This window comes from Paraburkholderia unamae (genome assembly GCF_003096875.1).
Classification (GTDB): Bacteria; Pseudomonadota; Gammaproteobacteria; order Burkholderiales; family Burkholderiaceae; genus Paraburkholderia; species Paraburkholderia unamae.
The window spans coordinates 115030-159561 of record NZ_QEOB01000021.1 but is presented as its reverse complement, the minus strand read 5'-3'; the positions used below and the strand labels follow the sequence as shown (position 1 = coordinate 159561).

47 protein-coding genes and 6 tRNA genes (1 of these 53 only partly in view) are annotated in these 44532 nt (G+C 64.8%); 23 read left to right on the top strand and 30 right to left on the bottom strand.

All coding sequences use genetic code 11. The annotated features are described in order from the left end of the window. Positions 1-732: 732 nt before the first annotated feature. Positions 733-948, bottom strand: coding sequence for a hypothetical protein (locus tag C7402_RS35070; RefSeq protein ID WP_116613821.1), 216 nt, complete (start codon positions 946-948; stop codon positions 733-735). Between the two features lie 33 nt (positions 949-981). Further along, positions 982-1335: a hypothetical protein gene (locus tag C7402_RS35065; protein WP_133254613.1), complete on the bottom strand. Its 354-nt coding sequence runs from the start codon at positions 1333-1335 to the stop codon at positions 982-984. A 95-nt stretch (positions 1336-1430) separates the two neighbouring features. Here C7402_RS35065 and C7402_RS35060 point away from each other — a divergent pair. The 3 genes from C7402_RS35060 (at position 1431) to C7402_RS35050 (ending at position 1672) form a co-directional block, all read left to right on the top strand. Next, a tRNA-Asn gene (locus tag C7402_RS35060) sits at positions 1431-1506 on the top strand. A 5-nt stretch (positions 1507-1511) separates the two neighbouring features. Continuing rightward, positions 1512-1587: transfer RNA gene (locus C7402_RS35055), tRNA-Gly, on the top strand. A 10-nt stretch (positions 1588-1597) separates the two neighbouring features. Beyond that, positions 1598-1672, top strand: a tRNA-Thr gene (locus tag C7402_RS35050). A 90-nt stretch (positions 1673-1762) separates the two neighbouring features. On the opposite strand, the gene C7402_RS47205 is transcribed toward C7402_RS35050, so the two are convergent. Next, positions 1763-1939, bottom strand: coding sequence for a hypothetical protein (locus tag C7402_RS47205; protein ID WP_165842065.1), 177 nt, complete (start codon positions 1937-1939; stop codon positions 1763-1765). A 243-nt stretch (positions 1940-2182) separates the two neighbouring features. Between C7402_RS47205 and C7402_RS35045 the strand changes: the two genes are divergently transcribed. Further along, positions 2183-3451, top strand: coding sequence for a DUF4214 domain-containing protein (locus C7402_RS35045; RefSeq protein WP_116613819.1), 1269 nt, complete (start codon positions 2183-2185; stop codon positions 3449-3451). Positions 3452-3586: 135 nt separating this feature from the next. Then, on the top strand, positions 3587-4654 hold the full coding sequence (locus C7402_RS35040) for a tetratricopeptide repeat-containing glycosyltransferase (protein ID WP_112174669.1): 1068 nt from the start codon (positions 3587-3589) through the stop codon (positions 4652-4654). A gap of 28 nt (positions 4655-4682) precedes the next feature. Here the strand turns inward: C7402_RS35040 and C7402_RS47850 are convergent, their stop codons facing one another. Continuing rightward, positions 4683-5585 (bottom strand): tail fiber protein, encoded by a 903-nt coding sequence (locus C7402_RS47850; protein ID WP_244315007.1) that lies wholly within the window; start codon positions 5583-5585, stop codon positions 4683-4685. Positions 5586-5754: 169 nt separating this feature from the next. Between C7402_RS47850 and C7402_RS47195 the strand changes: the two genes are divergently transcribed. The 3 genes from C7402_RS47195 (at position 5755) to C7402_RS35030 (ending at position 7768) form a co-directional block, all read left to right on the top strand. Then, complete coding sequence (locus C7402_RS47195; protein ID WP_165842063.1) at positions 5755-6333, top strand: hypothetical protein; 579 nt, start codon at positions 5755-5757, stop codon at positions 6331-6333. After that, positions 6275-6724, top strand: a complete 450-nt coding sequence (locus tag C7402_RS47500; protein WP_133254612.1) for a hypothetical protein — start codon at positions 6275-6277, stop codon at positions 6722-6724. Before C7402_RS47195 ends, C7402_RS47500 begins: the two co-directional genes overlap by 59 nt. A 108-nt stretch (positions 6725-6832) precedes the next feature. Beyond that, positions 6833-7768 (top strand): DnaJ C-terminal domain-containing protein, encoded by a 936-nt coding sequence (locus C7402_RS35030; RefSeq protein ID WP_116613818.1) that lies wholly within the window; start codon positions 6833-6835, stop codon positions 7766-7768. 4 nt (positions 7769-7772) lie between these two features. Here C7402_RS35030 and C7402_RS35025 read toward each other — a convergent pair whose 3' ends face one another. From C7402_RS35025 to ssuD, 5 genes are all read right to left on the bottom strand, one after another. Then, entirely contained in the window at positions 7773-8012 is a 240-nt protein-coding gene (locus C7402_RS35025; protein ID WP_112174672.1) for a DUF6566 family protein, read from the bottom strand. 74 nt (positions 8013-8086) lie between these two features. Then, on the bottom strand, positions 8087-8302 hold the full coding sequence (locus tag C7402_RS35020; RefSeq protein ID WP_091996411.1) for a TOBE domain-containing protein: 216 nt from the start codon (positions 8300-8302) through the stop codon (positions 8087-8089). A 52-nt stretch (positions 8303-8354) separates the two neighbouring features. Then, the gene (locus C7402_RS35015) at positions 8355-9242 is read right to left on the bottom strand and encodes an ATP-binding cassette domain-containing protein (RefSeq protein WP_116613817.1); all 888 of its coding nucleotides are present in this window, start codon (positions 9240-9242) and stop codon (positions 8355-8357) included. Further along, a complete protein-coding gene (gene ssuC / locus C7402_RS35010; RefSeq protein ID WP_116613816.1) occupies positions 9239-10096 on the bottom strand; it encodes an aliphatic sulfonate ABC transporter permease SsuC in 858 nt (285 codons plus the stop codon). The genes C7402_RS35015 and ssuC overlap by 4 nt, the downstream gene beginning before the upstream one ends. A gap of 43 nt (positions 10097-10139) precedes the next feature. After that, positions 10140-11297 (bottom strand): FMNH2-dependent alkanesulfonate monooxygenase, encoded by a 1158-nt coding sequence (gene ssuD / locus C7402_RS35005; RefSeq protein WP_116613815.1) that lies wholly within the window; start codon positions 11295-11297, stop codon positions 10140-10142. A gap of 406 nt (positions 11298-11703) precedes the next feature. Here ssuD and C7402_RS35000 point away from each other — a divergent pair, with 406 nt between their 5' ends. Then, the gene (locus C7402_RS35000) at positions 11704-12129 is read left to right on the top strand and encodes a hypothetical protein (protein WP_112174676.1); all 426 of its coding nucleotides are present in this window, start codon (positions 11704-11706) and stop codon (positions 12127-12129) included. 118 nt (positions 12130-12247) lie between these two features. On the opposite strand, the gene C7402_RS34995 is transcribed toward C7402_RS35000, so the two are convergent. The 3 genes from C7402_RS34995 to C7402_RS34985 form a co-directional block, all read right to left on the bottom strand. Continuing rightward, entirely contained in the window at positions 12248-13411 is a 1164-nt protein-coding gene (locus tag C7402_RS34995) for an enoyl-CoA hydratase/isomerase family protein (protein WP_116613814.1), read from the bottom strand. A gap of 36 nt (positions 13412-13447) precedes the next feature. Further along, on the bottom strand, positions 13448-14209 hold the full coding sequence (locus C7402_RS34990) for a TetR/AcrR family transcriptional regulator (protein ID WP_116613813.1): 762 nt from the start codon (positions 14207-14209) through the stop codon (positions 13448-13450). Between the two features lie 79 nt (positions 14210-14288). Continuing rightward, a complete protein-coding gene (locus tag C7402_RS34985) occupies positions 14289-14573 on the bottom strand; it encodes a DUF1488 family protein (protein WP_116613812.1) in 285 nt (94 codons plus the stop codon). Between the two features lie 179 nt (positions 14574-14752). On the opposite strand from C7402_RS34985, the gene C7402_RS34980 reads away from it, so the two are divergent. After that, positions 14753-14965 (top strand): hypothetical protein, encoded by a 213-nt coding sequence (locus C7402_RS34980; RefSeq protein WP_112174680.1) that lies wholly within the window; start codon positions 14753-14755, stop codon positions 14963-14965. 27 nt (positions 14966-14992) lie between these two features. Here C7402_RS34980 and C7402_RS34975 read toward each other — a convergent pair whose 3' ends face one another. After that, positions 14993-15331, bottom strand: coding sequence for a DMT family transporter (locus C7402_RS34975; protein WP_116613833.1), 339 nt, complete (start codon positions 15329-15331; stop codon positions 14993-14995). Positions 15332-15335: 4 nt separating this feature from the next. Then, positions 15336-15833 (bottom strand): heme-degrading domain-containing protein, encoded by a 498-nt coding sequence (locus C7402_RS34970; RefSeq protein ID WP_116613811.1) that lies wholly within the window; start codon positions 15831-15833, stop codon positions 15336-15338. A 248-nt stretch (positions 15834-16081) separates the two neighbouring features. Between C7402_RS34970 and C7402_RS34965 the strand changes: the two genes are divergently transcribed. The 7 genes from C7402_RS34965 to C7402_RS34935 all read left to right on the top strand — a co-directional run bounded on the left by C7402_RS34965 (position 16082) and on the right by C7402_RS34935 (position 21411). After that, a tRNA-Met gene (locus C7402_RS34965) sits at positions 16082-16158 on the top strand. 163 nt (positions 16159-16321) lie between these two features. After that, on the top strand, positions 16322-16867 hold the full coding sequence (locus C7402_RS34960; protein ID WP_112174683.1) for an NUDIX hydrolase: 546 nt from the start codon (positions 16322-16324) through the stop codon (positions 16865-16867). A 26-nt stretch (positions 16868-16893) separates the two neighbouring features. After that, positions 16894-17658 carry a leucyl/phenylalanyl-tRNA--protein transferase gene (gene aat / locus C7402_RS34955; protein WP_116613810.1) on the top strand — a complete coding sequence of 255 codons (765 nt, stop codon included), beginning with the start codon at positions 16894-16896 and terminating at the stop codon, positions 17656-17658. Between the two features lie 175 nt (positions 17659-17833). Next, positions 17834-18598, top strand: a complete 765-nt coding sequence (locus C7402_RS34950) for an arginyltransferase (RefSeq protein WP_116613809.1) — start codon at positions 17834-17836, stop codon at positions 18596-18598. A gap of 101 nt (positions 18599-18699) precedes the next feature. Then, positions 18700-19734 carry a quinone-dependent dihydroorotate dehydrogenase gene (locus C7402_RS34945; RefSeq protein ID WP_112174686.1) on the top strand — a complete coding sequence of 345 codons (1035 nt, stop codon included), beginning with the start codon at positions 18700-18702 and terminating at the stop codon, positions 19732-19734. Between the two features lie 96 nt (positions 19735-19830). After that, on the top strand, positions 19831-20628 hold the full coding sequence (locus C7402_RS34940) for a transporter substrate-binding domain-containing protein (RefSeq protein ID WP_116613808.1): 798 nt from the start codon (positions 19831-19833) through the stop codon (positions 20626-20628). A gap of 123 nt (positions 20629-20751) precedes the next feature. Beyond that, a complete protein-coding gene (locus C7402_RS34935; RefSeq protein ID WP_116613807.1) occupies positions 20752-21411 on the top strand; it encodes an amino acid ABC transporter permease in 660 nt (219 codons plus the stop codon). Between the two features lie 67 nt (positions 21412-21478). Here C7402_RS34935 and C7402_RS34930 read toward each other — a convergent pair whose 3' ends face one another. The 3 genes from C7402_RS34930 to C7402_RS34920 all read right to left on the bottom strand — a co-directional run bounded on the left by C7402_RS34930 (position 21479) and on the right by C7402_RS34920 (position 25275). Continuing rightward, positions 21479-22456: a Gfo/Idh/MocA family protein gene (locus C7402_RS34930; protein WP_116613806.1), complete on the bottom strand. Its 978-nt coding sequence runs from the start codon at positions 22454-22456 to the stop codon at positions 21479-21481. A gap of 159 nt (positions 22457-22615) precedes the next feature. Then, on the bottom strand, positions 22616-23335 hold the full coding sequence (locus C7402_RS34925; RefSeq protein ID WP_112174690.1) for a FadR/GntR family transcriptional regulator: 720 nt from the start codon (positions 23333-23335) through the stop codon (positions 22616-22618). Positions 23336-23715: 380 nt separating this feature from the next. Then, complete coding sequence (locus tag C7402_RS34920; protein ID WP_112174691.1) at positions 23716-25275, bottom strand: mannose-1-phosphate guanylyltransferase/mannose-6-phosphate isomerase; 1560 nt, start codon at positions 25273-25275, stop codon at positions 23716-23718. Positions 25276-26005: 730 nt separating this feature from the next. On the opposite strand from C7402_RS34920, the gene C7402_RS34915 reads away from it, so the two are divergent. Further along, entirely contained in the window at positions 26006-26740 is a 735-nt protein-coding gene (locus C7402_RS34915) for a Crp/Fnr family transcriptional regulator (RefSeq protein WP_112174692.1), read from the top strand. Between the two features lie 221 nt (positions 26741-26961). Here C7402_RS34915 and C7402_RS34910 read toward each other — a convergent pair whose 3' ends face one another. Both C7402_RS34910 and C7402_RS34905 read right to left on the bottom strand, forming a co-directional pair. Further along, positions 26962-27573 carry a hypothetical protein gene (locus C7402_RS34910; protein ID WP_112174693.1) on the bottom strand — a complete coding sequence of 204 codons (612 nt, stop codon included), beginning with the start codon at positions 27571-27573 and terminating at the stop codon, positions 26962-26964. A gap of 73 nt (positions 27574-27646) precedes the next feature. Then, the gene (locus C7402_RS34905) at positions 27647-28240 is read right to left on the bottom strand and encodes a hypothetical protein (RefSeq protein WP_112174694.1); all 594 of its coding nucleotides are present in this window, start codon (positions 28238-28240) and stop codon (positions 27647-27649) included. Here C7402_RS34905 and C7402_RS46530 point away from each other — a divergent pair. Next, entirely contained in the window at positions 28226-28516 is a 291-nt protein-coding gene (locus C7402_RS46530; RefSeq protein WP_133254611.1) for a hypothetical protein, read from the top strand. The two genes, C7402_RS34905 and C7402_RS46530, sit on opposite strands and share 15 nt — an antisense overlap. A gap of 556 nt (positions 28517-29072) precedes the next feature. On the opposite strand, the gene rpiA is transcribed toward C7402_RS46530, so the two are convergent. The 3 genes from rpiA to rnr form a co-directional block, all read right to left on the bottom strand. Next, positions 29073-29768 (bottom strand): ribose-5-phosphate isomerase RpiA, encoded by a 696-nt coding sequence (gene rpiA / locus C7402_RS34900; protein WP_112174695.1) that lies wholly within the window; start codon positions 29766-29768, stop codon positions 29073-29075. Between the two features lie 95 nt (positions 29769-29863). Further along, on the bottom strand, positions 29864-30607 hold the full coding sequence (rlmB, locus tag C7402_RS34895) for a 23S rRNA (guanosine(2251)-2'-O)-methyltransferase RlmB (RefSeq protein WP_116613805.1): 744 nt from the start codon (positions 30605-30607) through the stop codon (positions 29864-29866). A 189-nt stretch (positions 30608-30796) separates the two neighbouring features. Continuing rightward, the gene (gene rnr, locus C7402_RS34890; RefSeq protein WP_112174791.1) at positions 30797-33262 is read right to left on the bottom strand and encodes a ribonuclease R; all 2466 of its coding nucleotides are present in this window, start codon (positions 33260-33262) and stop codon (positions 30797-30799) included. 387 nt (positions 33263-33649) lie between these two features. On the opposite strand from rnr, the gene C7402_RS34885 reads away from it, so the two are divergent. From C7402_RS34885 to C7402_RS34875, 3 genes are all read left to right on the top strand, one after another. Further along, positions 33650-33736, top strand: a tRNA-Leu gene (locus tag C7402_RS34885). 175 nt (positions 33737-33911) lie between these two features. Continuing rightward, positions 33912-33998, top strand: a tRNA-Leu gene (locus C7402_RS34880). Positions 33999-34215: 217 nt separating this feature from the next. Then, positions 34216-34521: a hypothetical protein gene (locus C7402_RS34875; RefSeq protein ID WP_112174697.1), complete on the top strand. Its 306-nt coding sequence runs from the start codon at positions 34216-34218 to the stop codon at positions 34519-34521. Positions 34522-34538: 17 nt separating this feature from the next. Here C7402_RS34875 and oxlT read toward each other — a convergent pair whose 3' ends face one another. The 8 genes from oxlT to C7402_RS34835 form a co-directional block, all read right to left on the bottom strand. After that, entirely contained in the window at positions 34539-35879 is a 1341-nt protein-coding gene (gene oxlT / locus C7402_RS34870; protein WP_116613804.1) for an oxalate/formate MFS antiporter, read from the bottom strand. Positions 35880-35991: 112 nt separating this feature from the next. Then, on the bottom strand, positions 35992-37386 hold the full coding sequence (locus C7402_RS34865) for an NAD(P)(+) transhydrogenase (Re/Si-specific) subunit beta (protein WP_112174699.1): 1395 nt from the start codon (positions 37384-37386) through the stop codon (positions 35992-35994). A gap of 9 nt (positions 37387-37395) precedes the next feature. Continuing rightward, on the bottom strand, positions 37396-38964 hold the full coding sequence (locus C7402_RS34860; protein WP_116613832.1) for a Re/Si-specific NAD(P)(+) transhydrogenase subunit alpha: 1569 nt from the start codon (positions 38962-38964) through the stop codon (positions 37396-37398). Positions 38965-39128: 164 nt separating this feature from the next. Continuing rightward, positions 39129-39386, bottom strand: a complete 258-nt coding sequence (locus C7402_RS34855) for a hypothetical protein (RefSeq protein WP_112174700.1) — start codon at positions 39384-39386, stop codon at positions 39129-39131. Between the two features lie 18 nt (positions 39387-39404). After that, a complete protein-coding gene (locus C7402_RS34850; RefSeq protein WP_112174701.1) occupies positions 39405-39839 on the bottom strand; it encodes a PAS domain-containing protein in 435 nt (144 codons plus the stop codon). 181 nt (positions 39840-40020) lie between these two features. Beyond that, a complete protein-coding gene (frc, locus tag C7402_RS34845) occupies positions 40021-41271 on the bottom strand; it encodes a formyl-CoA transferase (RefSeq protein ID WP_116613803.1) in 1251 nt (416 codons plus the stop codon). Positions 41272-41350: 79 nt separating this feature from the next. Further along, on the bottom strand, positions 41351-43099 hold the full coding sequence (gene oxc / locus C7402_RS34840) for an oxalyl-CoA decarboxylase (RefSeq protein ID WP_116613802.1): 1749 nt from the start codon (positions 43097-43099) through the stop codon (positions 41351-41353). Positions 43100-43436: 337 nt separating this feature from the next. After that, on the bottom strand, positions 43437-44156 hold the full coding sequence (locus C7402_RS34835; RefSeq protein ID WP_112174704.1) for a GntR family transcriptional regulator: 720 nt from the start codon (positions 44154-44156) through the stop codon (positions 43437-43439). Positions 44157-44405: 249 nt separating this feature from the next. On the opposite strand from C7402_RS34835, the gene C7402_RS34830 reads away from it, so the two are divergent. Beyond that, a protein-coding gene (locus tag C7402_RS34830) for an HAD family hydrolase (RefSeq protein ID WP_112174705.1) crosses the window boundary here: on the top strand, positions 44406-44532 show its beginning. It continues 230 nt past the right edge of the window; 127 of the gene's 357 nt are visible here — the first part of the coding sequence; the start codon lies at positions 44406-44408; the stop codon falls past the right edge of the window.

Below are 44532 nucleotides of genomic sequence, written 5' to 3'. Positions count from 1 at the left end.
TCGCCACCAGCCTGGTTGAGCTGGTTTGCCCAGTAAATCAGGCCAGCCGGGTCAGCCGGACGGCCATAGTAGGCGATGTAAGCCTGTTGTACCTGCGAGTAGTAATCTGCCGCTGCCATTAAGAGCTCCAATTGGTCTTCTGATTAACAACACATGTGTGCGCCCGCATATTCGTGGCATGGCCAGAAGATCGGCCACGCACAGGCCCCCGACTATCGAACGCCGTGGCATTGTCAGATGGACGCGATGAGGTAGGGTGTGATGGTGCGCACAAAGCCTCACATTTCCAGCGCGCAGTGGACGCAACGTTGGCCGACCGGCTTAAAGCGCGGAAATTTACGAGGCACGACAACCGAATTCGCGAGAATACAGATGTGTCGTGGCGACAATTCACGTGCGAATCATGTGAGACTGCACGGGCATAGGGAGAATCACCGCCCTCTGGGAGGGGCGGGAGGCGTAATGCGCCACGCGGCAAGTTCGGACCGCTTCCTATTTGGCGTGGTGTGGGCCACCAACTCAACGACAATGAAGAATTGGTGGCTTTATTGCTCTTTTACTACATGGCTGCCCAGACCTTTGGGCAACTCATTCTATCTCCCATAAAGTCAACAACTTGTGACTTCAATCACAACTCGCAACTCATTTTCCTTCGAGCTGATCGGTTGCCTCGCGTTTTACAGCGTACGGCCGGGAGGTTTTCGTTCAACGCTAATTGCTTTGCCTGCGGAGTCATACAGGAAGGCTCGCCACCGCCTTTACCCCCAAAGGGCTTACGACTAATTCCATGCTGTGGTCGTCCAGATCGAGGCCGCCCGGCCACGCCGCAGTGTCAAAGACGCGATAGCCCTGCTCAAGCAAATGCAGCATCTCACCGGGCCGGTGAATCCGGCGCGGATCGAGGCGCGAATACCCGAACCACGCATCCCTCCCGTTCGCAACGATCACCAGCCGCGCCAGATCGGCACAGGAGCGTTGGTACTATGCGAGATTCGCGCGCTTGGGCGGCTCGAAGGCGTGGAGCGCGCCGATCTGTGCCGCCGACAGGAACAGCGGCGCGTACCTCGGACGCGAGCCGCCCAGCGAATGCCCTTTGACGTTGAACACCGTGCCGCACGGCACGCGCACCGTTGCCCACGGCGCAAGCTTGATCCCGGTCGCGGCGCCCGAGTCGAGCGGGAGCAACGAAACGAGGCCGATGGCCTGCGGAATGACCGCATCGACCAGGCTCTTGGCGTTGGTGGCGTCGAGTTGCGCGACGGCCGCGCACAACTTGCCGTTGTCGCCGCAAAGGCCAACGAGGCAAAGATGTTCCGCTTCAACTGCACCTTGCACGCCCTTGCTCAAAGCCGAGGACTGCAAATTCGATGCAATTGTGACCACCGTCACAAGAAGACGCGAACCGTCCTGTAGAATCCGGCTCCTTCTGATCCCCGATAGCTCAGTCGGTAGAGCGCCGGACTGTTAATCCGTAGGTCCCTGGTTCGAGCCCAGGTCGGGGAGCCAGACATGCGGGAGTAGCTCAGTTGGTAGAGCGCAACCTTGCCAAGGTTGAGGTCGCGAGTTCGAGCCTCGTCTCCCGCTCCAGTCAGTATCCGCCCATGTGGCTCAGTGGTAGAGCACTCCCTTGGTAAGGGAGAGGTCGGCAGTTCGATCCTGCCCATGGGCACCACTCTCTTGCTGCCTCAGCATCCCGCTCAAGCCAGCCTTGACGCCCATCTGGCTTTGCCGAACTCAAAGGCAGCCGCCCCACACTTCTCTATCAACGCCCGGCATAAATATCGGCCCGCTTGCCGCAGAGGGTTCTGACCGACTGCGTGATGACGCTGTGAGCCGAGCTTATTTTGACGTGCAGATACGCACAGCGAATTAGCGTCCCAATCTCATCGAGCCGCTCGCCAGGCGCCATCGGTCCGTTCTTATTTTGCAGCTTGCGCATGCATCCTCGGATGGCGGTCGTGTGGCGCTACGCGATTCAAAGCGCGCAAGACGTGACGCCCGTCACAAATCGAAAAATAGCCGAAACGGATGCTAAAGATTAAAGGAGGCGCGCCGCTACCCTACCTGAATCGCCCGCTCGTCCCAACTTTCTGATCGCGCCGCTCCTCAACGTTGAGTAGAAGCGCGACGCTGGTTTCGCGTGCAATGGCCGGTCAAATAGCAAAATAACTCGGGGAGAAGAATGAGCGCCTATAACACACTGAATGCCGACGGAAGCGTTGCCTCGATTGAATATGCGATGGACGGCGTCTCGGTTTTCTCCAATAAGGCGCCAGCCGCCGATGTCCAGACGCTCGAATACTTCTTTGCGACCGAGGTCATCAACAACACGAATTTCCCGTACAGCTCGGCCGCGTCGGTCGCCGACCTGGTGTTCGCCGTGCGCGACGGACTGGTGACCGAAGCGCAAGTTCTGGCTTGGTCCGCCAGCAATAACATTCAGGTGAGCTATCCTGGCTCCACGGTGGTGGGTGCGACGCCGGCGAAGCTGACCGAATCGATGCTTACCGCACTGAGCGATCCGCAGTTCACGTCGAACGGAGGCCTCCCGACACTGAGCCAGGCGGCCGCCGATGTTGCCGCCAATCCGGAAGCGACAGCCACTACGGCAGCGGCCATCGAGTCCGCAAACAGTGCTGGCTACGCCCTGGATTTCACAATCGGGACACTCCTCCCAGGCGGACAGGTTGTCGTGGCCGGGCCAACCGCGCAGATCAATGGCGTCGGCTCCGTCGCCCAGTTGGCGGAGTCAGGTGCGCAAGCAGAACTCAGCGCGATGGCCAGCGCCCTTCCGGCGTCCGGACCCGCGTCGATTAGCGGCGTCTCGTCGGCGACCGAAGCGATCCAGGCGGCCTACATCGCGTTCTATGGGCGCCCGGCGGACTCGGGCGGACTCGCGTACTGGGCCGGCGAACTGCAAGCCGCCGGGGGCAATCTGGATGCGGTCGTCAGTGCCTTCGGCAATTCGACGGAGTCGCACGCGCTGTACGGCGGGCAGTCTGTCGAGCAGATGCTCACCGCCATCTACCAGCAAGAATTCAACCGTGCACCTGACGCCGCCGGAGAAGCGTACTGGGCGACTCAAATCAGGAATGGCGCCATTTCCGCAGCCGGGGCGGCCCTGGCCATCCTGAACGGTGCGACGGGAAGCGACCAGGCGGTAATCAACGACAAGCTGGTCGTCGCCACTGCATTCACCAGTGCCCTCGCGCAGGAAAGTTTCGCCGCCGGACTGTACGGCGGCGACACCGCAGCCGCAAACGCCCGCCTGTATCTGTCGTCGGTCGATGGCAACACCGCACATGCTGTGCTGATGGCAGGCATCGCCCAGCAAGTGGCGCAAGGCATCCAGACCGAGGCAACGGTGGCAAACGCCATCACCGGCGTCGGGATTACGCTGATGGGTCAGCCAACGCAGACTGTCGTTGAGACGCATACCGTTACCGCCTAGGCGCAGGTCGAACGACCTGCACGCCGGCAACACGTCAGCAACGCCTCGAGCGCAGCCACATTTCCTTGCGGAATCCACCAATTTGCCGTCGCTGCCGCGGGCATAATACGCTTTTAGCGTCTGGTTGAGCGTTCAATGAAGATTTGCCTGAACATGATCGTCAAGAACGAAGCACCGGTCATCCGGCGGTGCCTCGATAGTCTCAAGCGGTGGGTCGACTATTGGGTCATCGTGGACACCGGCTCGAGCGACGGCACGCAGGCGCTTATCCGCGAATGCATGGCGGACGTTCCCGGCGAATTGCACGAGCGACCGTGGCGTGATTTCGCACACAATCGCAATGAGGCCATGGCGCTTGCAAAGCCGCATGGCGACTATCTTCTTTTCATCGACGCGGACGAAGTGCTGGAGCTGCCGCACGGTTACTCATGGCCAGCCCTGAGTGCCGATGGCTACCGATTCCGTTGCAGGCTCGGCGAGTGGAGCTACCAGCGTAACGCCCTTGTTGCTTCGAAACAGCCGTGGCATTGGGCAGGAGTCCTGCATGAATATCTGACCCAGAACCGCGACCATGCGTGGGTCGATCTGCCGGATGCCACAATCATGGTTTCCCGGGACGGCGCACGCGCGCGCGACGCGCGTACCTACGAGCGTGATATTGAGGTTCTGGAGCGAGCAATCCGCGACGAGCCGGAAAACGCACGTTATCGTTTCTATCTTGCCCAGAGCTATCGCGACGCCGGCCGAATCGCGGACAGCATTCGTACGTACCGCGAACGACACGCAATGGGGGGATGGGACGAAGAGTGCTGGTACAGCCTCTACCAGATCGGCGCGCTGACAGCAGCACTGGGCGCACCGCGAAGCGAAGTGGTCGAAGCCTATTTGAGCGCCTTCGAGGCGCGCCCGACGCGTGCCGAGCCTTTGCATGACCTTGCGCGATATCACCGCTTGCGCGGCGAATTTGCCCTGGCCCATCTGTTCGCCGCCCGAGCGGTATCGATGACGCGCCCCAATGACGCCCTCTTCGTCGACGACTCGATTTACCGTTGGCGATCTCTGGACGAATTGTCCGTGAGCGCGTGGTACGCCGGAGCCGTCGAGGAAGGCCGGGCAGCATTGAAGCGACTCCTCGCGGAGCGGCTTTACCCATCCGGGGAAGCTTCGCGCATGGAATCGAACAGAGCCTACTTTGGGTTGTAGGCCGCTGTTCCTCACAGGCACCGGGGTGTCAACTCGCGGACGGGAAGACGCCGGAAACGCAAATCATATAAGTCAGCCCATTCGGCGTCACGCCCGAAAGATTTGGCAGAGCGAATGTCGTCACGCCATCTCCGCCATAGGTCGTGCCAAGTAGCGCAAACAATGCAGTGTAGCCGGTGATCGGAAGCAACTGCCCGTTAGCCGGCAACCCAGGACTGTAATGTGCCGCCGTCAGCCATACCGTTCCGAGCGTACATTCCGTGCCCGTTGTCGACGTAGAAGCGCCGCCGGGACTTCCAAGGCCGGAGACCGTGCCGGTAGCGCCCGTTGCTCCTGCGGGCCCCGCTGCACCTTGCGGACCTGTGGCTCCCGTCGCTCCAGTCGCTCCCGTAGCTCCTATAGCCCCGGTGGCTCCTGTGGCTCCGCCGACGCCCTGAATCCCCTGAATTCCCTGCGGCCCTGTTGCTCCACTCGCTCCACTCGCTCCGGTCGCCCCGGTCGCTCCGGCTACACCGATCGGACCCGTTGCCCCCGTCGCTCCTGCTGCACCCGTCGCCCCGGTCGCCCCTGTCGCCCCCGCCGCACCGGCCACACCTGCTGCGCCCGTCGCTCCAGCGGGCCCGGTGGCCCCTTGTGCGCCCGACCCACCGGCATCGCCGGACGCGCCTTGCGCGCCCGTCGCCCCCTGGGGCCCAGTGGCGCCCGTTGCGCCCGCGACTCCCGTGGCACCCGCCGTCCCTTGAGCCCCGGTCGCACCCGTCGTCCCCTGCGATCCGGTAGCGCCCGTTGCCCCTGTGGCACCCGCCGCGCCCTGTGGCCCCGTCGCGCCTGTGGCCCCGGTTGCCCCAGTGCCACCAGCCGCTCCGGTCGCCCCCGTAGCCCCCGTCGAGCCGGCCGGCCCCGTTGCACCCGTCGCCCCGACGTTGCCCATGATGAGCTGTTGCGTCAGTGCACCAAGATTCGTCGAATTGTCGGAAAGTTGTGTGTGCAACAATTCCAGTGCATCGTCGTACGCATTCCCCGATGTCGGCTGGAACGACTGATTCATCAGATTCAGCGAACTGGTGTCGATACCGAGACTCGCGAGCAGTTGTCGCGTATTGGACAACGCCGTCGGCAATTGCGAGCTTGCGGCACTGGCCGTGGCCGCCGAAAACGAATTGAAGAAGCTTTCCGTGTCCGTGCTGCCGGCCAGCGCCGCAGTCACGAGTTCGGTGAAAGGCGTAATGTCCGTCGTACCAGGCCCGGAGACAAAGGAATGCAAAACCTGCCCCGTGGAGGTCTGGACCCTCAAAACACACGGCAAGACAAGACCCGAGGTGCTGACCGACCACGCGCCGCTGGCCGACGTCGTCGTCGACGTGTCGCCCGATACGCATTTCAACGAGACCTCGGCATTCGCAACGGGAGCGCCGGTTGCGGCTACACCGTTGATGGTTGCGGGCGCAATACTGCCCGACCCGCCGCCGGAACCGCCGCCACATCCGGCAAACAACGACGTCACGGCAATTGGAATCAAAACGGCTGAGATTTTCTTTTTCATTTTCTTTTCCACAGTGGCATTAACAAAGCACGTCGGTCACCGGGATCGCTTTGCACGCAGCAAGCCTCCGGACCGACATGGCGCGCATGCTGGTTCGTTCTTTTTTTCTCTGGAAACTCAAGCCATATCGCCGTGAACTAGCGAATATTGCGAGGCAGACGCCCACCGGAAAATCGCTGAGTTTGTCTGGATGTAGGCGAATCGGGAGGCGCGGCGATCGCGATTATCAATCGATTGATACGACTAATGCTGTGACGAGCATCACAACTGCCGTTTTGCAGAGTGGTATGAAATCGACGCGCATGCACGCCGTGCGTTTCAGAATGCGACGGCGCGAAAATGTGCAGACATGGACGCCTTCACAAGCATGCCGTGTCAACGATCCGCTCAACGGGCAACGCCCACCCATCACGCCCTCAATCACCCGCCTCGAAACGCAACCGATTGCAGGTAAAATCCGCCACGGAATTCAGGGGCGCGGGTTGCGCTCCCTGTTTGGCCCACGTTCAGCAGCCTCGCGCGCCTGACCTCGCCCGAGTACCCACGGCACATGGCGACGTTCGGGACCACTCCGAACCGCGCAGCGCGCTGCTGACGGCCCTGAAAGATCACATCCAGAAACACCGGGAACGCGCTTGAGCTTCGAGGAATACTACAGTCGGCTGCAATTGCCGGTCACGGCATCGCCGGCAGAGATCAAGCGCGCCTACCGGCGTCTGCGGGCGCAGTATCACCCCGATCGCAACAAAGGCCGCGAGGCGGCGGTCGAACCGGTATTCAAGCGCATTCAGGAAGCGTTCGAGATTCTGACCGGCAGGCGCCAGGCGCCGGTGGCCAAGGCGGCCGCACCATCGAACAGCAGCCGCACGCGCGAAGCCCCACCGCGCGAGCGCCATGCCGGGCCGCCCATGCGCGGCGCAAACTGTCTGGTCGAGCTTTTCGTGCCGCTCGAAGTGGCGATCGAAGGCGGCGGCGTCGAAGCGCACTACCCCGTGAAAGGCCCCTGCGACGCCTGCCGGCAGACCGTCGGCAACGTCCATTGCGAGAAGTGTCTCGGCACCGGCTTGCGGAGCTGGCGCAAGTCCGAAATCGTCGCGATTCCGCGCGGTGCGTGGGACGGTCAGCGTCTCGTCGTCGAAGGCGGCGGTCACCCCGGCGTCAACGGCGGGCCGTCTGGTGACGCCATTTTCTCGGTCTCCATCGTCTGCGGCTCGGCCTTCACCCGCAACGGGCTCGATCTCGCCTGTGACATTCAGCTCGACTTCGTGACGGCCATGCTCGGCGGCACCGTTGAAGCGAAGATTCTGGGCCGCACGCAGGAGGTGAAGATTCCGCCGAACGCGAATGCGGGCACGCCCATCCGCCTGCCCGGGCTAGGGTTATCGGAGCGCAACGGCGCACGGGGGAATCTCACATTGAACCTGGTGCTCACAATGCCGGGCGCCGCCTCGCATCTGACCGACACCGAACGCCAGCGGCTGCGCGACATATTCGCCGACGCGGAGCGTCGAGCAGCGCAAACGGCGCAAAAGCCACAAGCGCCGCTTGCAGGCTCGCGCGTCAAACGCTAATTCATTACGCGCCCTGCGAATCGATCCACGCGCGCGCAGCCTCGAAACCCGCTTCGGCGGCCGCGTGCTCGGTGGACCACAGGCGCGTGATATGCACGAGTTGCCAGTCCGCCACAACGGCATCGGCCTTCAACACGCGAAAGTGCGCTTTCACACCCGTGAGCACCTGGTCGACCGCGACTTCGATGTCGTAGTCCTTATAGCGCTCCTGGTAGTCGCCCATGTCGATGCCTTTCGGCTCCATGATCGCCTCCGCGATGTGACTGTTGACGGTTCATCCTAGCACTTCCGCCATGCACGACGCGCGCGCCGCGTGCGTCAGAGACGCGCGATCGACACCTCCGTCGACTTCACCAGCGCAACCACTTCCGAGCCCACCTTGAGTTCGAGTTCGTCGATCGAGCGGGTGGTGATGACCGAGGTGACGATGCCGAACGTCGTGTCGACGTCGACCTCCGATACCACGGGCCCGCGAATGATCTCCTTGATCTTGCCGCGAAACTGGTTGCGAACGTTGATGGCGGTAATGCTCATTGCTTCGGCTCCGTGATATCGAATGAAAACGAGAGGATGACTGATGAAAGATTCAGGCCGTCACATCCAGCGGTGCTTCGTCGGCCGGATGTGCGCCGTTGCCAAGCACGCGTTGCAGCACGCGCTCCTCGAGCGCGGCAAAGCGTGCGTCGACGCGCGCACGCGGACGCTCGAGCGGCACCGTCTGATCGAGCGCGATACGCCCCGCCTCGACAAGCAGAATGCGGTCCCCGAGCGCGACGGCTTCATGCACGTCGTGCGTGACGAGCAGCGCCGTGAAGCGATGTTCGCGCCACAGCCGCTCGATCAGCGCGTGCATCTCGATGCGCGTGAGCGCGTCGAGCGCGCCAAGCGGTTCGTCGAGCAACAGCAGGCTCGGCCGGTGCACGAGCGCACGGGCCAGCGCCACGCGCTGGCGCTGGCCGCCCGAGAGGCGCGCGGGCCATTCGTCGGCGCGCGCAAGCAGGCCCACTTCGTTCAGCACCGCGCGCGCGTCCTCGCGCGCGCCGCGTCCCAGGCCGAGCATCACGTTCTGCAACACGGTTTTCCAGGGCAAGAGCCGCGCGTCCTGAAACATGATGCGCGTGTCGAGCGTGGCACCGCCCACTCCGCGCCGTTCCACGACGCCATCGTCGGCCGTTTCGAGCCCCGCGATCAAACGCAGCAGCGTAGACTTGCCGCAACCGCTGCGCCCGACGATCGAAACGAAGCTGCCGCGCTCGATCGCGAGATCGAAGCCGCTCAGCACTGCACGTTCGCCGTAGCGCTTGCTCACGCCGCGCAACGCCACCGAAGCGTCGCCCGCGTTCGGGTCCGTGCGCAGGGCCACGCCCTCTTGCGCGCCGCGAGCGTGGTCGTTGCGCTCGTTGCGTTCATTGCGATCGTTCGGGCGCGCCCGTTCGAAGCCGCCGTATCCCGGCGCCAGTTGACTCGCGCTCATGCGTCGCCCTCCTCTTGATATGCGGGGTGCCAGCGCAATGCCACGCGCTCCAGCCATTTCGCGAGCCAGTCGGCGAGCTTGCCGAGCGCCGCATAGAGCAGGATGCCGACCACCACCACATCGGTTTGCAGGAATTCGCGTGCGTTCATCGTCATGTAGCCGATGCCCGACTGCGCGGAGATCGTTTCGGCGACGATCAGCGTCACCCACATCAGGCCGAGCGCGAAGCGCACGCCAACGAGAATCGACGGCAACGCCCCCGGCAAAATCACTTCGCGGTAGAGCGCGAAGCCCTTGAGTCCATAGCTGCGCGCCATCTCGACGAGATTGGCGTCCACCGAGCGGATGCCGTGAAAGGTATTCACGTACACGGGGAAGAACACGCCCAGCGCCACGAGAAACACCTTCGCTTCCTCGCCGATACCGAACCAGAGGATCACGAGCGGAATCATCGCGAGCGCGGGAATGTTGCGCACCATCTGCACGGTCGAATCGAGCGCGGTTTCAATGGACTTGAAGAGTCCGGTGGCAAGTCCGAGCACGAGGCCGATGCCCCCGCCGATCGCGAAGCCCGAGAGCGCGCGCCAGGTGCTCACGCGCACGTCCTGCCACATTTCGCCCGACTCGATCAGCGACCACGCCGCGCGCACCACGGCGAGCGGTTCGGGCAGCACGCGCGTGGAAAGCGCGCCGACCTTCGCCGCGACCTCCCAGACGAGAATGATGGCGAGCGGAACGAGCCAGGGCGCGAGGCGCTTCCACCCCGCGCGCGCCCATGCCCGCGCCGCACGCGGTGCATCACCGGCGCGGGCTGTGCGGCGCGCGGGCGCGGCCGTCACGGCGGATTGTGTCATCGTTGCATCCTCCACGATTCATGCGTCGTAGCCGAGCGTCGCATCAGCTCTGGCTCACCTTCGGCAGATAGTGATTGCCGACCACCTCGCCGAACGGCCCCGAAAGCGGGCCGCCCGCGCCCTTGCCCGAGCGACCCGGCAGCAGCGGAAACACGAGTTCCGCGAATCGGTAGGATTCCTCCAGATGCGGATAGCCCGACAAGATGAAGGTCTCGATGCCAAGGTCCGCATACTCCTGCATGCGCGCGGCCACCTGTTCCGGACTCCCGACCAGCGCCGTGCCCGCACCACCGCGCACGAGGCCCACGCCCGCCCACAGGTTCGGATACACCTCGAGGTCCTGGCGCGTGCCGCGCTTGCCGCCATGCAGCGCGGCCATGCGGCGCTGTCCTTCCGAATCCATTTTGCCGAACGCCGCCTGGGCGCGCGCCACGGTCTCGTCATCGAGACGGCTGATCAACTGGTCGGCGGCGCCCCACGCTTCTTCCTCGGTCTCGCGCACGATCACGTGCAGGCGGATGCCGAAGCGGATCGTGCGGCCATGCTCCGCCGCGCGCGCGCGAATGTCGGCGATCTTCTTCGCCACCGCTTCGGGCGGCTCGCCCCAGGTCAGATAGGTGTCGATATGCTCACCGGCCATCGCATGCGCGGCGGGCGACGAGCCGCCGAACCACAGCGGCGGATGCGGTTGCTGCACCGGGGGATACAGCACCTTGCCGCCCACCGAGCGCAGGTGCCGCCCCTCGAAGTCGATCGCCTCGTTCGTATGCGTGGCGGCAAGCAGCTTGCGCCAGATGTGCAGGAATTCGTCGGTGATTTCGTAGCGCGTGTCGTGATCGACAAAGAGGCCGTCGCCTTCCAGTTCGGCCGTGTCGCCGCCCGTCACCACGTTGATGAGCAGACGGCCGTTCGAAAGCCGGTCGAAAGTGGCGGCCATGCGCGCGGACAGCGCGGGCGATGACAGGCCCGGACGGATCGCCACGAGAAACTTCAGGCGCCGCGTGGCGGCGATGAGGCTCGACGCCACGACCCACGCGTCCTCGCACGAACGCCCCGTGGGCAGCAGGACGCCCTCGTAACCTAGCGTGTCGGCGGCGACGGCGATCTGCTGGAAATACGCGAGATCCGCGGCGCGCGCGCCTTCCGCCGTGCCCAGATAGCGACTGTCGCCGTGGGTCGGGATGAACCAGAACACATTCATGCGTTGCTCCTGCCTGCTATTCGAAATTCGAAAATCTGGAAAGGGTGAATGCCGCCATGCAACGGACGTGACGGCGCGCGAGCGCGCTACGCACGTGAGTGCGCCGCTCATGACAGAGTTGAAAGGAGTGACGGCAGACGGACTGCGCCAGCGCGTTCGCCCGGCGCTTCGCGGCGGCCGGCAACGGCGACGCCGTCTTCATGGGGAACCAGTCTAGGGACGGACCTCGCCCTTTAGAACGATTTTTTTGAGCTTAGGTTTTCCACTTTCGTGCTTTGCCCGACGCTTTAGCATACGGTGCGCCTCGCGCGCACCGCGCGCCGATATAATGGCGCTCGCACCCACAAAAACACCGGCACGGCGCGCAGGGCGCGCGTTCAGGCCACGCAATCTCTCGCACCATCTCATGCAAAAACTGATTCTGCCGTTCGTATCCGGCTTTCTGGCGTCGCTGTTCTTTCGCGAGGCGACGCTCGCGCTCCTGCACGCCGCGCAGGTCGTGGACGCGGCCGGTTTCTCGACGGCCCCATTCCAGCCGCTCGGGCTGCCCGAGTTCCTCGTCAATGCGATCTGGAGCGCCATCTGGGCCGTGCTGATGACGTGGCTGCTGCGCGTCTCGCCGTCGCGGCCCGCGCCGTGGGTTCAGGCCTTCGTGTTCGGCGGCATCGTGCTCACCGCGGCCATGGTGTTCGTCGTCGACCCGCTGCGCGGCATCTGGCCGAGCGGCAACATGCTGCCGCGCCTTGCCACGGGTTTCGCATCGAATGCGATGTGGGGCTGGGGCGCGCTCGTTTTCATGCGCGCCTTCATGAGCGAAACCGAGGACGACTGATTCCTCTCAGCTCTTAGCCCACGCGCCGCGCGTCATGCGCGGCGCATGCCTGACCTGCTTCTTCCCTGCTTTTTCCCGCCTTCCCCCGCTTTCCCTCTCCTCGCCTTGCCCCGCCGTCTCAGCCCGCCAGGTCGCGCAGCGGGTGCTCCGTCACGCTCCAGGGACTCTCGAACATCCGCTCGACATCGTCGCGGCGCACGTCCTCGATGCGGGCAAAACGCCAGCGCGGTTGATTGTCCTTGTCGATGATGCGCGCGCGGATGCCTTCCACCACGTCGCCCATGGCGAAGCTCGATCGCGTGAGATCGAGATCGCGCCGCAGGCAATCGGCCATCGTGCCTTCCGCGCGCGACACCACTTCGAGCGATACCGCCATCGAGAGCGGCGAGCGCTCGCGCAACACGCTCACGGTCCGGGCGGCCCACCCGGCCTCCGCGCCCTCTCCCGCGTCCGCGCGTTGTGCCGCTTCCAGCGACGCGAGCATGGCCGGCACGTCGGCCTGCGAAAAATGGCGGTCGATCCAGCCGCGCACGGCAGCCAGCGGCGAGCGCTCGGCAAGCTCGCGCGCGGCGTCGGCCGCCAGCGCCGCGCGGTGCACGGATGCCACCACCTCAGCGCCGCTCGCGAACCGCTCGCTTTCCAGCGCATCGAGCAACCCCGGCCATGCGGCTTCGTCGAGCACGGTGTCGGCGAGGCCCGCATAGAGCGCGCTCGCCTGATCGAGCGTCTCGCCCGTCACCGCAAGGTAGCGGCCGATCGCGCCAGGCGTTCGTGCGAGAAACCAGCCCATGCCCACGTCCGGAAAGAGGCCGATACGGGTCTCGGGCATCGCCATGCGCGTCGTCGCCCCCGCCAGCCGCAGCCCGCCCGTGCGATGCGCGCCCTGCGAAATCCCCATGCCGCCGCCCATCACCACGCCGTGCAGCAGTGCGATGTACGGCTTCGGGTAGGTAAAGATCGTGTGGTTGAGGCGGTACTCGTCGGTAAAGAACGTGTCGAGAGCGGCCTGATCGCCCGCGCGATACGACTCATAGAGAAAGCGGATGTCGCCGCCCGCGCAGAACGCGCGCGCGTGGCGCGAGCGCACGATCACCGCGAGCACACCGGAGTCGTTGCGCCATTGCTCCAGTGCGGCGAGCATGGTGCCGACCATGGCGGTGGTGAGCGCATTGAGCGCCTGCGGGCGCTCCAGTTCGATATAACCGATGCCGTTCGCCACGCGCGTGAGCACGTGCGGGTCGGCATCGGCGGAGGGAGAGCTTGCGGTGGCTTCGTGTGACATGGCGATGGAGAAGACGCGACAGGGCTTATGAGGCTATCACGAGGCCACGCCCGGCGTTTGCGACGCCGGCAGTGTGACTGATCCGCCTTGTGCGCCGAACCAGGCGTCGAGCGCGGCGTCGATCAACGGGCCCGGCGCCGAAGGCGCGAAGCCCGCGAGCGTGAGCATGACCACGCCATGCAGCGTCGCCCAGAGCGCCTGCGCGAGCGCCGTGCGATCGGCCGGCGCGCCGCTTGCCGGCGTCAGTTCGGCCAGCGTCGCGGCGAAGAGCGTCGCGCCGCAAACGTCTGCGACGCCCCCATCGGCTTCGCGTTCGACCTCGACTTCAGGCGCCGGCGGCACGCTTGCGGCGGCAGAGGCAGCGGCAGCGGCAGAGGCAGAAGCGCGAGCGCGTCGGGCGGGCGGCCCCACGTCGGGGGAGCGACGCTTGCGCGCCATGAAGATCAGTTCATACGTTTGCGCCTGATCGCAGCCAAACGCCACATAGGCATACGCGAGCGCATGAAGCCGCTCGCGCGCGTCGGCAATCTGCGCGCAGGGCTCCAGATGCGTGAGCAGTTGCGCATAGCCTTCGCGGCCGAGCGCCTGCGCGATCTCATCGCGCCCTTCGAAATAGAGGTAGAGCGAAGCCGGCGAGTAACCAATCGCGTCGGCGATCTTGCGCATCGAGAGCGCGGCAAAGCCATCGCGCAGGACAATACGGCGGGCGGCGTCGAGCATGCGTTCGCGCTGGTCGTGACGCGTGCGGGCGCGTGCTTCACGTTCCTTGCCGCGCTCCTTGCGCTCACTGGTATTCATGACGTGACTGAGGGCTGCGGCAGACTAAACATCCGGCGACGCGAGTTGCACGCGATGACGGACACAACAGCGAACACCGTTAGGACCACAAACGGCCCGGCGGGAAATGGCCGCTCTTGAGCAGCACCGGCGAGCCGTTGCTCAGTTCGAGGTGCGCGCGCGCCACGGCCTCGATGCGCGGGCGTCCCGCGTCGAATGCCTCCATCCACGCGTCGCGATTCGCGAGCAGCGCGCCGAAATGATCTTCGAGCGCCTCCACGGAAATCGCGCACGGCACAGGTGTGCCGTCAACCAGCGCGGCAAAGACCACGGTCAGATTCGAGTCACGATAGAGCGGCGCATCGGCAGGAAAACGGATAATCATGACCAGCCCCAGTGGGGAAACTCAGCGGAAAGGCTCTGTCCCCTGTGCACGACGCGGCGCACGGAGATAACCGCTCATATTACGCGCGATGCACAATGGCTGACACAAACGTGACCGCCCCGCCCACGCGCCGGACAATGCCGCGTGCGGCCGCGCCCTTTTCCCTGGACACGAGACCGATGACTCCCAAGCTGAACGGCCGATACTTCACAGGAAACGAGGAGATTCCCGAACCGCGGGCCGCGAGCCAATGGTTCCGTTACGCGCAGGAGCACGACATCGACATTGCGCGCGCGATCAGCCTGTGGGAGGACGCGGCCACGCTCAACGGCGATAGCAGCCGCGAGGCGGTGGCGGCGGCGGGCATCCGCATCGTGCCGCCCGACTGCTGAGACGCACCCCACCCGCACCGCCGGCTTTCAGTGCGCCTGCATCTTCGAAAACAGATTCAGCACGACCACGCCGGCCACGATCAAGCCGAGCCCGAGCACGGCCGGGAGGTCGGGCACCTGGCGATACAGCGCCATCGCGACGAGCGTGATGAGCACGATGCCCACGCCCGACCACACTGCATACACCACACCTACCGGCAAGCTGCGCAACGTGAGCGAGAGCCCATAGAACGCCACGCCGTAGCCCACCACGACAATCGCCGAGGGTGTGAGCCGCGTGAAGCCGTTCGAGGCGCGCAGCGCGGAAGTGGCGATCACTTCGGCGACGATCGAGATGGCGAGCCAGGTCCAGGGAGAAAGGCGCATCACGTCAGGCCTTCGCGAGCGCGAGCCGGCCATAGTCGACGTCGAGTTGCGCGCACAGCGCCTCGACGACGAGTTCGTGATCGGCGCGCTGCGGCAGGCCCGAAACCGTCACCGAACCGATGATGCCCGCGCCCGCCACGGCGAGCGGAAACGAGCCGCCATGCGGCGAGAACTCGGCGATGGACAGGCCATGCTTCTCGGCGAGCGTCGAGCCGGTCTGCTGCATGCGCAGGCCGATCGCATACGAGCTGCGGCGGAAATGCTCCACCACGCGCGACTTGCGGCGCACCCAGTCGGCGTTGTCGGGGGTGGCGCCGTCGAGCGCGCAGAAAAAGAGTGTTTGCCCGAAGGTGCGCACGTCGATGGCGACCGCGAGCGAGCGGGCGCGCGCGAGTTCGTGCAGATGCGAGCCGAGTTGCCAGGCGCGATCGGCGTCGAAACGGGGAAACACCAGCGCATGTTCCTGCGCGGCAATCGATTGCAGATCGAGGGCGATATCCATGGATGGAGCGATAGAGAAGCGCGAATGAAGCCAGCCGCGCGAATGGAAGGCAAGGCGCCGGCGCGCACGATGAACCCTGCGCCGACCGAGCCCCGATTCTATCCTGGCAGGTCGCGCAGCCGCCGCACGCGCGCTGTGCCATCAACAACGCGCCATCGTGCAATCGTTCTGCAACCGGGCGGAAAGGCAGTCGTCATTTAATTGTTGCGTTGCCGCGCGAACTGTCCTATAATCTTTTCTTCGACGGACGCGGGGTGGAGCAGTCTGGCAGCTCGTCGGGCTCATAACCCGAAGGTCGTAGGTTCAAATCCTACCCCCGCAACCAGCAGAATTCGAAAGGGTTACAGGTCAACGGCCTGTAACCCTTTTTCCGTTTACACGCGCAATTCGCTGCGCGATTCCCCCCGCCCTTGCCCTCTGCTTCGACCGCTTCCCGGCACGCGCCCGAGCGGTGATAAACTCGCATCACCCATCCCCCTATCGTGCCCATGAAATTCTGCTCGACTTGCGGTCAGGCGGTCAGCCTGCTCATTCCGCCCGGCGACAATCGCGAACGCTACGTCTGCTCGCACTGCGGCACCATCCACTACCAGAATCCGCGCAACGTGGTCGGCACGGTTCCCGTCTGGGAAGACAAGGTGCTGCTGTGCCGCCGCGCGATCGAGCCGCGCTACGGTTACTGGACACTGCCCGCCGGTTTCATGGAAATGGGCGAGACGACGGCCGAGGCCGCGGCGCGCGAAACGCTGGAAGAAGCCGGCGCGCGCGTCGAGGTGCAAAACCTCTTTTCGCTCCTGAACGTGCCGCGCGTGCACCAGGTGCATCTGTTCTATCTCGCGCGCCTGCTCGACATCGACATCGAAGCCGGTGAGGAAAGCCTCGAAGTGCGGCTGTTCGAAGAGCACGAGATTCCGTGGGACGACATCGCGTTCCCCACGGTCGGGCAGACCCTGCGCTTTTTCTTCGCCGATCGCCAGTCGGGCAGCTACGGGCTGCACACCGGCGACGTCCTGCGCTCGCTGCGCGACGGCTGATTGCTCTACTGACTGCGCCCGCCACGATGGTCCCCTGGCTCTCGCCCGACGACCCTTTTCCCGCCGTCGAGCGCGCGCTCGGCGCGTCGAGCGGCGCGCCGGGTTTGCTCGCCGCGAGCGCGGATCTGCTGCCCTCGCGCCTGATCGAGGCTTACCGGCGCGGCATCTTCCCGTGGTACTCCGACGGCCAGCCGGTGCTCTGGTGGAGCCCCGACCCGCGCATGATCCTGCGCCCCGACGAGTTCAAGGTTTCGCCTTCGTTCAGGAAAACGCTCAAGCGCGTGCTGCGTGAAGACGCATGGGAAATTCGCGTCGACGACAACTTCGCCGCCGTCATGCGCGCCTGCGCGAACGCGCCCCGGCGCGGCCAGCGCGGCACCTGGATCACCGCCGACGTGATCGACGCCTACTCCACCCTGCACCGCGTGGGCGACGCCCACAGCATCGAGGCCTGGCTCGACGGCGAGCGCGTGGGCGGGCTTTACGGCGTGTCGCTCGGCACGATGTTCTTCGGCGAATCGATGTTCGCCTCCGTCACCGACGCCTCGAAAATCGCGCTCGCGGCACTCATCGCGCATCTGCGCCGCCACGGCGTCGAGCTGATCGACTGCCAGCAGAACACCGCGCATCTCGCCTCGCTCGGCGGGCACGAAATCTCGCGCAAGGCGTTCATCGCTCACGTGCGCACGCACGTGAGCGCCGCGCCCATTCCCTGGAAGTTCGACAAAGCCGTGCTCGCCGATCTGCTCGGCGGCCGGGGCGCGCCCGACGAGTTCTTGCCCGCTGCATAAACGGCGCTGCACGCCTGTTGACCGGCGGCGTGCACACGCGCGACAGGCCGTGCAATTCGATGGAAACATGTTCGGCGTCAATGTTAGACTGAAGTTAGAACCCGTCGCCGCCCCTGTTGGCATGCCGCGTGCACCGCGCCCGGCGACGATCCGAACTGCTACGAGAGCTGCCAACGTGACGCATCCAAACGAGCTGCCGCTTTCACCGCTTTCCGCGCTGCAATTCTATGCAACGGCGCCTTACCCCTGTAGCTATCTGGAGGGGCGTATCGCGCGTTCACAGGTGGCTACGCCCAGCCATCTCATCAATTCCGACGTTTATACCGATCTCGTGAAGGCCGGCTTCCGGCGCTCGGGCGTGTTCACCTATCGGCCCTATTGCGACGGCTGCCGCGCCTGCGTGCCGGTGCGCGTGCCCGTCGAGCGCTTCGTGCCCAACCGCACCCAGCGCCGCGCGTGGAAGCGCCATGGCGCACTCGTCGCGACGGTAGCGCCGCTGCACTACGACGAAGCCCACTACGCGCTCTACATGCGCTACCAGTCCGCGCGCCACGCAGGCGGCGGCATGGACCGCGACAGCCGCGACCAGTACGAGCAGTTCCTGCTGCAAAGCCGGATCAATTCGCGGCTCGTGGAATTTCGCGAGCCCGATCCGCAGCATCCCGACGAGCCCGGCCTGCTGCGCATGGTGAGCATGATCGACATCCTCGGCGACGGGCTCTCCTCGGTGTACACGTTCTTCGATCCCGACGCGCAGCACACGAGCTACGGCACCTACAACATCCTCTGGCAGATCGAGCAGGCGCGCAGCCTTCAATTGCCTTGCGTCTATCTCGGCTACTGGATTCGCGAGAGCCCGAAGATGGCGTACAAGGCGCGCTTCCAGCCGCTCGAAGGCCTGTTCGACGGCGCATGGGCCGCGCTCGCGCCCGAAGCCTGAGCGAAAGCCGGGCCGCAGCGGCTCACCCGGCGCATCGCCCTGGCCCGGCGTTACCGCTAAAATAGCGGGTTCCCATTTTCCGGCGCCTGCGCCTCCTTCCCGTGTTCAGCACCCTTTATCCGTTCGTCCGCGACCAGCTCTTTCGCATGGACGCCGAAGACGCCCACCATCTGTCGCTGCGCATGATCGGCGCCGCCGGCCGCACCGGCATGGCCGGCCTCATCGCGCCGCGCGTGCCCGACGCGCCGCGCACCGTCATGGGCCTCACCTTCCGCAATCCCGTGGGTCTCGCCGCGGGTCTCGACAAGGAAGGCGCCGCCATCGACGGTTTCGCCGCGCTCGGCTTCGGCTTCATCGAGGTGGGCACGGTGACGCCGCGCCCGCAGCCGGGCAATCCGCGTCCGCGCATTTTCCGGCTGCCGCAGGCGGGCGGCATCATCAACCGGATGGGGTTCAACAATCACGGCGTCGAGCAGTTCGTGAAGAACGTGCAGGCCGCGCGCTATCGCGGCATTCTCGGCCTGAACATCGGCAAGAACGCCGACACGCCGATCGAGCGCGCCGCCGACGACTACCTCTTCTGCCTCGAACGCGTCTATCCGTTCGCGAGCTACGTGACGATCAACATCTCGTCGCCGAATACGAAGAACCTGCGCCAGTTGCAAGGCGGCGGCGAACTCGACGCCCTGCTCGCGGCACTCAAGAACAAGCAGCAGCGCCTGGCCGACATGCACGGCAAGCTCGTGCCGCTCGCGCTGAAGATCGCGCCCGACCTCGACGACGAGCAGATCAAGGAAATCGCCGACACGCTCCTGCGCCACAAGATCGAAGGCGTGATCGCGACCAACACCACGCTCTCGCGCGCAGCCGTGGAAGGCATGCCGAATGCGAACGAAACGGGCGGCCTTTCGGGGCGCCCCGTGTTCGAGGCATCGAACAACGTGATTCGCAAGCTGCGTGCCGAACTGGGCGACCAGGTGCCGATCATCGGCGTGGGCGGCATCTTCTCGGGCGACGACGCGCGCGCGAAGATCGCGGCGGGCGCCTCGCTCGTGCAGGTGTATACGGGCTTCATCTACCGCGGCCCTGCCCTCGTTGCCGAATGCGCGCGGGCGCTGGCCTCGGGCCGTGCGTGAAGCTATAGTGGCAGGCTAGTCACGGCGCATCGGAGGCGCTGTGCGCTAGCACAGTATTTGACACGACTGCGCGAAGCAGCAGAACAAGAGGACAACATGAAATCCGGTTTGCTGAAGAAACTCTTTGCACTCGCAATCGTCGGCGCATCGTTCGTCGCGGCGAGCGCCCACGCCGATGACCTGCTCGACCAGGCGAAAGCGCGCGGCACGCTGCGCATCGGCCTGGAAGGCACCTTCCCCCCGTTCAACTCGAAGGCGCCCAACGGCGAACTGATCGGCTATGACGTCGACATCGCCCGTGCCGTGGCCGCGAAAATGGGCCTGAAGCCCGAGTTCGTCACGACCGAGTGGAGCGGCATCATCGCCGGCCTCCAGGCGGGCAAGTTCGACGTGATCGTCAACCAGGTGGGCGTGACCGACCAGCGCAAGGCCGTGCTCGACTTCTCGCCGGCGTACACGTATTCGGCCGCGCAGCTCATCCAGCGCAAGGACGACACGCGTGCGTTCAAGACGCTCGATGACCTCAAGGGCAAGAAGCTGGGCGTCGGTCTCGGCACCAACTACATGGACATGGCGAAGTCGGTGCCCGGCATCGACGTGAAGACCTATCCGGGCGCGCCCGAGTATCTGCGCGACCTGGCCGCCGGGCGTCTGGACGCGGCGCTCAACGACCGCCTCATGCTCGCCTATCTGCTGAAGAACTCGCAGTTGCCGCTGCGCACGGGCGCCATTGTCGGCAACGGCAATCCTTCGGCGATTCCGTTCAAGAAGGGCAATCCGAAGTTCGCCAAGGCGATCGACGACGCCATGACGCAGCTCGAAGCCGACGGCACGTTCACGAAGATCTCGGACAAGTGGTTCGGCATCGACGTGACCAAGCCGATCTCGCAGTGATCCCGCAATGATCCTGAGCGCCGCACAGCCCGGCTGACGCGAAGGGCGGCATCGCACGATGCCGCCCTTCGCACATGGACGGCCCCATGCAAACCGCGCCACCTCACCTCGTTACCTACGCCCATGCCCATCTATACGCTCATCATCCAGTCGCTGCCGGTGCTCGCACAGGGCGCGGTGCTGACGGTCAAGTTCGCCGTGCTTTCGATGATCTTCGGGCTGATCGGCGGCGCCGTGCTCGCGCTCATGGGCATCAGCTCGAACCGCGCGCTCGTGTTCATCGCGCGCGTGTACGTGAGCCTGATGCGCGGCACGCCGCTGCTCGTGCAGATCTTCGTCATTTATTACGGATTGCCGAGCATCGGCATCTCGCTCGATCCGACGCCGGCCGGCGTGATCGCGCTTTCGGCGAACGTGGCGGCGTATCTCTCGGAGAGCATGCGCGGCGCGATTCTCGGCATTCACAGCGGCCAGTGGCTCGCGGCGTATAGCCTCGGCCTCTCGCGACGCCAGACGCTGCGCTACGTGATCGCACCGCAGGCGCTGCGCATTGCCGTGCCGAGTCTTTCGAACAGCCTCATCAGCCTCATCAAGGATACGTCGCTCGTTTCGGTCATCACCGTGACGGAGCTCTTGCGCAGTGCGCAGGAAATCATCGCTTCGACGTATCAGCCGCTGCCGCTCTATCTCGCGGCGGCCGCCGTTTATTGGGTGCTGTGCCAGGTGCTCGAATGGGTACAGCGCTGGTACGAAAAGCGTCTCGCACTACCCTCGCGTCACTGAGCGCCTGCCGGGTCGATAACCGGCGAACGCACTCACAAGCGGCCCGCACATGCGGGCCGTTTCTTTTTCACTCGCAGGGAAAGCGCAGTCCGAGCGTTGCGCGCGCGGCGTCCGCCATCGCGAGCATGCGGCGCGACGTGTCGTGCGTCATCACCGGGCTCTCCAGCGCGCCCGCACGCAGCAACTCGCAAAAGTGCGCGGTCTCGTAGTTCAGGCCGCCGCCTTCGAACGGCTCGTCGAGTTCGACAACGCGGCCATCTGTGTAACGCACCGTCGCGCGCGCCGGATTCCACCAGTTGGCATGAATCGTCACGTTGCCTAGCGGGCCCGCCAGCAACGCGTCGCCATAGCCGTGCAGATCGAGCCCGCAAAATAGCTGCGCAATACCGTGCTCGTGCTGGCAGTTCAGGCTCGCGAACGTGTCCACGCCACTCGCGCCAAGGCGCCCGACGGTCTGCACCTCGCGCGGCGCGCCGAGCCAGTCCACGGCGAGAAACATTTCATACACGCCGATGTCGAGCAGCGCCCCGCCCGCCTGCTCGAACGAAAACGAGGGATGGTCGGCCGGCACGTTCGCGACGGAACACCCGGCGCGCACGAGGCCGACCGGCCCGATCGGATCGGCGGCCAGATGGGCGCGCAATGCGCGATAGAGGGGATAGAACGGCGGCTTCATCGCCTCCATGAAGAGGCGCTGGGCGCGGCTCGCGGCATCGAGCACGCGTTCGAGCTGCGCGCCGTTGACCGTGGCCGGTTTTTCGCACAACACGGGCAGACCGGCCTCGAGCGCGGCAATCGCGTAGTGCGCGTGACTGTCCTGCATCGTGGCGATATAAACGGCGTCGATGCCGCTCGCAAAGAATGCTTCGAGGCTCTCGCAAGCCTGCGCGCCGCAGGTGCCGGCGAGCGCCTGCGCGGTTTCAATGCGCCGCGACCAGACCGCCTCGACGCGTGCATTGTGCACGTGCGCGACGCCCTGTGCGAAGCGGTGCGCAATGCGTCCCGCGCCGACGATGCCCCAGCGTATCGTTTGTGTTTCGCTCATGTGATGCGTGCTCCGGCTGTGAGGTCCAGGGCGCGCCGCACAGCACGCGGCAGGCCCAAAGACACGCACGATACCGGCACGCCACGCGCGCCGCAATGCGTCCGCATCAACATAGGCGCGGCGCCCGCCTGAAGCGGCGCGCCCCATGCGCACGACGCGTCAGCGCTGCTCCAGCGCCTCGGGCGCGAGCGCCCGCATGAGTTCGTCGGCCGTGTACTCGATCATCGCCAGCGCCGCCGCTTCGGCCTCCTTGGGCGCGCGCCGCTCGATCGCGTCGACCACGCGTTCGTGCGCGGCGACGACATTCTGCCAGCCGCCGTCGCGAGCATTGAGGATCGGGTTGACGAGCGATAGCGCGCCGCGAATGATCGCCGCCATCTGCTGATAAAACTGATTGCCGCTCGCCGCGAGAATCCGCGTGTGCAGCAACGCGTCGGCGCTCTGGAAGTTCGGGTCGTCGGTGCTCGTCTGGCGCAGCGCCTCGAACGCCTCGCGTATGCCGGCAATATCCGCCGCGCTCGCGCGCGCGGCGGCGAGCGCGCATGCCGCCGGCTCGATCAGGCCGCGAAACTCGATCACGTCGCGCAAGAACGTCTTGTCGGGCTTCGCGCGAAAGCGCCAGTTCACGACGTCCTCGTCGATCATGCGCCAGTCGCGCATGGGCCGGATGCGCGTGCCGATTTTCGGCCGCACATCGAGCATGTGGCGCGCGAGCAGCATGGAGAGCGCCTCGCGCATCACCGTGCGGCTTACGTCGAACTCCTTCGAAAGGACATCCTGCGGCGGCAGCACGGCGCCGTACCGCTCCTCGACGATGCCTGAAATCAGCCCGTCCATCACCTTGCTGACGAGCGAGCGTTCCTTGTTCCCCAGTTCCATGACCCTTACCCCCCCCGATGCGGCGTTATCGCCCTGTTAGCCGGTTACTGCGCGGGCCCTCGTGCGTCGTCGAACTTATGTGGTACGTTGCCATGCGAACTGCATAATTCGCCAGCCAGGATATCTCCTGACGTGAGGCTTGCTTCATAAACGTATCGTTCGTACTGACGCGTGCTGCGGCGGCCCTTGCGCGCTACGATTGCAGTGCTTTTTGCTGCTTTTGTAAGGCGACTGTATGTATCGCCCGCTTACTTCAACCGAACCCTGCGCTTCATTCGGCAGTCCCTGGCAGTGCATATGCAGCGATGGCGGCGTGGATGTTTCTTTCCCGCACGCTTTTCAGCGCGCGTTCACGCGCGCGCTTGCATCGATGCGTCTGCCTATCGTTGTATCCGGCCATACTGATCGTCGAAACGCACGATGTCGTCCTCGCCGAGATAGCCGCCCGACTGGACCTCGATGATCTCCAGCGCCGTCTTGCCCGGATTCTCCAGCCGGTGCTTCACGCCAAGCGGAATGTAAGTGGACTCGTTTTCCGAGAGCAGGAACACTTCGTCGCCGCGCGTCACGCGCGCCGTGCCGCGCACGACAGTCCAGTGCTCGGCGCGGTGATGATGCATTTGCAGCGAAAGGCAGCCGCCGGGCTTCACGACGATGCGCTTGACCTGGAAGCGCTCGCCGTGATCGAGCGAGTCGTAACAGCCCCATGGCCGCTCCACGCGGCGGTGGTGCTGCGCGATCTCGCTGCGCTGCTCCCTGAGCTTGCTCACCACCGCCTTCACGTCCTGCACGCGATCCTTGGCCGCGACGAGCACCGCGTCGGCCGTCTCGACCACCACCACGCCGTGCACGCCCACGCACGCAACGAGCCGCCCGTCCGAATGCGCGAACGTGTCGGTCACGTCCTCGAAAATCACGGGCCCGCGCGCGACGTTGCCGCTCGCGTCCTTGTTCGACACTTGCCACACCGCGTCCCACGCACCGACATCGGACCAGCCCGCGACCATCGGCACGACCACGCCCGCAAGCCGCGCGTCCGACCCCACCGACTCCATCACGGCATAGTCGATCGAATCGGACGGGCACGCGGCCAGCGCCGCGGCATCGAGATGCACGGTGCCGTCGGCGTCGACGGCAGCCGACTCGAACGCCGCCGCGCACTGCGCCGCGATGGCGGGCCGGCAATACGCGATGGCGGCAAGCCACACCGATGCGCGCACCACGAAAATGCCGCTGTTCCAGAGGTAATCGCCGGAAGCGACGTAACGCGCCGCCAGCTCCGCGTCGGGCTTTTCCACGAAGCGCTCGATGCGGCGCGCGCCGCTCGCGCCGAGCGCCACGCCCGCGCCGATATAGCCGTAACCGGTTTCCGCGCGCTGCGGCGGCACGCCCAGCGTGACGATCGCGCCGCGCGCCGCGTACGTGACCGCCTCTTCGAGCGCGGCGGCAAAGGCGGCGCGATCGGCAATCAGATGATCGGCGGGCATGGCGACCAGCACTGGGTCGCTGTCGCATGCGGCGCCTGCGCCTTCACGGGCGAGCGCCGACTCGCATTCGGCGCGCGCGGCAAGCGCGGCCACCGTCAACGCGGGCGCGGTATTGCGCGCGACCGGCTCCAGCACGACACGCGCCGCCATGCTGCTGCGGGCGAGCCGGTCGAGCGTCATGAGCCGCAACTCCTCGCTGCTCACCACAACGGGCGCCGCCTTGCGCACGGCCGCCCCCGCCTGCGCGTATACGCCGTCGAGCCGCCGCACGGTCGCTTCGAGCAACGACTCGCCATCGAGCAGATCGATCAACTGTTTCGGACAGTGCTCGCGAGATAACGGCCAGAGCCGCGTGCCCGAACCGCCGGCCAGCACGACAGGCTGAACGACGAGCGCGACTTCGCCTTCATTGGCTGCGGCGATCAAGCTCGCAGGCGTCACGACCTGGTTCATGCAGGGAACTCCCCGATCAATAGGAATCGTCACGGCATGGTCACGTTCAGTGGCGTCTCGCCCGAGGCTTCGCGCCTTCCGAACCACGTCTTGCGGTCCACGTTTTGCGGTCCATTTACGGACCTCATTGGAGCAAACCTGGCTGCGGCATTCTGTACGCATACCCACACTGATCGATGGCATGCCGCCCCACACTGCCGGTCACGGCGCGACGTTTCACAGCCGAACGCTTTTTCGCCGGCGCGGGACGCGCAATGACAGAAGTGAATCAAAATCGTCGCGTTTTTCCGGGCGCGCTCCACGCCCTCGCAAGTCGCCGCTTATTGATGTTTCAGCGAGGAGCCATTTCTGAAACCCCGGTCCCGCCGATAAATACATCAATAAAATCAATCAGTTAAATGTTGCAAAAATTCACTGCGCGCGGCGGGGGCACGCACCATGGCCGTACAAAACTGAAACAAAAATGCGGTGTTACGCCGCAGCGCGGCATGCGCGCCTCGCGCAGAGCCGCATGCACGCTTGCTCTGCCATCAACTGGCACACACCCTGCTATAGAAAGATCGCCACACAAGCGCAAACGCGGACAACCAAGATCGCGGACGCAAAGCGGGACTATGGGGCCGGCACGTCGAACACCAAAGCCGTACGGGAAACGGCAGACAACAACGAGTTCGACGAACGGAATCAAAAAACAGGAGGCGGCCAGCGCCGCCTCGCACGAGGACCAGTCATGTTAACCCTTCAATCCGATCTTCACGGCAACCATTTGCTGGGCGCCCTCCCGTCGCATGAATGGCAGGCTCTCGCCCCGCATCTCGAACTCGTTCATCTGCGCACCGAACAACTGCTGTGCGATTCCGGCCAGCGCATTCATCACGTGTACTTTCCGACGACCGCAATCATCTCCTTGCTCTCGACGATGGAAGACGGCAGCTCGGTCGAAATTGCCGCGGTGGGCCGCGAAGGCATGACGGGCGTGCCCGTGCTCACCGGCGGCGAAACGATGCCGAACCGCGTACAGGTCCAGTGCGCGGGCTTCGCCTACCGCATGAGCGCGCCAAGCCTCAAGCAGCAGTTCGCGCGCTCGGATTTCCTGCGCCGCCTCATGCTGCTCTACATGCATGCGCTGCTCACCCAGGTCGCGCAGACGGCCGCCTGCAACCGTCACCATTCGCTTAGCAAGCAGTTGTGCCGCTGGCTGCTGATCGAAGTGGATCGCGTCGCGTCCAACGATCTCTCGGTCACGCAGCAACTGATCGCCGACATGCTCGGCGTGCGCCGCGAAGGCATTACCGAGGCGGCCGGCAAGCTGCACGACGAAGGCCTGATCCACCATAGCCGCGGCCATATTCGCGTGCTCGATCGCAAGGGGCTCGAAGCGCGCGCCTGCGAATGCTACGGGCTCGTGAGCCGCGAGTTCGAACGGCTGCTGCCGCGCTTGCGCCAGGCGGAAACGGTCGAATGACCTCACGCTCGCGGCCCGTGCCGCGAGCGCGTCTCTTGCGCAATCTCTGCGAGCAAGGCGTGCCCGTGGCGGCACGCTTTGGCGTTTGCTCCGCGCAAACAGGGCATCGGCCATTTCGCAGCGTTCGGTGACGGGATCAGACATCGCACAGGATAACGAATCAATTCTGGATCGATACGTCAGCAGGAGAAAACAGCGCGTGCGCTCCTGCATGACCGGATTCAATGGGCAGTCGACGTGCTCGCCTGGGCAAGCGGCAATGGCGGAAGCTTCTCGCGTTCGCGCACGAACGGATCGGTCGGCTCCTGAAGCCTCGGCGCCGGGCTCGTGTCCGCGTTGCGCAGTTGCACGGGCGAGCCGTCGTTCTTCGCGACCTTGCGGTTTTCGCCGCACGGGTGGTCGGTCATCGCGGCAGCCTCGCGGAAGTCGTCTTCCTGGCACATGATGTTGAAGGCAATGTCCTTGCGATCCATGCGCCATGCCACGGCGGCGTTCAGCCGCTTGTTGCAGTCCAGATCCTTGATGGTGCCCGCGGCCGTCGCGCCGACACCCACCACCGACACCGCCGCCGATATGCTGCCCCAGCAGGTTTCGGTCACCGAAGCCGTGAGGCCGGGCGCATAGACCGTGGGCGTGGTGCGCACGTCATAGGAGCCGTGATAGGTCACGTCCGAAGCGCCGCCGCTCGGGAGCACAACGGTGTTCGAGACGGTGCTCGTCTGGCTCGACGTGGAAGTGGTGCCCGACGTCATCGTCGGCGTGGTCTGAGCCCAGGCAGCACCTGCAAACAGCAACACCCCGGCAACGGCAATTTTTTGTTTAAGCTTGCTCATCGATATCTCCGTGAACGGAAAGGGGGCCGCGCCCCCCTTCCGACGCGCTAGTGAACGGCTGACGCGTTGCGCTTTACCAGCGCAGGCCGCCCGTGAGCGAACCCGCGCCGCCCGCGGCGAGGATGCCGACAGCGCCGTCGGCGTTGGCCGTGCCCGAGCCCTGTGCGCCAGCCGTCGACGAGAAGCCCGAACCGCCGTAGCTGCCGCTCGAACCGTTAAACGACGTGTTGATGACCGACGAGTTGAAGTTCTGCGAACCCGACTGCGTGGCGCTCGTGAAGCCCAGCGTGGACGAATTCTGGCTCGTGGTCGTCGTGCCGGTCTGGCCGACGGCGCCGTTGGCCACCTGGCCATACGTCTGCGTGTTGCCGGTTTGCGTGCCATAGCTCGAACCGAACGTGAGGCTGGCGTTCGAGAACGACTGGTTGCCTTGCGACACCGTCGCATCGATATGACCCGGCACCGACAGCGTCGAGTTGAAGTTGCCGTTGACCGACGACGTCGAGTTCGACGTCAGCGCCGTTGCGCCAAAGCCCACGCCACCTGCGCCCACCGCCGACGTGGTCGACGACGACGGTGCGCTCACCGAACCCGGACCGCCCGCGAAAGCGGCAGCCGAACCGAGGGAGAGCATGGCGGCGAGCGAAATGGCTTGAATCTTGTTCATGATTTTGGTCTTCCTGATAAAACAGGGGAACGTTGGATGAATACGCCCGCACACCCCCTGATAGCGCGGATGCATTTAACACGACTTCAATTGCAACGGAAAAAGCCCGAATTAACGGCGCGCAAAATCCCCGCGGACCGACCCGTTATTGAGTCGCCCGTCAAAATCGAATTACCCGATTTAAATTCGTGCGCCGATCGTCATTTTGCGTATTCGCGCAAAATGACCAATCAAACAGAATTGAAAGCCTGGGAACCGGAAGGGAATGCCCCGTGAAATTCTGCGTGCTTCGCGGACCTCATTGAATAGCAGTCCGATACAAATCGCCTACCACCAGCTGTTGTCATTGCTTCCCCGTGTACCGCGCGGCACGCGCTCTCTTTGATCAGGCGCGCCGGGAGACAGAAACCCACGGGCCGACGCGCTCTCGCGCGCTCCGCCCTTCCCCTGTCCGGCTGCTTCTACGTCTCTTTTAGCGAACCACTTGCATAACGTCGCCGGACGGTGAATTTATATCTCAGATGGTAAGAGCATTGCTACGCCATTCACACGTTTTATGTGCGGTGCTCAACGTAAGGGAATGCCGGCGCCTTGAATTTCCGATTTCGCTTTCAGAAATTATTCAAAAGGGATTTGATGCGCGGATTGGCTGCGATGGCAACCCATCTCGGAAAATCGCGTTATTTTAATGATTAATGGCGGCATTCCGTTCGGCAGGCCACGCAGGCCCGCCGGAAAAAAGAGCGGCAGCGTACAGGCAAAATCGGCCAAAACCCGGCAAAGCCTGCTCGCCCGGTTTTGGCCGCGACAACTGCCGCTCGCGCGAGACCCGTCAGGCCTTGCGGTACTGAATGCGCTCTACGCCGGTTTCGCCGCCGAGCAGGCACAGGTCCGCGCCGCGTGCGGCGAACAGACCCACCGTGACCACGCCCGGCCACGCATTGACGTGCGCTTCGAGCGTGCGCGGGTCGCTGATGCGCAGGCCCTTCACGTCGAGGATCTCGTTGCCGTTGTCGGTGATAAAGGGCGAGCCGTCTTTCTGCACGCGCAGCACCGGCACGCCGCCGAGCGCGGTGACCCGGCGGCCAATGGCCGTGCGCGCCATCGGCACGACTTCGATGGGCAGCGGGAACTGGCCGAGCACCTCGACGCGCTTGCTCGCGTCGGCGATACAGACGAACACGTCCGAGACCGAAGCGACGATCTTTTCGCGCGTGAGCGCGCCGCCGCCGCCCTTGATCATCGCGCCCGCGCCGTCGATTTCATCGGCGCCGTCCACGTACACGGGCAGCGAGTCGATCTCGTTCAGGTCGAAAATCTTGAAGCCGTGCGCTTCGAGGCGCGCGGTGGTGGCGACAGAACTCGACACGGCGCCGCGATAGCGGCTCTTGCTCGCGGCAAGCGCGTCGATAAAGCAGTTTGCGGTGGAGCCCGTGCCAACGCCGATCACGGCGCCTTCCGGCACGTTCGCGTTGACATAGTCGGCGGCCGCCTGGCCGACCAGTTGCTTGAGTTCGTCTTGAGTCATGGGAGTACAGCCCGAGGAGGAAAAAAACGCGGAATCCGCATAGTTTACCGGAGTTGCGGGCGCAGGCCGCCCGCAACCCGCAGGAACGCGCCCGCTCAGCGCGCGGCGGAACGCTGGCGCACGGCCTCGAACAGGCACACGCCCGACGCCACGGAGACGTTCAGGCTCTCGACCGTGCCCGCCATCGGAATGCACATGACTTCGTCGCAGGTTTCGCGCGTGAGGCGGCGCATGCCCTCGCCTTCCGCGCCCAGCACGAGCGCGACGGGGCCGTCGAGCTTGGTCTCGTAGAGGCCCGCGGTCGCGTCGCCCGCCGTGCCCACCACCCACACGCCCGCCTCCTTGAGCTCGCGCAGCGCGCGCGCCAGGTTGGTCACGGTGATGTAGGGCACGGTGTCGGCCGCGCCGCTCGCCACCTTCGCGGCCGTGGCGTTCAAGCCCACGGCGCGGTCGCGCGGGGCGATCACCGCATGCGCGCCGGCCGCGTCGGCCACGCGCAGGCACGCGCCGAGATTGTGCGGATCGGTCACGCCGTCGAGCACGAGCAGGAGCGGCGAGCCCTGGATGCCGTCGAGCAGTTCGGCGAGATTCTGCGCAAGCGGCAGATCGTGCACGCGCGCGACCACACCCTGGTGGCGCTCCGTGTGCGCGAGGCCCCACAGGCGCGTTTCATCGGCTGCGATCACGCGCGCGCCCGCTTCCTTCGCGGCGTGCAGGAAGTCCTGCATGCGGCGGTCACGGCGCGTCGGATCGTAGTAGACATCCTCGACCGTGGACGCGTCGTGCCGCAAGCGTGCGGTCACCGCATGAAACCCGTAAAGAACCTTGAGACGTGACATGACTGAGACAACCCCTGATGAACGGTTTGCGGCGCAGACACTGCACCGCATACAACGATGATGCTGCCGGCCGCGCTGCGGCCCGGCGCATGCGGGTCGTGCCCGCATGTGAAAAAACCGGGCGCGCGCACGGCGGCGCGGCCCGGACAGGAAACGGCGGCGGAGCGCATCACGCGCCCCGCATGGCGCTCAGCGCTTCTTGCGCGACGGCTGCTTCTTGGCCGTCGGCTTGGGGGCCGAGCGTTTTTTCGCGGTCTTGGCCGCCCCGCGCGCGGCGCGTGCTTCCTTTACCGCGACGCTCGGCGCAGGCGCGGCTCGCTTCTGGCGCGCGGCGTCGCCGCCAGGCAGCGCGCGCAGGCGCGGACCGCCGTCGCTACCGCCCTTGTCGGCCAGCATCGGCCGGTTCCCGCCCGGTTTCACGGGCGTGTCGCGCACGAGCCGGAAGTCGATCTTGCGGGCGTCGAGATCCACGCGGCTCACCTGCACGCGCACGCGGTCCGAGAGGCGATAGCGAATGCCGGTGCGCTCGCCGCGCAGTTCATTCTTGATCTCGTCGTACTGGAAATAGTCCGAGCCCAGTTCCGTCACATGCACGAGACCTTCGATGAAGAGCGCGTCGAGCTGCACGAAAATGCCGAACGACGTCACGCCGCTCACCATGCCGCCATATTCCTCGCCGAGCTTGTCGCGCATGAAGTAGCACTTGAGCCAGGCCTCCACGTCGCGCGAGGCTTCGTCGGCGCGGCGCTCGTTCGCCGAGCAATGCAGGCCCAGCTCTTCCCAGATCGCCGTGTTGCCGCCGCGATTGCGGCGCGGGCCGCGCTTCTCTTCGTCCTCGGCCTGCAACGCGCGGGCGCGCGGCGACAGCGCGGTGTTGAGCTCGACGCCCTCGGGCGCCTGCGGCTGGTACTTCTTGCCTTGCAGGATCGCGTAGATCGCGCGGTGCGTGAGCAGGTCGGGATAGCGGCGAATCGGGCTCGTGAAGTGCGCATAGGCCTCGTACGCGAGACCGAAGTGGCCGATGTTGTCCGGGCTGTACACCGCTTGCTGCATCGAGCGCAGCAGCATGGTTTGCAGCATCTGCGCGTCGGGCCGGTCGCGGATGTGTGCCATCAGCGCGGCGTAGTCGCTCGCGTGCGGCGTGTCGCCGCCGCCGAGCGAAAGGCCCATGCCGCGCAGGAAGGTGCGCAGATTCTCGAGCTTCTCCGCGCTCGGCCCCGCGTGCACCCGGTACAGGCCCGGATGCTTGTGGCGCTTCATGAAGTCCGCCGCGCACACGTTGGCGGCGAGCATGCACTCCTCGATCAGCTTGTGCGCGTCGTTGCGCTGGCGCGGCACGATCTGCTCGATCTTGCCCTGCGCGTTGCAGACGATATACGTTTCAGTCGTGTCGAAGTCGATCGCGCCACGCTTCTGGCGCGCGGCGAACAGCGCCTTGTACACGCCGTAGAGGTTCTGGAGCTGCGGCAGCAGCGCCGCGCGGCGCGTGGCTTCCGGACCCTTCGTGTTGGTGAGCACCGCCGCGACTTCGGTATAGGTGAGTCGCGCGGCCGAGTGCATGACGCCCGGATAGAACTGGTACGCCTTGATCTCGCCGCGCGCGGTGATGACCATGTCGCACACGAGCACGCAGCGATCCACATGCGGGTTGAGCGAGCAAAGCCCGTTCGAGAGCTTCTCGGGCAGCATCGGAATCACGCGGCGCGGGAAGTACACCGAGGTGCTGCGCTCGATCGCGTCGATGTCGAGCCCGGTGCCGGGCAGCACATAGTGCGAGACGTCGGCGATCGCGACGATCAGGCGGAAGCCCTCGCCCTTGCCGACCTGCATCGGTTCGCAATACACGGCGTCGTCGAAGTCGCGCGCATCCTCGCCGTCGATCGTGACGAGCGGCACGTCGCGCAGATCCACGCGGTAACGAATGTCGGTGGGACGCACGGCGTCCGGCAGCTTCGCGGCTTCGTCGAGCGCGGGCTTGCTGAACTCGTGCGGCACGCCGTACTTGCGCACGGCGATCTCGATCTCCATGCCGGGATCGTCGATGTCGCCGAGCACCTCCACCACGCGCCCAAGCGGCTGTGAGTGGCGGCTCGGGAAATCGGTGAGCTCGACGACCACGACCTGGCCGACCTTCGCCTTCTTCGGATTCTGCGTGATGAGAATGTCGTGGCCGATACGCTTGTCTTCGGGCGCGGCGATCAGCGCGCCGTTCTCGTTGAGCAGGCGCCCGATCACGCTGCGGTTCGCGCGGTCCGTGACTTCGACGATATGCCCTTCCGGGCGCCCGCGCCGGTCATAGCCGACGATGCGCGCAAGCACGCGGTCGTTGTGCATGACCTTCTGCATCTCGCCTTGCGGCAGGAACAGATCGTCCTGGCCGTCGTCGCGGATGAGGAAACCGTAGCCGTCGCGATGGCCCTGCACGCGGCCGGCGACGAAATTCGAGGGATGCGCGAGCTGGTAGTGGCCACGCGAGTCGAGCCGGATCTGCCCGTCGCGCTCCATGGCGGCGAGCCGTCTGAAGAACCCTTCGCGCTCCTGGCGCTTGATGGCGAGCGCCTCGGCGATATCGTTCGCGGTGCAAGGCGAGTCGCTGGTCCGCAGCACGCCGAGGATCTCTTCGCGGCTGGGAATCGGATACGGATATTTGCTCAAGGGCTTGTCGATGGTTGTTCTCGTTGCGTGGACGTCGGATTTCGCGCGGCCCTGATGTGTGCAATACCTGCGCTACATGCGGGCAGCGCCCCGGCCTTCGAGTGCTGCAACCTGCCGGCCCCGCGCGGTTTGCTCAATCGCTCAAATCGCTCACAACATATAGGGATGCCGGCGGAACTGCTGCGAGGCATTCTAACACCCGCGCCGCACCCGACGAGCCGAGGGAGAGGCGTTGCGGCGCACCCCGGCGCCCGCGTCACGCGCACGACCCTGCCGTGGATGGCACGCTTCCCCGATCTCAACAAAACGCTTGACAGCCGTTTCAGGCCCGCTATAATTTTGGTCTTTGCTGCACAACACGCAGCAGAAAGTAGTAAGCGACACCTTGCCCAGGTGGCGGAATTGGTAGACGCACCAGGTTCAGGTCCTGGCGGTGGCAACACTGTGGAGGTTCGAGTCCTCTCTTGGGCACCAGAATTTGAAAGGCCGGCTTCTTGCCGGCCTTTTTCATTTCTCGCGCAGCGGTGAGGACGACTGCCCTGCTATCGGGCAATGCGAAGCGTCATCTTCCCGAGATGAAGATTTTTTGAAAACATCTATTGACACACTCCGGGAAACACGCCATAATTTCCTTCTAGCTTGAAGACGTGCCCAGGTGGCGGAATTGGTAGACGCACTAGGTTCAGGTCCTAGCGGTGGCAACACTGTGGAGGTTCGAGTCCTCTCCTGGGCACCACGTCTTATCAAGCAGAACTAGCAGTACACAGGATTCATCGAAAAAGCCCGCAAATTAGCGGGCTTTTTTGTTTTCCGCTCCGCTGTCCCTGCTGTCGTCCCTCCCGTTGTATTTCATGGTATACATTGCCTCACGCCTTCGAGCACATTGATGGCGCCAAACGTTCGCAGCACGATGCATGCACGCGACGCGCACTCTATTGATTGAGGAAGACCGGATGGAACTCGTCGTTGTCGCCGCTATCGTCGCCGTGAGCTTCGGCGCCGCCGCGACCTGGCTGCTGGCAACCCGCCTGCCCGAGCGCTGGCTCGAAAAGAACGCGAGCGAGGGCCGTTACGCGCATCTCGGCATGCAGGAAGCGTCCACCGACGAAGCGGATACACGCCGCATTCAGGCGCGCAACGACACACGGCGTGTACGCCGCGAGCGCGTGCGCGCCCGACTTCAGACCGCCGCCAGAATGATGCGCGCGCTGCGCCCCGCCGCCACGCGTCAAGGCCGGGGGCCCGCCGCGCGCCCTTAAGGTTCAGCGCCGCGCGCTCATTCGTGCGAGCCCAGCGGAGAAGGCGCGAACGCCGAATCGCCGACCTTCGCCTCCCGGCCCGACTCGAAGATCCAGCGCCGCCGCATCGGCTGCAAGATCACCTTCGCACACACCCCCGCCATCATCGCCACGCAGGCGACCATGTCGAACACCATGTTCCAGCCGCCATGCACCGCGAGCAGCGTAGCGACCGGCACGAGCATGGCCGCGGTCCCCTTCGCCGTATAAAGCGTGCCCGCGTTGCCTGCCGCATAACGCGCGCCGAACGTGTCGGCGCAGGTCGCCGGAAAGTTCGAGAAGATGTCGCCGTAGAACAGGAACACGAGCCCCGAAAACAGCATGAAGAGATACGGGTCGTGGCCAAACGCACGCAAGCCGAGCAACGCGAGCCCTTCGCCCAGAAATGTGATGAACATCGTGTTCTCACGGCCGATGCGATCCGAAATCAGCCCGCACAGCGGCCGCGTAAAGCCGTTGCAGAGGTTGTTGATCGAGAGCGTCATGGTGAGCAGCGGCAGCGTCGCGGTCATGAGCGTGACCGGCATCGAGGCAAAACCGTAGCTCTTGGCGATCGGGCCGATCTGCGCCGTCGCGATGATGCCGCCCGCCGCCACGCACACGAACATCGCGTACATCACCCAGAACACGGGTGCGCGCACCATCTGCCGCGTCGTGTAGTCGGTCTTGGTCGCCACGATGCGCTTGATGCCGGCCGCATGCGCGGGCGGCTTCGGCCGCACCATCACGAGCGCGAGCGCCATGATGCAGGCGCCTTGCAGGAGTCCGAAGAAAACGAACGCGTGTTCATAGCCCGACTGCTGGATCATGTTCGAGATCGGGATGACCGTGAGTGCCGCGCCCGCGCCGAAACCCGCGGCCGTCATGCCGGCCGCGAGGCCGCGCCGGTCGGGAAACCATTTGAGCGCCGTGCCCACGCACGTGCCGTATACGCACCCCGCGCCGATGCCCGCGATCACGGCCGCAATGTACAACACCGGCAACGCGGGCGCCCACGCATCGAGCACCCAGCCGAGCGCCACGCAGCACGCGCCGCCCATCACGACCGGGCGCGGGCCGAAACGGTCGACAAGCCAGCCTTCCACGGGCACGAGCCACGTTTCCGTCACGATGAAAATCGAAAAGGCGAGCTGGATCGCGGCCTGCCCCCAGTGATGCCGCGCATCCATCGGCACGACGAAAAGCGTCCACGCATATTGCAGGTTTGCGACGAGCCCCATGCAGAGAATGCCCGCCACGAGCTGCACCCAGCGGTTGTGCCGCCGCGCCGTGTAGCCGCCTTCGTTACGATCGGTATATACCACGTTGTCTGTCTCCATCCGTTGTGATTGCCCGCGGGCCCTTGCGGGTGCCTCGCATGCGCCCGGCGTGCGCTTGCCGCGGCACAGCCGGCGCGGCAGGCGTTGCGCCCGCCGCGCCTTCCATCAAACGTCAAGCCGCTTCGAGTTGCCGCAGCAACGCATCGACGCTGCCCTTCGCATCGCCGAACAACATTCGTGTGTTGTCCTTATAGAAAAGCGGATTGTCGACACCCGCGTAGCCCGTCGCCATGCTGCGCTTGGAGACGACCACGGTGCGCGCCTTCCACACTTCCAGCACCGGCATGCCGGCGATCGGGCTGCCCGCGTCCTCCTGCGCGCCCGGGTTGACGATATCGTTCGCGCCGATCACGAGCACCACGTCGGTACTCGTGAAGTCTTCGTTGATCTCGTCCATTTCGAGCACGATGTCGTACGGCACTTTCGCCTCCGCGAGCAGCACGTTCATGTGGCCCGGCAAGCGCCCCGCAACGGGGTGGATGCCAAAGCGCACGCGTATGCCGAGCGCGCGCAGCCGCCGCGTGATCTCGCTGATGGTGCCCTGCGCCTGCGCGACCGCCATGCCATAGCCCGGCACGATCACGACTTCTTGCGCGTCTCGCAGGAGCGAGCCCACCTCGTCCACGGTGGTCGCCACGACTTCGCCCTGCGGTGTCGAACTCGTCGTGGCGCTCACCGCGCCGAAGCCGCCGAGGATCACCGAAACGAAGCTGCGATTCATCGCGCGGCACATGATGTAGCTGAGAATCGCGCCGCTCGATCCGACCAGTGCGCCCGTGGTGACGAGCAGGTCGTTGTCGAGCATGAAGCCCGTTGCCGCCGCGGCCCAGCCCGAGTAGCTGTTGAGCATCGAGACCACCACCGGCATGTCCGCGCCGCCGATCGCCATCACGAGATGCACGCCGAGCGCCGCGGCGAGCACGCACATGACGATGAGCGCATAGAGCGCGTCGCCGCCATCGGGTGCGCTGACGAAGCGATAACCCAGCGCAATGCACGCGCCCAGCACGACCGCGTTGAGCAGATGCCGCGCGGGCAGCACGAGCGGCTTGCCGCTCACCGTGCCTTGCAGCTTCAGGAACGCGACGATCGAGCCGCTGAACGTGACCGTGCCGATAAATGCGCCGACATAGATCTCCGTGTCGTGGATCGCGCGCTCCACGCCGCTCATCGCGCTCGCGGGCGAGAGAAAGTTCGCGAAGGCGATGAGCGTGGCTGCGAGACCGACGAAGCTGTGCAGCACCGCGACGAGTTGCGGCATCTGCGTCATCTCCACGCGACGCGCGAGCATTGCGCCGAGCCCGCCGCCCACGAGCGCCGCGACCAGCGCGATCTGCAAGCCCGCGCCGCCCGTGACGAGCAAGGTGGCCAGCACGGCGATCACCATGCCGCTCACGCCATAGAGATTGCCGCGCCGCGCACTGGCGGGATGACTCAGCCCTCGCAGACTGAGGATGAAGAGCGTCGCCGCGCCGAGCCACGCCATGTTGCCGATTCCGTTGAGCATGACGTCTCCTCAGGTCCGTTGGAACATCTTCAGCATGCGCTGGGTGACGAGAAAGCCGCCCGCGATGTTGATGGTCGCGACGACGAGCGCAATGCCCGCCAGCACGGTCACGATCGTGCCGGCGTTGCCCGGATGCAGCAACGCGCCGATCACGATGATCCCGCTGATCGCATTCGTCACGCTCATGAGCGGCGTATGCAACGAGGGCGTGACGTTCCAGACCACCTGATAGCCGACGAACACGGCAAGGACGAACACGGTGAAATGCGCGACGAACGCGGGCGGCGCGACCGCGCCAAGCGCTAGCAGCAGCAACGCGGCAATGACGAGCGCGGCGAGCGACCCCACGCCGTTGCGGCGCGCGGCCTGCACGCTTTCGTCCTTTGCCTGACCGTTCGCGACGACGACGGGCTTCGTCTGCGCAGCCGCCTGCGGCGCGGCGGACACCTGCACCGGCGGCGGCGGCCAGCAAATCTGGCCGCGCTGCATGACGGTGGTCCCGCGCTGCACGACGTCGTCCATGTCGAGCTTGAGTTCACCGTCTTTCGCGGGCGTGAGATCAGTCAGCAAGTGGCGGATGTTGGTCGCGTAAAGCTGGCTCGACTGGTTCGCCATGCGGCTTGGCAAGTCCGTATAGCCGATCACGGTCACGCCGTTCGCGTTCACGACAAGGCCCGGTTGCGTCAGTTCACAGTTGCCGCCCTGCTCGGCCGCCATGTCGACGATCACGCTACCCGCGCGCATGCACGCCACCGTTTTCGCGTCGATGAGGCGCGGCGCCGGTTTGCCCGGAATGAGCGCGGTCGTGATGATGATGTCGACCTCGCGCGCCTGGGCTTCGAAAAGCGCCATTTCCGCTTCGATGAACTTCGCGCTCATCTGCCTGGCGTACCCGCCGGAGCCGCCACCCTCCTCCTCGATGTCGATGCTCAGGAATTCCGCGCCCATGCTCTCGACCTGCTGGCCGACCTCTGGGCGCGTATCGAACGCACGCACGATCGCGCCAAGTCCGCGTGCGGCGCCAATCGCCGCCAGCCCGGCGACGCCCGCGCCGATCACGAGCACCTTCGCGGGCGGCATCTTGCCGGCCGCCGTGATCTGCCCCGTGAAAACGCGGCCAAAATGCTGGGCCGCTTCGACGACCGCGCGATAGCCCGCCATGTTCGCCATCGAACTCAACGCGTCCAGCTTTTGCGCGCGCGAGATGCGCGGCACGCAGTCCATCGCGAGCACCGTCGCCTCGCGCGCCGCCAGTTGCTCGAGCAGCGCCGCATGCTGCGCGGGCCAGATAAAGCCGATCAGCGTTGCGCCGGGTTTGAGCCGCTGCACTTCCTCACTCGAAGGCGGACGCACCTTGGCGACGATATCCGCGCCGCTCAGGAGCGCCTGCGCGTCGTCCACAATGCGCGCGCCTGCCGCGCGGTAGGCATCGTCCGGATACGAAGCGTTCACACCCGCCCCCGCTTCGACCTCCACGGCATAACCGAGTTTGATTAGTTGTGCGACACTTTCCGGCGTCGCCGCTACGCGTCGTTCGCCTTCATGTGTCTCGCGGGGAACCGCAATCGTCATCGGCATGATGCGCCTCCGTGCTTCTGGAAACGAGGCGATGCGGGCGAAGCATAAGGAATCGGCGGCGCGCCAATGCATCTGGCGCGCCGAAAGCGTGGCCACGACTTCATGAAACGTCTCCTGCTGATTGGAATTCTGTTCTTATGCCGCGGCTCGATGAGGGCTTTGCCCTATGACGCGCCCACGCCGGGCGCGTTGCCGCTCTTGAGAAAAGCAAGCGCCGCCTCGCGCGCACCGGCAATCGCGGCGGCCTCGCTTTCGAATACGGTTTCGTCGACCACCCATTGGCGGGGGAAAACGGCACAGGCCGCGTCGTCGGCTTGAGCCTCGACGGCATGAATCGCGGCGAACGCCGCCCAGCCGCCGTTATGGATCATTTGACGAGCCGAGAGTTCGACCTCGAAATGACCGAGTCTTTCGGTATGCATCGGCGTGCTCCCGAGGTTTCAGGATTGCTGGGCTTGGGCTTCGAGTTCGGTCACGCGTTTCTTGAGCGCACGCTCCTCCTGGAAGCGCGCCGTTTCGTCGCGAATCACGGCAACGATGCCGTTGAGTTCGCCCTGCGGCGAATGCAGCAGCGCCACGGTGAAAGCGATGGACAGCGCCTTGCCCGCCTTGTCCACGGCCGGCACGCGCAGCACGTCGTTGCCATAGCGCGTCTGACCGGTCGCCATCGTCTTGTGATAGCCCTCCCAGTGGCGGCCGCGCAGCCGCTCGGGAATGATCAGATCGAGCGTCTTGCCGAGCGCTTCGTCCTGCGTGTAGCCGAACATGCGCGTGGCCGCCGGATTCCAGTAGGTGATGTCGCCGGCTGCGTCCGAGATGACGATGGCGTCGCCAATGGCGTTTGCGAGTTGCTCGAAATCGATGGCGGATTGCATGGCGATCTATGTGGGGGTGAATCGTTTATCGTCGCCGCGCGGCGCGCATTGCGCACGCCACGCGGCGTCTTGTCTTCTCGTCTGATGTTGCAGTGTCTCGCGCGGGCGCAGCGTGAACCGCGCCCGCTTTCTGCGTACTGCGTTCAGCTTGTAGCGCTCAACCCGGCACTCAACCCGGCGCTCAAACCGCGCGCACTTCGTGCAGCGCCGCGATCTGCTGCGGCGTGTAGCCGAGGTCGGCCAGCACCTCGTCGGTGTGCTCGCCAAGCAGCGGCGAACCCGTGATCTCCGGCTTCAGTTCCGAGAACTTGATCGGGCTGCCCACCGTGAGGTACGAGCCGCGTGCCTTGTGCGGCACCTCGACGATAGTACCGCTTGCGCGCAGCGACGGGTCATTAGCAATTTCCTTCATGCTGAGCACCGGGGCGCACGGAATGTCGAACTTGCGCAGAATGTCGACGGCTTCGAACTTGGTCTTGTCGGCAAGCCACGCCTCGATCGTTGCGAAAATATCGAAGATATGCGGCTGACGCGCTTGTGCCGTAGCGTAGTTCGGGTCGTTGATCCATTCGGGTTTGCCCAGTGCGTGGCAGATCGGCTCCCACGCATGGCCCTGCACCGTGAAGTAGATATACGCGTTCGGGTCCGTTTCCCAGCCCTTGCACTTGAGCACCCAGCCCGGCTGGCCGCCGCCGCCCGCATTGCCGCCGCGCGGCACCACGTCGCTGAACGTGCCGTGCGGGTACTGCGGGTATTCCTCAAGGAAGCCCTGGCGGTCGAGACGCTGCTGGTCACGCAGTTTCACGCGGCACAGGTTGATCACGCTGTCCTGCATCGACACGGCCACCTTCTGGCCCTTGCCGGTTTTGTCGCGGCCGATCAGCGCCGTGAGAATGCCGATGGCGAGGTGCATGCCCGTGTTGCTGTCGCCGAGCGCGGCGGCGCTGACCGTGGGCGGGCCGTCCCAGAAGCCCGTGGTCGAAGCCGCGCCGCCCGCGCACTGCGCGACGTTCTCATAGACCTTGAGGTCGTCGTAGTGGTGACCTTCGCTGAAGCCCTTCACCGAAGCGACGATCATCTTCGGGTTCAGTTCCTTGATGCGCTCCCACGTGAAGCCCATGCGGTCCAGTGCGCCGGGGCCAAAGTTTTCGACCATCACGTCCGATTCGCGAATCAGCTTTTCCAGCACTTCCTTGCCTTCGGTCTTTTTCGTGTCGAGCGTGAGCGAGCGCTTGTTGCTGTTGAGCATGGTGAAGTACAGCGCATCGGCTTCGGGGATGTCACGCAACTGCGAGCGCGTCACGTCGCCGGCGCCCGGGCGCTCCACCTTGATCACGTCCGCACCGAACCACGCGAGCATCTGCGTGCAGGCGGGACCGGCCTGTACGTGCGTGAAGTCGATGATCTTGATACCGTCGAGGGGTTTGCTCATTTCTCGTATCTCCTGGTCTACCTGATCGATGTGATCTACCTGATTGATGGTGCTTGTTTCGAGGGCGTATTCAAGCGGCTTATTTCTTCATGGCCGCGCTTTGCGGATTCAGATTCGTGAGACGGCCGCTTTCGGTCCCGGCCGATTCGTCGATGACGGCGTTGATGAGCGTGGGCTTGCCCGAGGCGATCGCTTCGAGCAGCGCGCTCGCGAGTTGCTCAGGCGTCGTCGCCTGGTGGCCGATGCCGCCGAACGCCTCCATCATCTTGTCGTAGCGCGCATTCTTCACGAACACGGTGGGCGCGACGTCGCAGCCACCGCTCGGATTCACGTCCGTGCCGCGATACACGCCGTTGTTGTTGAACACGATGGTGCAGACCGGCAGGTTGTAGCGGCAGATCGTTTCGAGCTCCATGCCCGAGAAACCGAACGCACTGTCACCTTCGATCGCCACGACCTGCGTGCCGCTCGTCACGGCCGCGCCGACCGCGAAGCCCATGCCGATGCCCATGATCCCCCACGTGCCCGAGTCGAAACGCTTGCGCGGCTGGTACATGTCGATGATGCTGCGCGCGTAGTCGAGCGTGTTCGCGCCTTCATTGACCACGTTGATGTCGGGACGCGTCTTGAGCACGTCGCGAATGGCGCGCAGCGCACTGTGGAAGTTCATCGGCGACGGGTTCTTCGCGAGCGTCGCGGCCATCTTTTCCAGGTTCGTCTTCTTGCGCTCGGCCACGGCGTCGAGCCACTCTGCGGGCGGCTTCGGGAAGTTTTCGCCAAGACCTGCGACGAGCGCTTCCACGCATGACCCGATGTCACCGATCACCGGCGCTTCGATGGCGACGTTGCTGTCGATTTCGGTCGGCGCGATGTCGATCTGCACGAACTTCTTCGGCCCGGCGGCCGCGCCCCAGGTCTTGCCCTTGCCATGCGAGAGCAGCCAGTTCAGGCGCGCACCGATCAGCACCACGGCATCCGACTCCGCCAGCACGAACGAGCGCGCGGCCGATGCCGACTGCTCGTGCGTGTCGGGCAACAGACCCTTGGCCATCGACATCGGCAAATACGGAATGCCGCTCTTTTCAACCAGCTCGCGAATCTGCGCATCGGCTTGCGCGTAGGCCGCGCCCTTGCCGAGCAGAATGAGCGGACGCTTTGCATTCCTTATCACATCGATGGCGCGCGCCACCGCATCCGGCGCGGGAATCTGGCGCGGCGCGGCGTCGACCACCTTGATGAGCGACTGCTGGGCCTTCACGGCGTCGATGGTTTGCGCGAGCAGCTTGGCGGGCAGGTCAAGATACACACCGCCCGGGCGGCCCGACACCGCCGCGCGAATCGCGCGCGCCACGCCAACGCCGATGTCCTCGGCGTGCAGCACGCGATACGCAGCCTTGGCATAAGGCTTCGCGGCGTTGAGCTGATCCATCTCCTCGTAGTCGCCCTGCTGCAAGTCGACGATCTCGCGCTCGCTCGAACCGCTGATGAGGATCATCGGGAAGCAGTTCGTGGTGGCGTTGGCCAGCGCCGTGAGGCCGTTCAGGAAGCCAGGCGCGGAAACGGTCAGGCAGATGCCCGGCTTCTTCGTCATGTAGCCCGCAACGGCGGCGGCATTGCCCGCGTTCTGCTCATGGCGAAAGCCGATGAAGCGCATGCCCTCGGCCTGCGCGAGACGCGCGAGATCGGTAATGGGAATACCGACGAGACCGAAGATCGTGTCGATATCGTTGAGTTTCAGCGCGTCGATGACGAGATGAAAACCATCGGTCGTTTGCTGCGCTTCGGGCACAGGGTTCTGCTGCGCCTCGTTGATGCCTGCTTCTGCCATGACGTCTCCTCTTTGGCGGGGCGTTGTGTGATTCGTGATATACAATATTCCACACACAATATTAGTCAAGACGTTTTTTTACCCAGGCCGCGCTTGCTGCACTGCGTTGCACCGCTGCCGCCTGATGTGATCGGCCGCCACAGCGCAAGCTTTGTTGCGGCACACCATCGGCCGGCGCCTTCCACTGGCCAAAACGTCCCAACGAACTTGTTACGTAGTCCATACTTTTCTTTCAGCATCGGGCCACGCATTCAATCGAAAAACGCATCGATGCTTCGCGCTCATGCGTGCGCCCGATATGAACCGGCGGACGAACGCGGCGCCCTACTCCTCTTTCCTAGTCGAGAAAGTCGCAGTTGGCTTCCACGAATAGCGCGAGCTCGATCGAGTGCTGCCGCACGAGTTGCTCCACGCGTTCGGTATCGCGCGACTCCAGCGCTTCGATAATGCGCATGTGGTCCACGATCGAGCGCGACGCGCGATCGCTCTGCGCAATCGTCATGCGCCGGATCGCACGCACATGCATGAAGATGTTCTTGATGGTGTCGACGATGATGGGCGACTTCGAAAGCTCCACCAGCGACTGGTGAAACATGATGTTCGCCTCCGAGTATTCCTCGATATGTTCCGAGGGCGTCGTGTCGCCGAAAGTCGCGAACATGCGCCGCAGTCCCGCGATGTCGTCGTCCGAGGCGCGCTGCGTGGCGAGTCGCGCGGCGATGCTTTCGAGCGCGGCCCACATATAGATCATCTCGACGATCTCCTTGCGCGTCTTGCGCAAGATGTAAACACCGCGGCGCGGCACCGTGCGCAGAAAGCCCTCCTGTTCCAGCAGCGTCATCGCCTCGCGCACCGGCGTGCGGCTCACGCCGAGCTTCTCGGTCAGGTCCTTCTCGTCGAGCCGGATCTCGTCTCGCGACCGGTAGATGTCGGTTTCGGCAATGGCCTGCTTGAGCTTCGCATAAGCCTGGTCGCGCAGCGAAGCGCTCGCGTTGATCGGCTCCAGCGTCAGGGTGACCGGGGAAGCCCCGGCTTCGAGTACTCTTTCGGCGGACATCGGTCGTTTGTCTCCAACGTTCTGTTTAGCCGGCGCTGCTCGGAAATTTCATATTTCCAATACAATATATCAGCGAATTGCCTATGGCTAAGCGGGGTTTACGCGTACCGGGTGCGCATCTCGCCGCTTTCGCGGGCTTACCCCGAGTTCATTCAGACTTCCTTATATTTTTCGAAAAAAACTTTAACTATCGTTTATTCATTGGGGCTTCTACGCTTGGTTCACGCCACTCGACATGAGGAGACAGCCATGAACCACTCGACCAGCAGCCACGATCGTCAACTGGAAGCCCAGTTGTGCGCGTTCAACACGGCGTTCGCCGAACTGGGCCTGCGCTTTCGCTGGGACGCCCGCACGCTCTACTCGCTGGCGTCGA

Coding starts and splice junctions, on each gene's coding strand:
- C7402_RS47205 (WP_165842065.1), bottom strand. CDS start 1,939: ATGCGCAAGCTGCAAAATAAGAACGGACCGATGGCGCCTGGCGAGCGG.
- C7402_RS35045 (WP_116613819.1), top strand. CDS start 2,183: ATGAGCGCCTATAACACACTGAATGCCGACGGAAGCGTTGCCTCGATT.
- C7402_RS35040 (WP_112174669.1), top strand. CDS start 3,587: ATGAAGATTTGCCTGAACATGATCGTCAAGAACGAAGCACCGGTCATC.
- C7402_RS47850 (WP_244315007.1), bottom strand. CDS start 5,585: ATGGGCAACGTCGGGGCGACGGGTGCAACGGGGCCGGCCGGCTCGACG.
- C7402_RS47500 (WP_133254612.1), top strand. CDS start 6,275: ATGGCGCGCATGCTGGTTCGTTCTTTTTTTCTCTGGAAACTCAAGCCA.
- C7402_RS35025 (WP_112174672.1), bottom strand. CDS start 8,012: ATGGAGCCGAAAGGCATCGACATGGGCGACTACCAGGAGCGCTATAAG.
- C7402_RS35020 (WP_091996411.1), bottom strand. CDS start 8,302: ATGAGCATTACCGCCATCAACGTTCGCAACCAGTTTCGCGGCAAGATC.
- C7402_RS35015 (WP_116613817.1), bottom strand. CDS start 9,242: ATGAGCGCGAGTCAACTGGCGCCGGGATACGGCGGCTTCGAACGGGCG.
- ssuC (WP_116613816.1), bottom strand. CDS start 10,096: ATGACACAATCCGCCGTGACGGCCGCGCCCGCGCGCCGCACAGCCCGC.
- ssuD (WP_116613815.1), bottom strand. CDS start 11,297: ATGAATGTGTTCTGGTTCATCCCGACCCACGGCGACAGTCGCTATCTG.
- C7402_RS35000 (WP_112174676.1), top strand. CDS start 11,704: ATGCAAAAACTGATTCTGCCGTTCGTATCCGGCTTTCTGGCGTCGCTG.
- C7402_RS34995 (WP_116613814.1), bottom strand. CDS start 13,411: ATGTCACACGAAGCCACCGCAAGCTCTCCCTCCGCCGATGCCGACCCG.
- C7402_RS34990 (WP_116613813.1), bottom strand. CDS start 14,209: ATGAATACCAGTGAGCGCAAGGAGCGCGGCAAGGAACGTGAAGCACGC.
- C7402_RS34985 (WP_116613812.1), bottom strand. CDS start 14,573: ATGATTATCCGTTTTCCTGCCGATGCGCCGCTCTATCGTGACTCGAAT.
- C7402_RS34980 (WP_112174680.1), top strand. CDS start 14,753: ATGACTCCCAAGCTGAACGGCCGATACTTCACAGGAAACGAGGAGATT.
- C7402_RS34975 (WP_116613833.1), bottom strand. CDS start 15,331: ATGCGCCTTTCTCCCTGGACCTGGCTCGCCATCTCGATCGTCGCCGAA.
- C7402_RS34970 (WP_116613811.1), bottom strand. CDS start 15,833: ATGGATATCGCCCTCGATCTGCAATCGATTGCCGCGCAGGAACATGCG.
- C7402_RS34960 (WP_112174683.1), top strand. CDS start 16,322: ATGAAATTCTGCTCGACTTGCGGTCAGGCGGTCAGCCTGCTCATTCCG.
- aat (WP_116613810.1), top strand. CDS start 16,894: ATGGTCCCCTGGCTCTCGCCCGACGACCCTTTTCCCGCCGTCGAGCGC.
- C7402_RS34940 (WP_116613808.1), top strand. CDS start 19,831: ATGAAATCCGGTTTGCTGAAGAAACTCTTTGCACTCGCAATCGTCGGC.
- C7402_RS34935 (WP_116613807.1), top strand. CDS start 20,752: ATGCCCATCTATACGCTCATCATCCAGTCGCTGCCGGTGCTCGCACAG.
- C7402_RS34930 (WP_116613806.1), bottom strand. CDS start 22,456: ATGAGCGAAACACAAACGATACGCTGGGGCATCGTCGGCGCGGGACGC.
- C7402_RS34925 (WP_112174690.1), bottom strand. CDS start 23,335: ATGGAACTGGGGAACAAGGAACGCTCGCTCGTCAGCAAGGTGATGGAC.
- C7402_RS34920 (WP_112174691.1), bottom strand. CDS start 25,275: ATGAACCAGGTCGTGACGCCTGCGAGCTTGATCGCCGCAGCCAATGAA.
- C7402_RS34915 (WP_112174692.1), top strand. CDS start 26,006: ATGTTAACCCTTCAATCCGATCTTCACGGCAACCATTTGCTGGGCGCC.
- C7402_RS34910 (WP_112174693.1), bottom strand. CDS start 27,573: ATGAGCAAGCTTAAACAAAAAATTGCCGTTGCCGGGGTGTTGCTGTTT.
- C7402_RS34905 (WP_112174694.1), bottom strand. CDS start 28,240: ATGAACAAGATTCAAGCCATTTCGCTCGCCGCCATGCTCTCCCTCGGT.
- rpiA (WP_112174695.1), bottom strand. CDS start 29,768: ATGACTCAAGACGAACTCAAGCAACTGGTCGGCCAGGCGGCCGCCGAC.
- rlmB (WP_116613805.1), bottom strand. CDS start 30,607: ATGTCACGTCTCAAGGTTCTTTACGGGTTTCATGCGGTGACCGCACGC.
- C7402_RS34875 (WP_112174697.1), top strand. CDS start 34,216: ATGGAACTCGTCGTTGTCGCCGCTATCGTCGCCGTGAGCTTCGGCGCC.
- oxlT (WP_116613804.1), bottom strand. CDS start 35,879: ATGGAGACAGACAACGTGGTATATACCGATCGTAACGAAGGCGGCTAC.
- C7402_RS34865 (WP_112174699.1), bottom strand. CDS start 37,386: ATGCTCAACGGAATCGGCAACATGGCGTGGCTCGGCGCGGCGACGCTC.
- C7402_RS34860 (WP_116613832.1), bottom strand. CDS start 38,964: ATGCCGATGACGATTGCGGTTCCCCGCGAGACACATGAAGGCGAACGA.
- C7402_RS34855 (WP_112174700.1), bottom strand. CDS start 39,386: ATGCATACCGAAAGACTCGGTCATTTCGAGGTCGAACTCTCGGCTCGT.
- C7402_RS34850 (WP_112174701.1), bottom strand. CDS start 39,839: ATGCAATCCGCCATCGATTTCGAGCAACTCGCAAACGCCATTGGCGAC.
- frc (WP_116613803.1), bottom strand. CDS start 41,271: ATGAGCAAACCCCTCGACGGTATCAAGATCATCGACTTCACGCACGTA.
- oxc (WP_116613802.1), bottom strand. CDS start 43,099: ATGGCAGAAGCAGGCATCAACGAGGCGCAGCAGAACCCTGTGCCCGAA.
- C7402_RS34835 (WP_112174704.1), bottom strand. CDS start 44,156: ATGTCCGCCGAAAGAGTACTCGAAGCCGGGGCTTCCCCGGTCACCCTG.